General features: G+C 73.9%; 47 protein-coding genes and 1 pseudogene (1 of these 48 running past the window's edge). 22 read left to right on the top strand and 26 right to left on the bottom strand.

What is annotated here, in order from left to right; translation table 11 throughout:
• Positions 1 to 542 carry the 3' portion of an FHA domain-containing protein gene (locus E0504_RS35710; protein WP_207974640.1) on the top strand. Its footprint begins 436 nt before the window's first position, so only the last 542 of its 978 coding nucleotides appear in the window; its start codon lies beyond the left edge, outside the window; its stop codon occupies positions 540 to 542.
• Here the strand turns inward: E0504_RS35710 and E0504_RS35705 are convergent.
• From E0504_RS35705 to E0504_RS35695, 3 genes are all read right to left on the bottom strand, one after another.
• A complete protein-coding gene (locus E0504_RS35705) occupies positions 523 to 1,680 on the bottom strand; it encodes a transporter substrate-binding domain-containing protein (RefSeq protein WP_131626704.1) in 1,158 nt (385 codons plus the stop codon). The genes E0504_RS35710 and E0504_RS35705 overlap by 20 nt on opposite strands.
• The gene (locus E0504_RS35700; RefSeq protein ID WP_235013983.1) at positions 1,677 to 3,167 is read right to left on the bottom strand and encodes a hypothetical protein; all 1,491 of its coding nucleotides are present in this window, start codon (positions 3,165 to 3,167) and stop codon (positions 1,677 to 1,679) included. Before E0504_RS35700 ends, E0504_RS35705 begins: the two co-directional genes overlap by 4 nt.
• Positions 3,168 to 3,240: 73 nt before the next feature.
• Positions 3,241 to 4,266, bottom strand: coding sequence for an MBL fold metallo-hydrolase (locus tag E0504_RS35695; RefSeq protein ID WP_165938713.1), 1,026 nt, complete (start codon positions 4,264 to 4,266; stop codon positions 3,241 to 3,243).
• A 339-nt stretch (positions 4,267 to 4,605) separates the two neighbouring features.
• On the opposite strand from E0504_RS35695, the gene E0504_RS35690 reads away from it, so the two are divergent.
• Together E0504_RS35690 and E0504_RS35685 are read left to right on the top strand one after the other, a co-directional pair.
• A complete protein-coding gene (locus E0504_RS35690) occupies positions 4,606 to 5,286 on the top strand; it encodes a hypothetical protein (RefSeq protein WP_131626703.1) in 681 nt (226 codons plus the stop codon).
• A gap of 297 nt (positions 5,287 to 5,583) precedes the next feature.
• Positions 5,584 to 6,237 carry a class I SAM-dependent methyltransferase gene (locus E0504_RS35685; protein WP_131626702.1) on the top strand — a complete coding sequence of 218 codons (654 nt, stop codon included), beginning with the start codon at positions 5,584 to 5,586 and terminating at the stop codon, positions 6,235 to 6,237.
• 279 nt (positions 6,238 to 6,516) lie between these two features.
• Here the strand turns inward: E0504_RS35685 and fxsT are convergent, their stop codons facing one another.
• The 4 genes from fxsT to E0504_RS35665 all read right to left on the bottom strand — a co-directional run bounded on the left by fxsT (position 6,517) and on the right by E0504_RS35665 (position 14,628).
• A complete protein-coding gene (gene fxsT / locus E0504_RS35680) occupies positions 6,517 to 8,979 on the bottom strand; it encodes an FxSxx-COOH system tetratricopeptide repeat protein (protein WP_131626701.1) in 2,463 nt (820 codons plus the stop codon).
• 224 nt (positions 8,980 to 9,203) lie between these two features.
• Complete coding sequence (locus E0504_RS35675; RefSeq protein ID WP_235013978.1) at positions 9,204 to 11,273, bottom strand: tetratricopeptide repeat protein; 2,070 nt, start codon at positions 11,271 to 11,273, stop codon at positions 9,204 to 9,206.
• A 219-nt stretch (positions 11,274 to 11,492) separates the two neighbouring features.
• Entirely contained in the window at positions 11,493 to 13,865 is a 2,373-nt protein-coding gene (locus tag E0504_RS35670) for an FdhF/YdeP family oxidoreductase (protein ID WP_131626700.1), read from the bottom strand.
• A gap of 91 nt (positions 13,866 to 13,956) precedes the next feature.
• Positions 13,957 to 14,628 (bottom strand): enoyl-CoA hydratase-related protein, encoded by a 672-nt coding sequence (locus E0504_RS35665; RefSeq protein ID WP_112106325.1) that lies wholly within the window; start codon positions 14,626 to 14,628, stop codon positions 13,957 to 13,959.
• A 248-nt stretch (positions 14,629 to 14,876) separates the two neighbouring features.
• On the opposite strand from E0504_RS35665, the gene E0504_RS35660 reads away from it, so the two are divergent.
• The 5 genes from E0504_RS35660 (at position 14,877) to E0504_RS35640 (ending at position 20,571) form a co-directional block, all read left to right on the top strand.
• A complete protein-coding gene (locus E0504_RS35660; protein WP_243657770.1) occupies positions 14,877 to 15,629 on the top strand; it encodes a hypothetical protein in 753 nt (250 codons plus the stop codon).
• A gap of 481 nt (positions 15,630 to 16,110) precedes the next feature.
• Positions 16,111 to 17,460, top strand: coding sequence for a DUF2889 domain-containing protein (locus tag E0504_RS35655; protein ID WP_112106326.1), 1,350 nt, complete (start codon positions 16,111 to 16,113; stop codon positions 17,458 to 17,460).
• 136 nt (positions 17,461 to 17,596) lie between these two features.
• Positions 17,597 to 18,232, top strand: coding sequence for a response regulator transcription factor (locus E0504_RS35650; RefSeq protein WP_020460044.1), 636 nt, complete (start codon positions 17,597 to 17,599; stop codon positions 18,230 to 18,232).
• 396 nt (positions 18,233 to 18,628) lie between these two features.
• Positions 18,629 to 19,786, top strand: a complete 1,158-nt coding sequence (locus tag E0504_RS35645; RefSeq protein ID WP_131626699.1) for a serine/threonine-protein kinase — start codon at positions 18,629 to 18,631, stop codon at positions 19,784 to 19,786.
• Positions 19,681 to 20,571 (top strand): PASTA domain-containing protein, encoded by an 891-nt coding sequence (locus tag E0504_RS35640; protein WP_131626698.1) that lies wholly within the window; start codon positions 19,681 to 19,683, stop codon positions 20,569 to 20,571. Before E0504_RS35645 ends, E0504_RS35640 begins: the two co-directional genes overlap by 106 nt.
• On the opposite strand, the gene E0504_RS35635 is transcribed toward E0504_RS35640, so the two are convergent.
• Together E0504_RS35635 and E0504_RS35630 are read right to left on the bottom strand one after the other, a co-directional pair.
• Positions 20,537 to 22,933 carry an AAA family ATPase gene (locus tag E0504_RS35635; protein ID WP_131626697.1) on the bottom strand — a complete coding sequence of 799 codons (2,397 nt, stop codon included), beginning with the start codon at positions 22,931 to 22,933 and terminating at the stop codon, positions 20,537 to 20,539. The genes E0504_RS35640 and E0504_RS35635 overlap by 35 nt on opposite strands.
• 59 nt (positions 22,934 to 22,992) lie before the next feature.
• Entirely contained in the window at positions 22,993 to 23,742 is a 750-nt protein-coding gene (locus E0504_RS35630; RefSeq protein ID WP_131626696.1) for a TetR/AcrR family transcriptional regulator, read from the bottom strand.
• Between the two features lie 557 nt (positions 23,743 to 24,299).
• Here E0504_RS35630 and E0504_RS50705 point away from each other — a divergent pair.
• Positions 24,300 to 24,464, top strand: coding sequence for a hypothetical protein (locus tag E0504_RS50705; RefSeq protein WP_020460040.1), 165 nt, complete (start codon positions 24,300 to 24,302; stop codon positions 24,462 to 24,464).
• A gap of 107 nt (positions 24,465 to 24,571) precedes the next feature.
• On the opposite strand, the gene E0504_RS35625 is transcribed toward E0504_RS50705, so the two are convergent.
• Positions 24,572 to 24,883, bottom strand: a complete 312-nt coding sequence (locus E0504_RS35625) for a hypothetical protein (RefSeq protein ID WP_071066897.1) — start codon at positions 24,881 to 24,883, stop codon at positions 24,572 to 24,574.
• 417 nt (positions 24,884 to 25,300) lie between these two features.
• Between E0504_RS35625 and E0504_RS35620 the strand changes: the two are divergent.
• Positions 25,301 to 25,552: pseudogene (locus E0504_RS35620) on the top strand (Prokaryotic metallothionein); the annotation flags it as partial.
• Between the two features lie 226 nt (positions 25,553 to 25,778).
• Entirely contained in the window at positions 25,779 to 26,336 is a 558-nt protein-coding gene (locus E0504_RS52540) for a GNAT family N-acetyltransferase (protein WP_235013982.1), read from the top strand.
• Positions 26,337 to 26,358: 22 nt separating this feature from the next.
• Here the strand turns inward: E0504_RS52540 and E0504_RS35610 are convergent, their stop codons facing one another.
• From E0504_RS35610 to E0504_RS35585, 6 genes are all read right to left on the bottom strand, one after another.
• Positions 26,359 to 26,793 (bottom strand): CBS domain-containing protein, encoded by a 435-nt coding sequence (locus E0504_RS35610; RefSeq protein WP_020460036.1) that lies wholly within the window; start codon positions 26,791 to 26,793, stop codon positions 26,359 to 26,361.
• Positions 26,794 to 26,947: 154 nt separating this feature from the next.
• Positions 26,948 to 28,045, bottom strand: a complete 1,098-nt coding sequence (locus tag E0504_RS35605) for a cation diffusion facilitator family transporter (protein ID WP_112106329.1) — start codon at positions 28,043 to 28,045, stop codon at positions 26,948 to 26,950.
• Entirely contained in the window at positions 28,042 to 28,458 is a 417-nt protein-coding gene (locus tag E0504_RS35600) for a helix-turn-helix transcriptional regulator (RefSeq protein WP_071066894.1), read from the bottom strand. The genes E0504_RS35605 and E0504_RS35600 overlap by 4 nt, the downstream gene beginning before the upstream one ends.
• Positions 28,459 to 28,572: 114 nt before the next feature.
• Positions 28,573 to 29,166: an alpha/beta hydrolase gene (locus E0504_RS35595; RefSeq protein WP_131626695.1), complete on the bottom strand. Its 594-nt coding sequence runs from the start codon at positions 29,164 to 29,166 to the stop codon at positions 28,573 to 28,575.
• Between the two features lie 308 nt (positions 29,167 to 29,474).
• Positions 29,475 to 29,948, bottom strand: a complete 474-nt coding sequence (gene bfr, locus E0504_RS35590; RefSeq protein ID WP_112106331.1) for a bacterioferritin — start codon at positions 29,946 to 29,948, stop codon at positions 29,475 to 29,477.
• A 349-nt stretch (positions 29,949 to 30,297) separates the two neighbouring features.
• Positions 30,298 to 30,732 (bottom strand): response regulator, encoded by a 435-nt coding sequence (locus E0504_RS35585; RefSeq protein ID WP_112106332.1) that lies wholly within the window; start codon positions 30,730 to 30,732, stop codon positions 30,298 to 30,300.
• A gap of 318 nt (positions 30,733 to 31,050) precedes the next feature.
• Here E0504_RS35585 and E0504_RS35580 point away from each other — a divergent pair, with 318 nt between their 5' ends.
• Positions 31,051 to 32,364, top strand: a complete 1,314-nt coding sequence (locus tag E0504_RS35580; protein ID WP_131626694.1) for a hypothetical protein — start codon at positions 31,051 to 31,053, stop codon at positions 32,362 to 32,364.
• 10 nt (positions 32,365 to 32,374) lie between these two features.
• On the opposite strand, the gene E0504_RS35575 is transcribed toward E0504_RS35580, so the two are convergent.
• From E0504_RS35575 to E0504_RS35555, 5 genes are all read right to left on the bottom strand, one after another.
• Complete coding sequence (locus tag E0504_RS35575; protein WP_243657768.1) at positions 32,375 to 33,955, bottom strand: CoA transferase; 1,581 nt, start codon at positions 33,953 to 33,955, stop codon at positions 32,375 to 32,377.
• Positions 33,933 to 34,622, bottom strand: a complete 690-nt coding sequence (locus tag E0504_RS35570) for an AIM24 family protein (protein ID WP_071066924.1) — start codon at positions 34,620 to 34,622, stop codon at positions 33,933 to 33,935. Before E0504_RS35570 ends, E0504_RS35575 begins: the two co-directional genes overlap by 23 nt.
• 73 nt (positions 34,623 to 34,695) lie before the next feature.
• A complete protein-coding gene (locus E0504_RS35565; RefSeq protein WP_083391393.1) occupies positions 34,696 to 35,301 on the bottom strand; it encodes a bifunctional 2-polyprenyl-6-hydroxyphenol methylase/3-demethylubiquinol 3-O-methyltransferase UbiG in 606 nt (201 codons plus the stop codon).
• A gap of 213 nt (positions 35,302 to 35,514) precedes the next feature.
• Positions 35,515 to 35,961, bottom strand: coding sequence for an NUDIX domain-containing protein (locus E0504_RS35560; RefSeq protein ID WP_131626693.1), 447 nt, complete (start codon positions 35,959 to 35,961; stop codon positions 35,515 to 35,517).
• Positions 35,962 to 36,003: 42 nt separating this feature from the next.
• Positions 36,004 to 37,011, bottom strand: coding sequence for a TerB family tellurite resistance protein (locus tag E0504_RS35555; protein ID WP_131626692.1), 1,008 nt, complete (start codon positions 37,009 to 37,011; stop codon positions 36,004 to 36,006).
• 342 nt (positions 37,012 to 37,353) lie between these two features.
• Between E0504_RS35555 and E0504_RS35550 the strand changes: the two genes are divergently transcribed.
• Positions 37,354 to 37,710 carry a hypothetical protein gene (locus E0504_RS35550; protein WP_112106603.1) on the top strand — a complete coding sequence of 119 codons (357 nt, stop codon included), beginning with the start codon at positions 37,354 to 37,356 and terminating at the stop codon, positions 37,708 to 37,710.
• Between the two features lie 119 nt (positions 37,711 to 37,829).
• Here E0504_RS35550 and E0504_RS35545 read toward each other — a convergent pair whose 3' ends face one another.
• Complete coding sequence (locus tag E0504_RS35545; RefSeq protein WP_243657767.1) at positions 37,830 to 38,732, bottom strand: proline dehydrogenase; 903 nt, start codon at positions 38,730 to 38,732, stop codon at positions 37,830 to 37,832.
• A 237-nt stretch (positions 38,733 to 38,969) separates the two neighbouring features.
• Between E0504_RS35545 and E0504_RS35540 the strand changes: the two genes are divergently transcribed.
• On the top strand, positions 38,970 to 40,880 hold the full coding sequence (locus E0504_RS35540) for an alkaline phosphatase D family protein (protein WP_131626690.1): 1,911 nt from the start codon (positions 38,970 to 38,972) through the stop codon (positions 40,878 to 40,880).
• A gap of 33 nt (positions 40,881 to 40,913) precedes the next feature.
• On the opposite strand, the gene E0504_RS35535 is transcribed toward E0504_RS35540, so the two are convergent.
• Positions 40,914 to 42,251: an ATP-dependent 6-phosphofructokinase gene (locus E0504_RS35535; RefSeq protein WP_112106600.1), complete on the bottom strand. Its 1,338-nt coding sequence runs from the start codon at positions 42,249 to 42,251 to the stop codon at positions 40,914 to 40,916.
• Positions 42,252 to 42,757: 506 nt separating this feature from the next.
• Positions 42,758 to 43,897 (bottom strand): phosphotransferase enzyme family protein, encoded by a 1,140-nt coding sequence (locus tag E0504_RS35530; protein ID WP_112106599.1) that lies wholly within the window; start codon positions 43,895 to 43,897, stop codon positions 42,758 to 42,760.
• A gap of 452 nt (positions 43,898 to 44,349) precedes the next feature.
• Here E0504_RS35530 and E0504_RS35525 point away from each other — a divergent pair, with 452 nt between their 5' ends.
• Entirely contained in the window at positions 44,350 to 44,703 is a 354-nt protein-coding gene (locus E0504_RS35525) for a DUF6011 domain-containing protein (protein ID WP_112106598.1), read from the top strand.
• Positions 44,704 to 44,800: 97 nt separating this feature from the next.
• Here E0504_RS35525 and E0504_RS35520 read toward each other — a convergent pair whose 3' ends face one another.
• A complete protein-coding gene (locus E0504_RS35520; RefSeq protein WP_112106597.1) occupies positions 44,801 to 46,069 on the bottom strand; it encodes a cobalt-precorrin-5B (C(1))-methyltransferase in 1,269 nt (422 codons plus the stop codon).
• 8 nt (positions 46,070 to 46,077) lie between these two features.
• Positions 46,078 to 46,704 (bottom strand): precorrin-8X methylmutase, encoded by a 627-nt coding sequence (locus tag E0504_RS35515; RefSeq protein ID WP_112106596.1) that lies wholly within the window; start codon positions 46,702 to 46,704, stop codon positions 46,078 to 46,080.
• Positions 46,705 to 46,904: 200 nt separating this feature from the next.
• Here E0504_RS35515 and E0504_RS35510 point away from each other — a divergent pair, with 200 nt between their 5' ends.
• From E0504_RS35510 to E0504_RS35480, 7 genes are all read left to right on the top strand, one after another.
• The gene (locus E0504_RS35510; RefSeq protein WP_131626689.1) at positions 46,905 to 52,097 is read left to right on the top strand and encodes an AAA domain-containing protein; all 5,193 of its coding nucleotides are present in this window, start codon (positions 46,905 to 46,907) and stop codon (positions 52,095 to 52,097) included.
• A complete protein-coding gene (locus E0504_RS35505; protein WP_235014040.1) occupies positions 52,094 to 52,576 on the top strand; it encodes a hypothetical protein in 483 nt (160 codons plus the stop codon). The genes E0504_RS35510 and E0504_RS35505 overlap by 4 nt, the downstream gene beginning before the upstream one ends.
• A 172-nt stretch (positions 52,577 to 52,748) precedes the next feature.
• Positions 52,749 to 52,967: a hypothetical protein gene (locus E0504_RS35500; RefSeq protein ID WP_112106594.1), complete on the top strand. Its 219-nt coding sequence runs from the start codon at positions 52,749 to 52,751 to the stop codon at positions 52,965 to 52,967.
• A gap of 213 nt (positions 52,968 to 53,180) precedes the next feature.
• Complete coding sequence (locus E0504_RS35495; protein WP_112106593.1) at positions 53,181 to 53,984, top strand: DUF3050 domain-containing protein; 804 nt, start codon at positions 53,181 to 53,183, stop codon at positions 53,982 to 53,984.
• A gap of 132 nt (positions 53,985 to 54,116) precedes the next feature.
• On the top strand, positions 54,117 to 55,979 hold the full coding sequence (locus E0504_RS35490; protein WP_112106592.1) for a class I adenylate-forming enzyme family protein: 1,863 nt from the start codon (positions 54,117 to 54,119) through the stop codon (positions 55,977 to 55,979).
• A gap of 101 nt (positions 55,980 to 56,080) precedes the next feature.
• Positions 56,081 to 56,740, top strand: coding sequence for a carboxymuconolactone decarboxylase family protein (locus E0504_RS35485; RefSeq protein ID WP_112106591.1), 660 nt, complete (start codon positions 56,081 to 56,083; stop codon positions 56,738 to 56,740).
• A gap of 58 nt (positions 56,741 to 56,798) precedes the next feature.
• Positions 56,799 to 57,671 (top strand): NAD(P)-dependent oxidoreductase (locus tag E0504_RS35480; RefSeq protein WP_131626688.1); only part of this gene is annotated, 873 nt, incomplete at its 3' end.

Here is a 57,671-nt window from a genome sequence, read left to right as displayed (position 1 = left end):
TCGCCCCTCGATTCCCGCGGGCCGAGGCGACGCCGGCGCACTGCCCGCACTGCCGGGCCCGCCCCGCGCCGACCGACCGGTTCTGCCTGCGCTGCCGGTACGAGTTCGCCACCGGCCGGCGTCCGGTGGTGCCGCGGGTATACCCGGCACCCGCCGCGTCGCCGCGTTGGGATGCGGTCGTCGAGGTCGACGAGGCCCACTTCGCCCGGGTGATCGGGGACGGCGTGCGCCTCCCCGAAGGCCGTCTCCCCTGGGTGGTCCACCTGGACGGGCCGGAGATCCTGATCGGCGCCGGGCCGGATGGCCCGCCGGCGGGCGTCGACCTGTCCGGGCCGGCGGACGACCCGGCGGTGTCCGGGCGGCACGCGAGCCTCGTCCGGCAGCCGGACGGCGGCTACGCCGTCGTCGACCACGGCTCCCTCAACGGGACCAGGGTGAACGACAGCAGTCAGCCGATCCCGGCCGGGCACCCCGTCTCGCTGCGTGACGGGGACCGGGTGTTCGTCGGCGCCTGGACCCGGATCACGATCCGCCGCCCGTGACGAGCACGCCGTCCGGCCAGTTCGGCTGGATGGCGTTCGGGGGCACGCCCGAGACCCGCAGGACGTCGCGCAGGTAGCGGGTGTGGAGCCTGTTCCAGGTCGGGCCGGTCATCATGTCGAGCAGCACCCGGTTGACGAAGGCGACGAAGGCGTCGTCGGCGGCCCGGTTCGCCGCGGCCTCGGCCGGGGAGAGGCCCGGCGCGAGATCCGTCCGGCCGATCGCCACGCCGTAGGGCTCGTCGAGGCCGGCGCGGCCCGCCGGGCCCAGAACGCCGTCGAACGCCTCGGGACCGAGGACGGTGACGGTGGCGTCCTCGGCACGCATCCCGGCGAGGATCGTGTCGTCGGTGGCCACCGCGTCCACCTCACCGCGCTGGAGCGCGGCCAGGCAGTCCACGATCCCCACCCGGTTCACCGCGATCGGCCGGCCGGGGCCGCGCACCAGGTTCGCGATCTTCTCGAACGAGGTGCTTCCCTGCGACGAGCAGACCGGCCGTCCAGCGAGGTCACCGACGGTGCGCAGGCCCGCGCCGGCCGGCACCAGGATGCGCATCGCGGCCTCGTAGTACACCCCGGAGAAGCGGACCCGCTCCTTGCGGGCGCAGGTCATCGTCATCGTGCCGGTGACGATGTCGACGGTGCCGTCGGCGACCAGCGCCTCCCTGTCCCGGGTGTCGACCGCGCGGAACTGCACCAGTTCGGGGTCGCCGAGAATGGCCCCGGCGATCTCGCCGGCGATGGCCGGGTCGAAGCCCTCCACCTCCATGGTGCGCCAGTTCATCGACCCGAACGGCGGGGCCACCGTGGTCACCCCGACGCGAAGGTAGCCGTACCGCCGGATCGCCTCGATCCGCGATCCGCGCGCTCCCGGCGGCGGCAGGGCGGCGAGCGGGGGCACACTCGCGCGGGCGATGCAGGGCTGCGCGGACGGACCCGGCTGGCCTGGTGTTGACGAGGGCCCCGCCGAGCCGGCGGCCGCCCCGGGACGGGCCGGGGCGGCGACGCCGTCGGCGGGCGGCAGCGGCCGAGCCTGGCGGGGCAGCGGACTGCCCGTCGTCGCGCACCCCGGCAGCGCGGCCAGCCCCAGCCCGATCCCGAGCGCGACGAGAACGGCGACGACACGGGCGCGTCTGTTCACAGGTACTCCCGGACGCGGGCACTGATCCCGATCACGCAGCAGGACGCCGCGGTGAGCAGGGCGATCGGGAGGACGGCGGCGAGGAGGCGCACGTCGGCGGCCCCGGCGTCCACCTCACCGTTGAAGCCCTCGAGATGGGCGCCCACCAGCCCGTCCACCCGGGTGATGAACCGGTCGAAGTGCTCCGACCGCAGGGTGACGCCGACGACGTCGTCGAAGACGTCCGGACTGCCGGCGCCGGCGGTCGGGCGCGGGGGCCGCCGCAGGGTCGCCACCACCTCACCGCGCTCCCGCAGCCAGGCGGTGAACTCCGCCGCCAGCTCGGCGCGCTCGGCGGGGAGCTCGGCCAGAGCGGCCGAGAGGGCACCCGCCGTCGGGGTGGGGCGGCCGTCCAGGCCGTAGCCGAGGCCGGCGACCGCGCGCTGGAAGCACGCGTCGGCGCCGTCGCCGTTTCCCAGCGACGCCAGGGACAGGTACTCGCAGGTCCGCGCCTCGAGGGCGAGAGTGCGCGAGGCGGCCAGCAGGGTCATGGGCACGAAGTCACCCCGCTGCGCGGCGGACAGCCGGCTCTGCTGCCCGCCGAGCAGGACCAGGCAGGCCACGGCGACCGCACCGAGCACGCCGGTCGCGGCCAGCAGGCCGGCGTTGAGGATCCGCCGCGTGCGGCGGTACACGTACACCTGTGCGCCGACGAGGGCGACCAGCGCACAGGCCAGCACGAGGAGCAGCAGATCCTCGCCGTGGCCGCCGGTCGCCCGGCGGTAGTCGGCGTCCACCCGGTCGCCGTAGGCGGTGACCAGCAGGTTCGTCTGGCCGAGGATGCTCGTCGCCATCAGGTCGGACGCCAGCCGCTGGTAGGAGCCGCCGACCGTGTTTCCCGCGCGGATGTTCGCCGACGCCTCGGCGACCAGCCCCACGTACTCCGGGATCAGGGTCGCGATCCGGTCCATCGCGCAGTGCGACGTCGAACCGGGTGCGCGGGCCGACTCGCACTCCCCCGGGTCGACCTCGCGCAGTTCGAGCAGCGCCGTCGTCGCCGAGCGCACCGCGGCGCTGTACTGGTTGGGGGCGGCCGGCCCGTCCCCGGCGGGAGCCGTGTCATCACCCGCGAGCCCGGAGACGGCGGCGTCCCCGCTGTGGTCACCGGTGTAGTAGCCGCCGGCCTTCACCTCGTCGTAGTTCTCCCGGCGCTCCGCGGGCGACGACGGGCGGGACGGCACGAGGTCGACCCAGGAGAAGACGTTCGCCGCGGCGGTCGCGTCCGCCCGGGCGAGGGCCGCCCGCAGCCGCTCGGCGATGATCAGCGCAGCCGCGGACCGCTCCCGGATGCTCTCCGTCGCGTCGAGACGCTGGGCGACCACCGCGCGGCTCACCGTTCCCGCGAGCAGGAGCGCCCCGATCAGCACCGCGAGGACCCCGACGAACCGCGAGCCCGCGCCGACAGCGAGAAACTGGCGAACGGACCGGACGGCAGCCGGAGCCTGCATCGTCACAGTCACGCATCGTACACAGTTCGCACAATCACCGCAGCCGCAGTATCCGCCGCCGGCGGACGTCCGATCACGACCCGGTGAACCGCCAGGTGGGGGGGTCGCCGGGCCGCTCGTGCACGAGCCCGCGCCGTTCGAGCGCCCGCAGGTGCGCGAGCGCCTCGGAGACGGCGCTGCGCTTCATGAAACCCCCGATCTCGTCCCACGGCCGCGACCACGTCATGAGCCGGGCGACCTCCCAGGCGGTGGTCGCGCCGGGACGCAGCGCGGCGATCACCTCGGCGAACCGGTGCTCGTGGTGCAGGCGCAGCTCGGCCAGCCGGGACGACAGGCCCTCGAAGCGGTACTCGTGCGCGGGCAGCGTGCCCTCCGCGGGCAGGGCGTCGACCTTGTCCAGCGAGCGCAGGTAGTCGCCCAGCGGGTCGTCCGCGACACGCGCCTCGAACGGGATGTTCGGCGTGATCCGCGGCAGCACGTGGTCGCCGGAGAGCAGCAGCCGGTTGGCCGGCTCCCAGAAGCACAGGTGGCCCGGGGAATGGCCAGGCGTCCAGACCGCGCGCAGATCCCAGCCGGGCACGTCCGGGCGGTCTCCGTCCTCGAGCAGGATGTCCGGCTGCGGCAGCGCGGGCAGCGGGCCGGGCGGCAGCATGTCGACGGTGAAGTCCCGCAGGGCGTCGGCGGGCGCGCCGGCCCGCACCATCCCCTCGTTGACGGCCTGGAACAGCTCCATGGGGTCGGTCGGATGGTCGCGCAGCAGCGCGGCGTCCGCCGGGTGCAGCGCGATCCACGCCCCGGACGCCTCGCGCAGCCGGCCGGCGAGACCGTAGTGGTCGGGATGCATGTGGGTCGGCATGATCCCGCGCAGGTCCGTGACGGCGTAGCCGGCCGTGGCCAGGCCCGCCTCGACCGCGGCGAAGGCGGCGTCGGTGTCCCAGCCGCTGTCGATCACGTAGGCGCCGTGATCGGTCTCGAACAGGTAGACGAAAACGTGGCTCAGGCCGGACGTCGGCAACGGCACCGGAATGCTCCACAGGCCGGGCCGGAGCTGTTCCACGGGCGGCAGGCCCACCCCGGGGCGCCGCGCCACGGCGGTCACGAGCCGATCACCGCCAGGCGGCCGGGCTGCGTCATCCGATCACTCTCCCGCTCCGGCCCGCACGACGTCACAGGTACCGCGAGTGGGACTGGTACCGCCGACGGCGGACGGGCAGCGGTCGCCCGCTCCCAGCCGGCCGAAGCCGCACCGGACACAGAGAGCGAACAGCCGGGACGATACTAGATACCTGTTTAACACTACTAAACGACAGGCTCGAATACGCACCAAGCCCCCACGATCAAGATCGTAAATAGGAGGACGGAGGCGGAGTCTCGTCCTTTTTGTCACACTTGGCGCATGTGGTGTGGATGGCGTTCGCGTCGCTGGGGATCAGCTGCAGTGCTTGTCGTTACGGGTGTTCTGCTGGTCGGGTGCGGTGCGGATGACGGCGAGTCGTCGGGTGATGGTTCGACCGGCCCGGCGCCGACCGGCCCCGCGGCGGCTGCGGCGGACGCGGCAGCGGCGTGTGTCGCTCTGGCCCGCAGCACGGACGACCTGCGGCTGCCGGCGGATGCGTCCCAGCCTTGGGTGGCTGGTGACCGGCTGAAAGGTGCGCAGCGTCTCACCGGCGCGGCGGCGGAGCAGGACGGCCGTTTCACCGTGCTGAAGGAGGCCGTCAACCGGATCGGAGACGACACCGACCGCCTGGATATCGCCGGTCTGACCGACACCATCCCGGCCGCGCTCGCCGTCTGTCGCACCGCGGGTCTGCCCGCCGACCCGGTTGAAGCGACCGACGCCCAGGCGGACGCGGCGGCGGGATGCGCCGCGGCGGCACGAACCCGGGACCAGTTCGCCATCACCGACTACCGGTCGCTCGTATTCGCGACCACACTGCGTATCGAGGGCGCCGTGGGTTTGTTGACCGCGGCGAGCGAAGCGGACAGCCGCTACCAGCCCCTCGTCGAGGGGATCGAACCGGTCCAGCAGGACCTGCAGACCCTCGCGTTCGATCAGCTGCGCACCGACGGCCCCAATCTGCTCACCGCCTGCGACCGCCAGGGATTGCCGCACGAGTAGAGACGAGACCGTCCAGAGACCTGCCGGGGTGCAGGTCGAGGACGTCGACCGCGCGGCGGACGGTCAACCCGTTCATCGGCAGCATCGAACGCCGGTGATCGGCACTGTCGCCGTCCGTACCATCCTGATGCCGCCAGCTGCAGACTTCGATCAAGATCACCGCGGCAACCTACGCCGTCAACATCGTTGACTATCTTGATGCGGGTCCTTCTGTCCGGCCCCGATAGATGGCAGGGTTCCGGTCGCGTTGTTTGGCAGGGCCGATGATCGTGTGGCCCGCGCCTATGATGATCGGCCATGGCCGAGTCTGCCCCGAGCTATCTGGCGACCGTCGCGGCGGCGTACGACGGTGTGGCCGAGGTGTATGCCGAGCTTTTCGCTGACGTGCTCGATCGCCAGCCGCTGGAGCGTGCGCTGCTGTCCGCGTTCGCCGACGTCGTGCGCGATCTCGCGGGCCCGGTCGCGGACCTTGGCTGCGGGCCCGGCTATGCGACGGCCTACCTGCACAGGTTGGGGCTGGACGTGTTCGGTGTGGACCTGTCGCCGGAGATGGTCGCCTTGGCTCGAAGCTCTCATCCAGGGTTGCGGTTCGAGGTGGGCACGATGACCGCGCTGGACCTGCCGGACCGCGCGCTCAGCGGTGCCCTCTGCCGCTACTCGCTCATCCACACCCCGCCCGCCGACATCCCCGCCGTCCTCGCCGAGGTCCACCGCGTCCTGGCGCCCGGCGGCCACCTGCTGCTCGGCTTCCTGGCCACAGACGAGTCCGCGGCCGGGGTGCACGCCTACGACCATCGGGTGACAGGCGCCTACCGCTGGCCGCCCGACCACCTCGCCGGGTTGGCGCGGCAGGCAGGGCTTGTCGAGGTCGCCCAGTTGGTGCGAGCACCGACGGACGAAGAACGAGGCCGACAGGCACAGCTGCTGGCCCGCCGCCGGCAGGAGGCGTAAGCCTCCGCCCCCTCGCGAACGTGCGACGCCGCCCGGTACACGATCGATCAGGTCCTCGCCGACCACGACCACACCGCCCGCGCCCCCAGAACGGCCCCACGACACCCAGGGAACTGACCGCTCCTCCTGCACAGCTCGTCCAAGCGCCGCAAGCATGCCCGATACGGCGAACCAGAACGCCGAAGAACCACCGCCACTTGTCGATGAAGATCACACCCACGCCCGGACGGATTTCCGACAAGATCAGTCGGGTGGGTTAGGTCGATGATCAGGCGGGCGTCAGAGGGCCGGGCCGAGCTGTTCGAGGAGGAGCTCGAGCTGGCCGGCACTGTCGCGGGTGTGGGGGTGGTCGTCGCCGAGGAGGCGCCGGCGGCGGGTGAGGGTGTCTTCGGCCAGTTCCCGGGCTGCCTGGTGCTCTCCCAAGACACTGAGATCGATGGCGAGGTTTTGCGCTGAGGCCAGGGTGTCGGGATGGTCCTCACCGAGGATCCGGCGGCAGCGGGTCAGGGTGTCCTCGGCCAGCTCCCGCGCCACCTGGTGCTCCCCCACCGCGGCCCGGTGGAAAGCGAGGTTGTTCGCCGAGCGCAGGGTGTGGGGGTGGTCGTCGCCGAGGATCCGGCGGCGGCGGGTCAGGGTGTCCTCGGCCAGCTCCCGCGCCGCCCGGTGCTCACCGAGGTCGGCCAGCAGAAGGGTGAGGTTGTTCGCTGAGGCCAGGGTGTCGGGGTGGTCGTGACCGAGGAGACGCCGCATTCGGTTCAGGGTGTCTTCGGCCAGCTTGCGGGCGGCCTGGTGCTCGCCGAGGGCGGCCATCTGGTTGGCGAGGTTGTTCGCCGATTGCAGGGTGAGGGAGTGGTCGTCGCAGAGGATCCGGCGACGGCGGGTCAGGGTGTCCTCGGCCAGCTCCCGCGCCGCCCGGTGCTCACCGAGGTCGGCCAGCGCGGTGGCGAGGGCGGTGGTGATGATCTGACTGTCGGGATGGTCAGGGCCAAGCGTGGTGATCCAGCGGGTGCGGGTGGTGTGGCTGAGGGTGCGGACACTGTGGTTCTGGCCGCTGCAGTGCAGGTACCAGCAGGTCCGGTGCAGCAGCAGCCGGAACCCGTCGGGTTCGGCCAGGCCGGGAAAGTCAGCGAGATGGCCTGCGACCGCGGTGACGTGGGGGGTGAGCGTGGCGTAGGTCGGCCAGGCCGAGGGGTCCTCCGCCTCGCCGGGGTAGACGGTGGCGAGCAGGTCAAGGGCACCGGCGAGGGCGATGCGCCGCTGGTCCGCGGTGAGGCGGGCCCGCAGGAGGGCGTGGACGAGGCGGTGCAGCTGGAGGGTGGTGTCGGTGCGGCGGGCGAGCGCGAGTCTGCTGATCGCGGCAAGCGCGGTGTGCGTGGTGTAGGGATCCCCGAGGGCCAGCCATTCGCTGCCGGCGGGGCGGAGTGGGATGGGTTCGGGGGCGAGGAACGCCAGCCGATCCAGCAGGCCAGCAGCACCCGGATGGTCGCTGCCGAGCCGTTCACGGGCAGCGGTGACGGTCGCGGCCAGCCCTGGATGATGCAGCGTCTCCTCAGCGAGCAGCAGAGCGGGGCGGGTGGCCAGCAGGGCCAGATAGTCGTGCACGGGGAGACCACTGGTGGCCAGGAAAGCCCCGGCCTGGTCGACGGCCAGCGGTAGATCACCGAGCGCGTCAGCGAGCTGGTCGGCGGCGGTGTCGGACAGGGTGGGCAGATAGCGGCGCAGAAGCGCGAACGATTCGGCACGGGTGAACTCGCCGACTTCGACCAACTCCACCCCGACCCGGCCCACCCCCGGATCGCGGCAGGTCACCACCAGCCGTCCCGTGGCCGGCGGAAGCATCCGCGCCAACGTCGCCGGGTCGCCGACGTTGTCATAGACCAGCAGCCAGCTCTGTCGACGTCCCAGCTCCGCCAGTGCCTCCCCCGCCCGGACCGGCAGATCCCCCGAGCCGATCCCGAGAGTGTTCGCGAGAGCGGCAAGACCGGCGAGCAGACCCGCGGGGGTTTCCGCGTCCACCCACCAGACCAGTTGGTAGTCCGCGGCATACCGCCAGGCGAACTCCACCGCCAGCTGCGACTTACCCACCCCACCGGCGCCCCGCAACGCCGCGATCGCGACACGGCCGGTACCGGCGGCGAGCTGGGTGCGCAGGCCGTCCAGGAGGGTGTCACGGCCGGTGAAGAGCAGGTTCCGCGCGGGCACGTTCCACACCGCGGGCAGCCGCCCCGGGAACACCGCCCCCACCGAGGGCGGGGCGGCCGGCCGGCCGGGGAAGCCACCGGACACCCGCACGGGGTGGACCAGGCCGACCGCCTCCAGCAGACGCCGTCGCGCTACGGGCTCGTCGACATCGAACAGGTCCCGGTAGGAGATGGTCGACAGCACCGGCGGGACTGGACAGTCGGCGACACGCAACGGGGTCAGTCTCCGCCCGGCCAGGGCGCCGGTCCACTCCTGGGTGCACCAGTGCGAAGCGAAATACGCCTGCGAACAGACCGCAACCGTCCGGGCCGCAGCGCCCATCTGCACGCTGATCCAGGTCACGAAGTTCTCCCCCGCCGGGGAATCCCACGCCTGCACCGCCACCGTGCGGCCCGCGGCTTCGAGCACCTCGGCGACCCAGGTCGCCCACGCCTCATCCGCCCCGGTGTAGGAGACGAAGAAGTCCACCCCACCGCCCGAACCCGCCGAGGACGTTGATTCCCCGCCGACCGGTCCCCGGGCCCCCGTGCCCACATCCATGCCCGCAGCTTGCCAGAACGACCACAAGCCGTCACCAACCAGACGCGTCCCGCCTCCCCGCCGCGCCAACAACCGAGCCGCAGGCAGAGGGCCGGCAAGCCGACCATCCTCAGGCACAGGTGACGGCGATCCAGCCGTCCGACACCCATCCCGGCCCTGGCCGGAAACCTATGGTTTCCCGACAAGATCGAATCAGGGGTGGCGGCCACGGCCCGCGACCGAGCTCAGCTACCCGACCACAGTCGGCGGATGTCCTCCTGGTGGCCCCGGGCCCACCGGACGACCCAGGTTCGTGGGCCCGCCGGAGAGTTGTCGCGCCATCCGACGACGTCCCAGCCGATGACTTCGGTGAACAGGTCCCGGCCGGCGTCGGCCGCGCCGAGGGCGGCCAGGTCGAGTGCGAGGTGCAGCGCCGCGTACAGGGTCAGCGGATGCTCGTCGCCGAGCCGTGCCCGCGCGCCGGCCAGCGCGCGGGTGTGCAGGTCGCGGGCGTGCGCGCCACGGCCGAGGCCACGCAGCGCGACACCGAGCACCGCCGCGGTCCACACGGTGTCCGGGTGGGCGGCGCCGGACGTCCGGCCACGGCGGGCGAGCGTCTCCGCGAGCAGGTCGTGGGCCGTCCCGTACTCCCCCAGTCGGGTCAGGGCGTGGCCGAGGCTGTGCGCCGAACGCAGGGTGTCGCGGTCGTCCGGGCCGAGCTCCGCCCGCTGCCGGGCGACGGTGTCTCGCAGCAAGCGGGCGGACTCGTCGTGGTCGCCGCTCTCCCCGGCCGCGCGCGCCAGGTTCCACGCCGAGTGCAGTGTGTCGCGGTGCTGCTCGCCGAGCACCCGCACCCGGCGGGCGTGGACGTCGCCCAGCAGTGCCCGCGCGGTGTCGTGATCGGCGAACCCGTCGGCGCGGATCGAGGCCTCGAGGTCGGCGGCGGCAAGCGTGTCCGGGTGGTCCGGGCCCAGCCGTTCACCCCAGAGGGCCCGTGCCTGGTGCGTGAGCCGTTCGCCGGCTTCGTAGCGGGCGGAGGCGGCCAGGTACCGGGCCGTGCGCAGCACCAGCCGGCGGAAGTCCGCGCACTCGTCGTCGAGCCACGTGGTGAGTGTGCGGATGTGCGGGTCGAGCGTGGCGAGTGACGGCCATGAGGCCGGGTCCGCGGGGTCGCGACCGGGCAGGTACGCACAGACCAGCAGCCGCTGCGCGCCGAGCAGGGCGGCTGGCCGCCGGCCCCCGGCCAGCCGCCGGCGCACCAGAGCCTGGACGTGCCCGTGCACGCGGATCGTGGCCCCGTCCCAGTCGGCCAGGCCGAGGCGGTCGAGCCGGGCGGCCGCGGCGGCGGTGCCGGCTGGCGCCCGGGTGAGTGTCAGGGGGTCCGCTGCGAGGAACGCCACCTGGTCGAGGAGGCCGGCCGCGGCCGGATCGACCACGTCCAGTCGCGCGCGGCTCGCTGCGACAGCCGCGGCGACCGGATCGGAAGCGGCCTCCCGCCCGAGCAGGGCCAGGTAGTCGGCGGCCGGCTGGTCGGTCGCCGCCAGGTGGCGGCCGGCCAGCGCGACCGCGAACGGGACGTCCGCCAGCGCCCCGGCGAGTGTCTCGGCGGCCGGCGGGGTGATTCCGCGGTGGTGCTGGCGTAGTAGCAGGACCGACTCGTCCCGGCGCAGCTCGCCGACCTCGAGCAGCACGGGAGTGAGCCTGGCCACCGCTGGTCCGCGGCTCGTCACGAGCAGCCGGCCGCTGTCCGGCGGTGCCACGGCGGTCAGGTCGCGGGGATCACCGACACCGTCGTAGATCAGCAGCCAGTCCGTGCGCTGGCCGAGCTCGGCCCACAGGCGGCGCAGCACGGCGGCCCGGTGGCCAGCCCCCGGCGGGGCGATGGCGGCGGCTAGCTCGGCCAGGCACGACTCGGCGCGCTCGGGAGTGTCCGCGTCCACCCACCACACCAGGCCGTAGTCGCCGGCGTGCCGATGCGCGTACTCGACGGCGAGCCGCGACGCGCCCATCCCACCCGCGCCGCGCGCGGACACCAGCCCGAGATTGCGCCCCCGGCCGACGTCACGTCCCTGACCTGCGTTGCGCCCCCGGCCGGCGCCGCGCCCCCGGCCGAAGTCGTGTCCCCGGCCAGCTCCCGGCGGACGCAGTTCGCGGTGGATGCGCTGGAGCAGCGCGTCGCGGCCCACGAAGAACGGGTCGCGGCGCGGGACGTTCCATTCGGCCGGCTGCCACTCGCCCGTGGCCCGGGTCGCGGGGAGCCTGGGACGGACACCCTCACGTGGGTCCGGTCGGCCGCCGGTCAGCACCCGCGTCACCTCGGATCTGCTCAGCGGTCAGGTCGGTGTAACCCGCGTCGATCCCCCGCGGGACGAACCCGTCGACCGGATCCCCATCTTCACCGACGGTCCGTGCTGTCGGCCGCGTCCGCGCCCGGCCGGGTAGGGGTGGCGGCATCGCCGCAGGCCAGGGGCGTGCCGCCGACTCCCGCCGCCACCACCTCGGTGGGGATCCGCGCCGGGCGCCCGCGGGCCGTGTCACTGTTCCAGGTGGACGTCCAGCCTGATCAGGATGGACTTCGACGTCGGGGTGTTGCTGCGCTTGGCGGTGCTGTCGAGGGGCACCAGGACGTTGGTCTCCGGGAAGTAGGCGGCGGCGCAGCCGCGGGCGGTGGGATACGAGACCACCCGGAAGTCGGGGGCGCGGCGCTGCACGCCGTCGGTCCAGACCCCGACCAGGTCGACCCGGGCGCCGTCGGCGATGCCGAGCTCGGCCAGGTCGTCCGGGCTTACCAGCACGACCCGGCGGCCGTGGCGGACCCCGCGGTAGCGGTCGTCCAGCCCGTAGATCGTGGTGTTGTACTGATCATGGGAGCGGATCGTCTGTAGGAGCAGGTGGCCGGGGGGCGTCGGCCGGATCTCGCAGGTGTTCACGGTGAAGGCGGCCCGCCCGCTCGGTGTCGGGAAGGTCCGGCTGTCGCGTGGCGGGTGCGGGAGCAGGAAGCCGCCGGGCTCGTCGAGGCGGGCCTCGTAGTCGGCGAACCCAGGGACCACGTTCGCGATGTGCGCGCGTACCCGCCGGTAGTCCTCGGCCAGCGCCGCCCAGTCCACCGCAGGCGCGGCGTTGGCGGCGGAGGCAGCGGTGTCCGCGGGCGCGGTGGCTGTGACGGAGTGGCCGAGGGTCGCCGCGGCCAGGCCGCAGATGATCGCGATCTCGGAGCGCAGCTCGGGCCCGGCCGGGGCCAGCCGGCCGCGGGAGGCGTGGACGGAGCCCATCGAGTCCTCGACGCTGACCCGCTGCGGGCCGCCGGCCTGGACGTCCAGCTCGGTGCGGCCGAGTGTGGGCAGGATGAGGGCGCGCTCGCCGGTGATGGCGTGCGAGCGGTTGAGCGCGGTGGAGACCTGTACGGTGAGCCGGCACCGGCGGATCGCGTTCTCGGTGACGGCCGAGTCCGGCGTCGCGGCGACGAAGTTGCCGCCCATCGCGACGAACACCTTCACCCGGCCGTCGCGCATGGCCCGGATGGTGTCGACGACGTCCAGGCCGTGGTGGCGGGGCGGCGCGAAGCCGAACTCGGTGCCGAGGGCGTCCAGGAACGCGTCGGGCATCCGCTCCCAGATGCCCATCGTCCGGTCGCCCTGGACGTTGGAGTGGCCGCGCACCGGGCAGACCCCCGCGCCGGGACGGCCGATGTTGCCCCGCAGCAGCAGGAAGTTCACCACCTCCCGGATCGTCGCTACGGCGTCCGGGTGCTGGGTCAGTCCCATCGCCCAGCAGACGATCACCTTGTCGGCGGCGAGGACCCGCCCGGCGAGCTCGTCGATCTCATCTGGGCGTAGACCGGTGGCGGTGGCGACGTCGCCGGGGGTCAGGTGGGCGCGTACGTGCGCCGCGAACTCCTCGAACCCGGTCGTGTGCCCGGCGATGAAGGCCTGGTCGAGGACGGTGCCGGGGCTGGCCTCCTCGGCGGCGAGCAGCCGGGCGGACAGCGCCTGGAACAGGGCCATGTCCCCACCGAGGCGGATCTGCAGGAACTGGTCGGCGAGCGCGGTGCCCCGGCCGAGCACCCCGGAGACCCGCTGCGGGTTACGGAACCGCATCAGCGCCGCCTCGGGCAGCGGGTTGACCGCGACGACACTGCCACCGGCCCGCTTCAGCCGCTCCAGCGACGTCAGCATCCGCGGATGGTTCGTGCCCGGATTCTGCCCGACGACGAGCACCAGGTCCGCCGTCTCCAGGTCCTCCAGGGTGACGGAGCCCTTGCCGACCCCGATCGTCTCGGTCAGCGCGGCACCCGACGACTCGTGGCACATGTTCGAGCAGTCCGGAAGATTGTTCGTGCCGAACGCCCGGGCGAAGAGCTGGTAAAGGAAAGCGGCCTCGTTGCTCGTCCGCCCCGAGGTGTAGAAGGCGGCCTCGTCCGGGTTTTCCAGGCCGGTCAGCTCGTCCGCGACGATCCGGAACGCCTCGTCCCAGCCGACGGGGGCGTAATGGTCGCTGCCCGCGGCCTTGTACACGGGGTTGATGAGCCGGCCCTGCTCACCGAGCCAGTGCCCGGAGCGGGTGGCGAGGTCGGTCAGGCTGTGCGCGGCGAAGAACTCCGGTGTCACCCGGGCCCGGGTGGCCTCCTGCGCGACGGCCTTCGCGCCGTTCTCGCAGAACTCGGCGCGTGAACGGTCGTCCGGCCGCGGGTCGGGCCAGGCGCAGCCGGGGCAGTCGTAACCGTCGTCCTGGTTGAGCAGCCGCAGGGTCTGCACGGAACGGCGCACGCCCATCAGCTCCCGGCAGCGCGCCAGCGCGTGTGCCACGCCGGAAACACCGGCGGCGGACGTCGCCGGTTCACCGATCCTCAGTTCGCCGGTGCACGGTTCGCCGGTGCGCGGTTCGCCGGTCCTCAGCTCGGGGTCCATAGCGGTCCGTCCGTCGTCGGGGAGCTCGCTGGTCGGGCGGCCGTCCGTCCGACGCTACGCGCGGCGCGTGCGAACGGGGAGGTCCGCCGCGTCAGTCGAGGGGACGCCCCCGGTCGCGCAGGGCGTCCAGGACGGGTGCGTACATCCGTTCCTTGATGGTGCCCAGGGTGGTCCCCGCCCGGCCGGCCTGGGCTCGCGCGATCTCCACGCCGGTGCCGCGTACCTCCTCCTCCGCCACCGCGCGATCGACGATGGCGGCGGCGCAGGCGTCGCGGCCGCCGTAGCGGCGGGCCGTGGTCATCGCCTCGTGCGCGGTCTGCGGGCTCAGCCGGGCCTGGATCAGCGCGGACATCGCCGGGGTGAAGGGGATGTCGATGTCGGCTTCGGGCAGGCACCAGTAGCCGCGGTCGGCCCGCATCACCCGGAAGTCGTGCGCCAGGGAGAACATCGCGCCCGCGGCGAACGTGTGCCCCTGCAGCGCGGCCACGGTGACCACCGGCAGGGCCAGCATCCGGGCCAGCAGTTCGTGGACGCTGACCGCGTACTCCTGCTGCCGGTCGGCGTTCGCGAGCAGCCAGTCCAGGTCCAACCCATTGGAGAAGTACTTTCCGGTCGCGGCGGTCACCAGGGCCCGAGGCCCCGATGCCTTCTCCACCTCGTCCAGTGCCGCCTCGACGGAGGCGATCCAGTCCGGGTGGAAACGGTTCTCCCCGTCGCCGATGTCGAGGACGAACACGTCGTCATGGCGGTCGAGCGTGGGCACGGCGGCTCCTTCTGGACGGACGGCGGATCGGGCTGGTGGGACTGACTCTGCGGGACCGGGCTGGCGGGGGTTCGGCCGGTGGCGTCGACCAGGCCGAAGACCACCTGCCCCGCAACGGTTCCCGTACCCGCACCACTTCGACCCACAGCTGGATCACTCTGTCGCGCACGCGACCCCGATGCACTGCTCCTGATGCAGCGCGTCAGAAGAAATGTCCGTATCGTCCCGAAAGTCAACAAGGGACGACAATGAGACACGCCCGGACCCGATGGACCCAACTACCCCGCCTGGCGGCGGTCGTGACGGCGATGGGACTCGCTCTGACCCTGGGCGCCTGCGGGGGTGGCTCGGACGACGCCGGCGAGGCCGCGGCCACCGGTTCCCAGGCGGGCTCAGGGGCGAGCGGTCCACTCAACGGCATCGAGACCAAGCCCGCCGCGGAGATCATCTCGGCGGCCGCCAACGCGCTGCGCGGCGCCGACAGCGTGCACTTCGCCGGCGACGGGGTCGACGAGGGCAAGCCGGCGTCGGTCGACCTGCGACTGGACTCCCACGGCGCCGTCACCGGGTCCATGGACACCAACGGCATGCACCTCGAGGTGCTGCGGGTCGGCGGCGTGGCCTACGTGCGCGGCGAGGGGCTGGTGGCGGCGTACCCGGGCGCCCGTCCCGAGCAGTGGGTCAAGACCGGGCCGCTTCCCAACGACGACAACCTGAGCCTCGACGGCGCGGCGGACGACATCGAGGACATGGCCGACGATCTCAAGGCCGGCGAGACCCCGACCATCGAGCAGGTGACCGAACAGGGCCAGCCCGCGGTGAAGGTGACGACGAAGTCCCACACCCTGTACGTCGCGAACGTCGGCGAGCCCCTGCCCCTGCGCCAGACCGGCACCGGCGTGGACAGCGGCACGCTCGACGCCACGTTCACCGAGTACGGGCAGCCGGTCACGGCCACCGCCCCCACCGACGTCTTCGAGATCCCGCAAGCCGCCTCCTGATCCGGGTTCCGCCGGGTCATCCGGCAGCGCCCGCCGGGTGCGCGCTTCCGCGCGCCCGGCGGGCTTCACGCGTCCGCGGTCGACCGTGACCGCCGCCACGGCGGCCCTCCGCCCGGTTTTCCGAATACAACCGGGATCAATAAGAAACAGAAAACGGCAACGACGAACACTGGTTCGCTGTTATCTCGAACACAGCCCATCCGGGAATCCCCGGGCGACAGTCCGGCCACGGCACGACCGGCCGGCATCCAAGCGGCGCAGGTCACACATTCGGACGAGCTATGTGAAAAGGCCATCACCCACGAGGGAGGTGATTTGCCGGCGGCCCGCCATATCGTGGGAAGCCAAGTAACCCGCGGGAACCCCGGCTACCGTGCTGCGGCCATTGGCCACGGCCAGCGGGAGCCACGGCGAGTGGGAGCCGCGGGCGCGCGCACCGAGGAGCGGGTGCGCGCACGACAGCAGTGATCGGAGTACGCGCATGGCGCACGGTCAGACGGCCCCCGTCGCCGTCCAGGCATCCCCGACCCAGGTGCCCCGCCAGGCCCCCGGCCGGACCGGTCCCCGCAGTCCGCACACCGGCCGGCCCCGGTCCGGCGAGGATGCCCGCCGCTCCGGCACCGGCGGCCCCCGCACCGGCCAGCCGCTCCCCGGCGCCGACACGGCCGTCGGCCAGTGGCCGGGGACCACCGGCTCGGCGCAGGGCACACCGCCGCGCCGCCCCGGCTCCGTCCGGCGGACGACCTCGATCATGATGGAGCGCCCGGACGGCCTCACCGGCCCGCTGCACCTCACCGGTGTCGGCCGTGACCTGCTGACCACCGCCACGGGCGAGGTGGAGGTCCTCGGCGAGGCCCGGCTGCGTGTCGTCCTCGACTACATGGCCGCGCCCGGCCCCGTCCTCGAGATCGAGTCCGAGCCCGCCGTTCCCGGCCTCGCGAGCCTGGTCGGCGCCTCGGCGCGGGCCGGCTTCCGCGGCGCCGCCCGGCAGATCCTCGCGGCCGCCGACGCCGCCGGCGCAGAAGGCGACGCGGCCGACACCGACAGCGGCGTGGCCGACAGCAACGGCGACGGAGCTGGTGGGGCGTCCACCACCCGGCGCTCGCTGCTCGAGCAGCTCCTCGACGACGTGCCCGTGGCGACCCTGGTGTCGGGCTCCGCGCTCGGGCGCAACGGCATCTTCCGCGACGACCCCTCGCGGCACGCCGGCGCGGAGGCCGGCGGCAACCCGATGCTCGACGTCTGCGCCGGCTGGCAGCGGGAGGGGCTGCTCGCCCGCGTCTCCGCCGAGCGCAGCGCCGACCCCGAGGCCCCGGTGCGGACGACCATGGTCGTGGCCGGCGACCTCGCGGTCGACGAGGACCCGCTCGGGTGGCATCCGCTGCCGCCGATGGGCACCCATGCCATGCGCCGCCTGCGCCGCATCGACCTCGTCCCGATCGGCGGCGAGCCCGCCGGCGCCGGACCCGCCCGTACCGGGGCCGCGGACGGGGCCGCCGCCTTCCGGGCCGACGCCTTCTTCCGCGACACCTACCGGGAGGCGTCCGGCGCCGAGGTCGTCGTGCACGAGTACGGGATCGACGCCACGGTCGACCAGTCGGCCCGCGTCGTGCGCTCGATGGGGCGGGCCGGGGTCCTGCCGGGCCCCGAGTGCCCCCAGGCACTGGCCAGCGCCGAGCGCATCGTGGGGCTCGGCGCCGCGGACCTGCGCCGCACCGTCTCGCGCGCCTTCACCGGGACGACCACGTGCACGCACCTCAACGACACCCTGCGCTCCCTGGGCGATCTCCCCGACCTGATCGAGCGGCTCCGCTCGGCCACCGCCCGCTGAGGATGGCCGACCGGTCGCCGTCATCGGGCCTTCCGCGCCGGGCATCAGGGACAAAAGTCCTGCACCCGGAGTCCGTACCGGCCGACCTCCCGTCCGGGAGGCCGCGGCGCGTCTCCCCGCGGGTACCTTGACGATCATGACTGGTGTTCGCGTCTTCCTGCTGGACGATCATGAGATCGTCCGCCGGGGCATCCGGGAGATGCTGGAGGACTCCGGGGACATCGAGGTCGTCGGCGAGGCGTCGACCGCGGCGTCCGCGCTGCGGCGCATCCCGGCCGCCCGTCCGGACGTCGCGGTGCTCGACGCCCGGCTGCCGGACGGAAGCGGGATCGAGGTGTGCCGGGAGATCCGCTCGGCGCAGCCCGCCGTGGGCTGCCTCATCCTGACCTCCTACGACGACGACGACGCGCTCTTCGCCGCGATCATGGCGGGGGCCTCGGGGTATCTGCTGAAGCAGATCCGGGGCAACGACCTGGTCGGGGCGATCCGCACGATCGCCGCCGGGCGCTCGCTGCTCGATCCCGCCGTCACCCAGAAGGTGCTGGCCCGGCTGCGCGACGAGCCCGCCGAGGACGAGCAGCTCGCCGCGCTCGGCAGCCGCGAGCGCCAGATCCTCCGGCTGATCGCCGAGGGCATGACGAACCGCCAGATCGCGGGCTGCGTCCACCTGTCGGAGAAGACGGTGAAGAACTACGTGTCGGCGATCCTCGGCAAGCTCGGTCTGACCAGCCGCACGCAGGCCGCCGTGTTCGCGGCCCGGCTCAAGAGCTGACGGCGGCCCGGCCGCTGACACACGGGGCCGGTGGGCGGCACTCCGTCAGCTGCGCGTAAGTGCCTCCCGCCAGTGCCAGGCGGGCGAGGTGCCATCGCCGCGCGGCCGCCCCAGGTAGAGGGCGGAGGCACCGGCCACGGGGGCGGGCGGGAAGTGCCGGACCGGCCCTGGAGCGGTTTTCGAAACATTCCCGAGCAGGTGCCCGCGGACGTCCGCACCTCGCTTCGGACGTCCCGCCCGATCGGTCCATCGCCACCACCATCGGACCGCCACCGCGCCCGGACTGTCCGGTTGCCGACAGTGCGGGCCCTGACACGCAACCAGGCGTGATTACTCCGCATCATGACTGACGGAACGGCGCGCGGCCCGGCGTGCCGGCCAACCGCCGGAGGGCCCATGGACGCGTGCCGCAGCGCCGAGGAGCCAGTCACCGCGCCCGGCGGCCAGCCCGCCGCCGACCCGCTGCGGCCTGACGATCCCTCCGAGCTGGGGCACTACCGCGTTCTCGGGCGGCTCGGCGAAGGCGGGATGGGCACCGTCTTCCTCGGCGCCGCCCCCGACGGGCGGCCGGTCGCGATCAAGATGATCCGGGCGGAGGTGGCCGGCATGCCCACCTTCCGCGCCCGCTTCCGCCGGGAGGCCGAGCTCGCCCGCCGGGTGGCCCGGTTCTGCACCGCCGAGCTGCTGGACGCGGTCGACCCGCCCGACGGGCCGCCCTTCATCGTCACCGAGTTCGTGGACGGGCCCACGCTCGCCGCCGCGGTCGCGGCCGGTGGCCCGCTCGGCGCCGCCGACCTTGAGCGGGTGGCCGTCAGCGTGGCCGCGGCGCTGACCGCCATCCACGGCGCCGGCCTGGTCCACCGTGATCTCAAGCCGGCGAACGTCCTGCTGTCGTCCCTGGGGCCGCGCGTCATCGACTTCGGGATAGCCCACGCGGCGGACATCACGCACGTCACCCGGGACTCGATCGTCGGAACGCCGGCGTTCATGGCTCCCGAGCAGGCCCTGGCCCAGCCGGTGTCCGGCGCGGCCGACGTGTGGGCCTGGGCCGGCCTGGTCGCCTTCGCCGGAACCGGCCGGTTGCCGTTCGGGGACGGCCCGCCCGAGGCGCAGATCTTCCGGATCGTCCACGGCGACCCGAACCTCGACGGGCTCGACCCGGCGCTGGGCACCGTCGTCCGGCGGGCGATGAGCCGCCAGCCCACGGACCGCCCCACCGCGCAGGACCTACTGCAGCAGCTGGTCACCCTCGGCGGCGAGGTCCCGGCTTCGGCGACATCCGCACTCGCGCTCCCCGCGGCGGCCGGCGGTACGCCGCCCAGGGTCGGGCGCCCGCGAGCGACCCGATCCCGCCCACCAGCCCAGCCGGCCCGTCCAGCTCACCCAGCCCACCCAGCTCACCCAGCGCGGCCCGGCGGACGCGACCGGAGCACCGGCCGTCCGGACGCATGCTCGTCGCAGCGCTGGCCGGGGTCGTCGTCGTCCTGGTCGGCGCCTGGCTACTGCTTCAGGCACAGCCGCCGGACGGCCGTGACAACACCGATGCCCGGGTAAGCGCCACCCCCGCTCCAGGCGACCCCACCGGTCCGTCGGACGGCCAGTCGCCAGGAGGCGGGGAGGCAAGCCCGGGCACCGCGACGGCCACCGGGCCCGGGCCGGGCGGGACCGCCGGGGAGGTCATGCCGCCCGGCGAGCCCGTCGAGATCCCGGACGTCGTCGGTCGGCCGGTCGCCGAGGCGGAGGAGGCGCTCCGCACCGCCGGGCTGACGAACATCATCCGCACCACGCGGCTCGACGACCGGCCCGCGGGCTCCGTCATCGGGATGCACCCCGCCGCGGGCAGCGAGGTGAGCCGGGACGCGGCGATCGAGCTCGACGTGTCCGACGGGCCGGGGCACACCACCGTCCCCGACCTCGTCGGGCGGTCGGAGGTGGACGCCCGCTCCGGGCTGTACAGCGCCGGCCTGGTGATGGTCATCCAGGAGAACAGCGGGCCGTCCACGGTCGGGCCGGGGCTGGTGGAGCGGACCGTCCCGGCGGGCGGGACCCAGGTCGCCCACGACACGACGGTGACGATCACCATCGTGAGCCGGCAGGTCGCGGTTCCCGACGTGGTCGACCAGAGCGCCGCCACGGCCACCGCGACGCTGCGGGACTATGGCTTCGACGTCGTCGAGGAGCGCGGCGCAGGCTCCCAGCCGGCCGGGGTCGTCATCGCCCAGCTGCCGCGGGCGGGCCTCGTCACCCGGGGGGCGACCGTCACGATCACCGTGAGCCAGCCCCGGTCGAACGGCGACTCGCAGGTCACGCAGACCCCGGAGCCACCTCCAGTCCCCTGACCAGCGCGGGATCAGGGCGGCCCGCTCCCCCGGGCCGGGGTACCCGCGGGAACGGGCCGCCCTGATCCGCGAGAGCGCTCGGGAGCTCACCCGTGTGGATCACTGCCAGGGAGGTCACCGCCCGGGTCAGCACCACGTAGAGCCGGCGCAGCCCCTGGACGGAGCCCGGCCCGGAGCCGGCGACGGACGCCGGGTCGACGAGGACCACATGGTCGAACTCGAGTCCCTTCGCGAGCGACGCGGGCACGACAGTCACCGGCCGGGACGCCCGCCCTTCCGGCACGGGCTTGTCGGTGAGCGAAGCGCCCTCGGTGGGCTCGGCGTCGCCGGTGAGCACAGCCTCGCCCGCGGGCTCGGCGTCCACGGTGAGGGCGGCGTCCTCCGTAAGAGCGGCGTCCTCCGTAAGGGCGGCGTCGTCGGTGAGGGCGGTGGCGGGCAGGCCCGCCGCGCGCAGCGACGCCGTCAGGCCGCCGACGGCCTCGTCAGGGGCGATCACCGCCACCGAACCGCCGCGGCCCAGCCCGGCACCGACCTGGCGCGCAGCCTCGCCGGCCAGGTCGTCCAGCGGGGCGGCGATCACCCGCAGCGCACCCGGGACGGCGCGGGTCGACGACACGGGAGGCAGATCCGGCGCGATGCTCGGGAGCAGACGGTCGGCGAACGAGAGGATCTCGGCCGGTACCCGGTGGCCCCGGGTCAGCACCTCCAGCCGCGCGGCGGGCTTACCGAAGTGGGCAAGCGCCTGCTCCCAGGAGCGCGCGGCCCAGGCGGTGGTGCCCTGGGCCAGATCCCCGAGGACGGTGAGCGAGCCGGTGGCGCAGCGGCGTCCGACGGCCCGGCACTGCATGGCCGAGAGGTCCTGGGCCTCGTCGACGATGACGTGCCCGAACGCCGGCACGCCGTCGATCAGGTCCAGTGCCTCGTCCAGGCAGAACAGGTCGGCGGGCGACCAGCGGACGGCCCGCCGCGACGTCGGCCGGTCGGCCAGCAGCAGGCGCTGCTCGGGCGCGGAGAGCACGCCGTCGGCGGCGTGGGCGAGCAGGGCGGGGTCGGTGAACAGCCGGTGGATCAGCCCGGCCGCGTCGGTGCGCGGCCAGACGGCGTCGACCGCCGCCCGGACGGACCGGGTGCGGGCGAGGCGCTCCACCGCGGAGTCGGCCGGCAGGTGCCCCCGCTCCTCGGCGCGGCGGACCACCGCGGCGGCGATCCGCCGGGCGAGCAGGTCCCGGGCCACGCGATGGCGGTGGCCGCCAGCCTGGATGCCGGCGGCCAGGCCGGCGATCTCGTCGCCGCTCACCGTCCACCGACCGAGCGAGCTCGTGATCAGGGCAGCCGGCGGGGAGGCGCCGGGCCGGGTGGCGCCGAGCGCCCGGCGGATCACCACGGCCATCCGGGCATCGCCCTTGATCTCGGCCACCGGCTCCGGGTCGGTTCCGCGCGCCGTCGCGACGTCCACGAGGGCAGCGAGACTACGGTGGGTGACGGTGAACTCGCCGAGCGCGGGCAGGACCGCGCCGATGTAACGCAGGAAGGCCCGGTTCGGCCCGACGACGAGCACCCCGGCGCGGCTGAGCCGCTCCCGGTAGGCGAACAGCAGGTAGGCGGCCCGGTGCAGGCCGACCGCCGTCTTGCCGGTGCCCGGCGCGCCCTGGACACAGACGCTCACCTCGAGATCGGCCCGGACGATCTCGTCCTGCTCCGGCTGGATCGTCGCGACGATGTCACGCATGGGCCCCGAGCGGGGCCGCGCGATCTCGCGGGCGAGCAGGTCGCCTCCGGCCGGCCCGCCGACCCGTGGCGCGCCCGCCGGGCCGGGCGACGGTTCGACGAGTGGCTCCTCCTCGAACGCGGTGAGCTCGGGGCCGTCGAACCCGAACCGGCGCCGCGCCACGAGCCCCATCACGTCGCCCCGATGGGCGCGGTAGTACGGACGGGCGATGTCGGTGCGCCAGTCGACGACCAGCGGATCATCGCCGGCGGCCTCCCGCACATGGCGCCGTCCCAGGTGGACGCGCCGACCCGGCGCGGCGGCGGCGCCCGCGGCGTAGTCGATCCGTCCGAAGAACAACGGCGCCCCGCTCGCGGGGTCGCTCAGCGCCTCGAGGCGCCGCCGCCGCGCCGCTTTCAGGGACGCGTTCGTCACCTTGTCAGCGACGGGGTCGCCTTCGGCGATCTCCGTCGCCTCGGCCTCGTGCCGCATCCGGACCAGCGCCGCGCGGGCGCGGTCCAGGTGACGGCGCTCGGCGGCGAGCTCCGCCGACCACGGATCCACCGACCGGGCGTCCGCCGGCCGGAGATCCGCCGGCCGGACATCCACGGACCGGGGATCCTCATCGCGCCCCTCGGCCGCGCCGTCGCCCATACCGACCCCTCCACTTTACGAAGTCAATAACTTGACCGAGTAAAGCAGATCGAAACCGCTCACCCGGCCCCGGGCACCGTCCGACCCTGAAGATCCGTCCGATCGGGGAAGTCCGCCCGGTCCGCACGATCCGCCCGGTCCGGGAGATCCACGAGTCCCGGGAGGTTCGCGAGTCCTGGAAGGTTCGCGAGTCCGGCGAGCGCGCCGAACGCCCGGCGGGCCGCCGCCTCGGCGTCGGGCAGGACGTCCACCGCGGCCGCGCCGGCGTCGAGGCGGCGCCAGTTCTCCCGGGCCAGCACCCGTTGGACGGTGAGGACCGCCGCCGCGGCGAGCCGCGCGTCCACCTGGGCGGCGGGCGAGCCGGCCGCCTCGGCGAACGCGTCCGCCAGGGCGTCCTCGTCGGCGGCGGTGTACTGGGCCATCCGGCCCAGCAGGCTCGGGGTCGAGAAGACCAGGCGATGGTAAGCGAGCACCTCGGGCGCGTCGCACAGCCCGGTGACCGGTTCGTGCTGTCGCAGGCCCGCGAGGAAATGAGCCTCGAGAGCGGCGAGCGGCGACTGGTCGGCCGACCGCGCCCGCACCACCCGGGCCGCTTCACCACGGTGGTCGAGCACGCGGTGGAGGACGAGGTCCTCCTTGGCCGGGAAGTAGCTGAACAGCGTCGGTTTCGACACCTCGGCGGCCGCGGCCACCTCGGCGACGGAGACGCGCTCGAAGCCCCGTTCCAGGAACAGCGAGACGGCGGCGGCGGACAGCGCGTCGCGGGTGCGCTGCTTCTTGCGGTCCCGCAGGCCGAGTGGCTCGGTCATCGTCGCCGCCTACCCGCTCCGCTCCCCCACGAGCCGTCGAAGGGCCTCCGGGGCGCGGCTGTGCCGCCGGGCCGCCGGGCGTCCGGCGGTTCGCTCGGGTGCGATCTCGTACTTCACGACATGCACAGTAAGGCGCGCCGGCGCCGGACCGTCACGACCCCGACGGGCCCGGGTGCGACCAGGACCCGCCGGCCGGCGCGCCAGCCGCGCCGGTGTCCGCTACCAGGCGTCAAGAGCGGCCCGGAAGGGAAAGAAGATGGGACAGGCACGCGGACCACCAGGCGTCACAGCCAGTTCCCCGGCGGCCCGCTGCACCGCTCCGGCGGCTCCGGCGGCAGGCGTCCCGCACTGCCGGCGGGCCGACGACGCAATAAAGGGGGACGGGATGACGCGACAGCGCCGATCACGCCCACCTGGGGCGGAGATCGCCGCACCGGGGACAGATCGTCACTTATCGCATCCGGGCCAGGCCCGAAGTTAACACGAAGGAAGCCTGGATTTAATTTCTGTTGAATCGCCGTGTGCAATTCTGCAGTATGCAGACAGGTGGTGCTCCCGTGGTCGATATCGTTAAGATAGCAGCGTCGATCGACGATATCCCCACCGTTGAGGAAACAGACGCGATGCTGGAGGAGCTGCGCAGGCTCCCACGCACCATGGAGACGATCAGGTTGATGGATGACCTGCTGGAGCTCCGATCGCTACTCGGCGCGACGTGCTGAGAACGCGCGCCGAGTAGCGTCGGAGGGCTTGGCGGCGCACCGCTGGACGCACTGTTCAACTGTGGTGCGCCGACATTCCGGCCTGGCCGGTCAGCAGGAGGGTGTTACTAGGCGCCGAAACCCTGCTGGCCCTGCTGGCCCTGGTTGCCCTGCTGGCCGCCACCGAAGCGCTCGCCGGCCTGACCCTGGCCGCCGCCGACACCGGCCAGCTCACGCAGGCGGTTCTCGACGTAACGCTCGCTGTGGTGCGTCTTGTCCGCGATCCGGGCGACGAGGTCATTGATGTCGGTCGCGGAGTCGAGGTCCGCCGCGCTGACCTGACCGAACTGGTCAAGGAGGCGGTAGCGGAGCTGCCGCCAGTTCTGACGGAGCTGCTGCTCCACCTGCTGGCGCTGCTGCTGCTGCTCCTGCTGGCTCATTTTCTGATCCCTTTCTCAGTGGTCATTTACTGGCGCGCACCGAGGTGCGGGGCGAACGCTACCGCAGCGACTTCGGGCAGCGTCAAACCCACGCCGGAATCCGAATGTATGCGGCCAGTCCGGGGCCACCACGGCGGAAACAGCCCGCCGGGCGCATAAACGGTGCCCAGGGTTCAGTACGAGGCCGACCGATGAATACCGGCTCGCCGGCCATCATTTCGCCGTTTCCCGCCGAAGCGGATGGCGTCGCGGCCCGACGCCACGCGCTCGCCGCTCGCATCACCGGCGAACCGCCGACCCGGCCGCGGCGGAGTGCCGCGATCGCGCCGGTTCGCCCAGGGACCGCCGGGGGCGAGAACGTGCGATCAGGAGCGCACCGAAAGTAGCGTCGGGACGTCCTGACGCAAGGAGGCTGTCATGCGTGCGTGCGACACCTGCGGAAACGATTACTGGATGTCCTTCGAGATCCGGGTCGTCAGCGGTGAGACGTACACCTTCGACTCGTTCGAGTGCGCGGTGCAGAAGCTCGCCCCGCGCTGTGAGCACTGCGACTGCCGGGTGATCGGGCACGGCGTGGAGGTCTCCGGGCGTTTCTTCTGCTGTGCGCACTGCGCACGCCAGGCGGGCGGAATGGGCCGTGAGATCCGCGACGCCGTCGGAGCGCACCCCGACGGATCGGCGGCCGGGGCGGGAGACGGTGCGCACCGGCGACGGGTCGGCCAGGCGACGGCGGGCGAGCGGTCGGATGGGTGACAAACACCCTGGAGCGCCCGTTTTCCGCAGGTGAACTGGATGGGTGACCGGACCCACCACGCAATCAGAACGCTGGCATCCGGAACGGCGGAAACGAGAACGGCGGAAACCGGAACGGCGCCGGCTCGTACGCCGGAGCCGCGTGCGAGCCTGCCCGCCGCCGGGGCCGCGAATCCGCCTGCTGCGCCCCGGCGAGCAGGCCATCGTCGACGAGGTGTTCGCCGGGCTCTCACCGAGAAGCCGTTACCTGCGTTTCCACGCGCCGCTGGGCGCCCTTCCGGCAGCGCACCGCCGCGCCCTCGTGGACGTCGACGGCCGTGACCGCATCGCGCTCGTCGCGGTGGAACGCCGTCCGCTGGGAATCGCGCGGCTGATCCGCACCGGACCGGCCGAGGCCGAGGTGTCGGTCGCGGTCGTCGACGACGCCCACCGCAACGGGGTGGCCCGTCGGCTGCTCGCCGAGCTCGAACGTCGCGCGTGTGCGGCCGGTGTCCGCGAGCTGCACGCCAACGTGCTCGCCGAGAACACCGCCGCGCTGGCGCTGTTCCGGGCGAGCTTCGCGCAGGGCCCGTGCGTGGTGGAGGGCGATGTGCTGCGCCTGACGTGCCTGCCGGGCCGCCGTGCGCGGTGGACGGCCCGGCCGGCCGGGCCGGCCCGGCGCCGCCGTGGCAGGCGCCGGGCGACGCCTGCCACGGGCTGACGCCGGACGGGACCGGTCGGGATCAGGTGACCCGGTCCGCCGGGCCGCTCTTGATCGCCTCGACGAGAGCACCGAGCTTCTCACCGGAGAGGTTCCTGGCCAGGTCCGCCTCGCTGATCATCCCGACGAGCCGCTTGTTGTCGATGACCGGCATCCGCATCACCCGGTGCTCCATCATCTCGTTCAGGACGGTGTCGAGGTCGGCGTCCGCCCGGACGAACAGCGGCTTGCCCTTCCCGAGGTCACCGGCCCGGGTCGACGCCGGGTCCCGGCCCTCCGCCACACAGTTGATCACGATGTCGCGGTCGGTGATGATGCCACCGAGGCGGTCGTCGGCGCCGCAGATCGGCAGCGCGCCGACGCCGAGGTCGCGCATCATGCGGGCCGCGCTGGCCAGTGACTCGTCCGCGCCGACGCACTTCGCGTCGCCGTGCATGATGTCCCGAGCGGTCGTCATGGCTGTTTCCCCTTCGTCGTCATGCCTGCTGGGAGCCGTCCCGCGGCTTCCGGGGAAGCCGCGATCCGACTCGACATGACATACCCACCGCGACTGGGTGCACACGATCAGTCCACAATGGCGACGGTGCGCCAGGGAGGCGGGGCGCCGGGAATCAGTGGCGGTGCGCCGGGGCCAGCTGGTGCACGGTCACCCTGCGCACGTCGCACGGGTCGCCGCCGGCGGGCGAGCACGGCTCGCACTCCGTCTCGACGGTGGCGTGCACGACGCCGTGCTTCTCCGCCAGCACCGCCTTGACCCGGTCGGAGACCGCCCGCGCCTCCTCGAGTGTCGGATGGCCGGCCACCTCGACATGGGCGCTCGCCGCGGCGACCCGGTCGGACAGGCCCCACACGTGCACGTCGTGCACCCCGGTCACGCCCTCCACGGCAAGGACGTCCGCCTGCACTGCCGCCAGGTCCAGCCCGGCGGGGGTCGCCTCGAGCAGCACCCGGGACGACTCGGCCAGCAGGCGCACGCCCTGGATCCCGATCAGTGCCGCCACGACCAGGGAGAGCGCCGGGTCGAGCCAGTACCAGCCGCCGGTGAGCCAGATGACGAGCCCGGCGCCGGCCACCGCGACCGACACCAGCGCGTCGCCGGCCAGGTGGGTGACCGCCGCCCTGGTGTTGAGATCACCGTGCCGTTCGTGGACGAAGAGCGCGCTGACCCCGTTGCCGACGGCCGCGGCGATCGCCACGATCAGGACGACCAGGCCGTCGACCGGCTCGGGGTGGGCGAGCCGCCCGGCGGCCTCGACGCAGACCAGGGTGGTCACGACCAGCACGCTCGCCGCGTTCGCCTGGGCGGCGAGCACCGGCCAGCGCAGCCCGCCGAAGGTCCGGGTGGCGGACGGCGCCTGCCTCGCGAGCCGGATCGCCATCAGCGCGAACGCGACGCCCGCCGCGTCCACGAGGTTGTGCGCGGCGTCGGCGAGCAGGGCGACCGACCCGACGAGCAGCCCGGCCGCGGCCTGGCCGACGACGATCGCGACGTTCAGGCCCGTCGCGAACGCCAGCCTGCGGCGCTGGGAGTCGAAGCCGCGCGGAGCGGACCGACCCGCCGCGTGCTCGTGCCCGCCCGGCGCGCCGGGCCCGCCGTGGGCGTGGGTGTGGCCGGAGTCGTGGCCGTGGGCGGGCCGGGTCTGCGGCGGGACGAGACCCTGACCGTTGTCGTGCCCGTGGTCGCCGTGGCGGCCTTCGGGGGTGTTCACCGGTCCACCAGGTCGGTGAGGTCGCGCGCGGCGACGCTCCCACCAGTGGGCACGAACCGGGCCGGCTGCTCCCCCGCGGGCGCGACGAGATCGCCGCCGGGCTCCCCGTGGGCGTGGTCGGGGTCGACCGCGAGCACCACGCTGAGCAGGTCGTCCAACGCGTGCGCGAGGGCGTCGTCGGCGAGCTCGTAGCGCAGGCGCCGGCCCTCGGAGACGGCCACCACCAGCCCACAGCCCCGCAGACAGGCGAGGTGGTTGGAGAGATTCGTCCGGCTCACCGAGAGGACCTCGGCGAGCTCCGTCGGGTAGGACGGGCCCCTGCGCAGCACGAGTAGCAGGCGTGCCCTGGTGGGATCGGACAGAGCGTGCCCGAACCTGGCCAGGACCTCACCGTGCACCACAAGCTTCACCATAGACTGAACAGTACAGCGACCGCTGACGTCAGTCGAGCCTGAACAATCGACACAGCCCGAACGGTCGACACAGCCACCTGGCGCCCGCCGGGCAGCGGGCAGCGGGCGCGAGCCTCAGCCGGCGATCAGGTCCTCGAGGAAGAGCAGCACCCGGGCCGGGACACTGCGCCGGCCCGGCCCCGCCAGCACGGCGTGCCCACCGGGGACCACGGTCAGCTCGGTCCGGGCGGCCGTCCGGGTGGTCATCCGCACCAGCTGCAACGGGCTGATCGGGTCGTCCCGGCCGTGGATGAGCAGGATGGGGAGATCGGGCAGCACCCGCGGTGGCGGGTCGCCGACAGGTATGCCGGCGACCGGCACGTGCAGCAGCGGCAGCCCGAGCAGGACGAGCCCGTCGGGGCGCACGGCGGGTGAGCCGGCCATCGCCAGTGCGGCCAGCGCGCCCGAGTCCGAGCCGAGGAGGACGAAGGGGAGTCCGGGGCGGCGCACCTCGCCGACGGCGTGCGCCACGTTCCCGCTGGCGGGAACGACCGCGGCGGCGTAACCGTCGAGCGCCAGCCGCCGGGCGAGCCACTCGTAGGGCTCGCGGCTCTCGCCCCGCCCCATGAGTATCGCGACGGCCACCCGGACCGGCTCGGCGAGGAGGTCGTCACCCGGGACGGCGTCGTAGTCCGCGAGCGGGGGGCTGATCGTTGTCGAGGGCGTCATGGCGCCGTGGTCTCCTTCTCTGGCGCTCCGTTGCGCCGTCACGGCCCGCGGCGGGGGATACGCGAGGCTCGTGCCGCCGGCGTCACCGGCGCCGCGGCCCCGGGCCCACATGAGTCACGGCGGGGCCAGGAACCCCGGCAGACTATCTCCCGCGCCGGGGTAGCGGCGGAGGCCGGGGTGTCCGCCGAGCGACACCGCCAGGCGACACCACCGAACCGCACCGCCCACGGCGGGCCCTCCGCCGATCCCGGGGCGCGGCGCCCCGGGATCGGCGCGACCGGCGCCAGCAAGCCGTCGCCGATCCCCGACTAGCTCTCGTGGATCTGCTGCGTGAGGTAGTTCGTCGCGCCGAGCTGGGCGATCAGCGTGAGCTGGGCGTCCAGCCAGTCGATGTGCTCCTCCTCGGAGACGAGGATCTTCTCCAGCAGCACCGCCGAGCCCACGTCCTTCTTCGACCGGCACAGCGCGATTCCGTCGCGCAGAAGGCTGACCGCCTCGTCCTCCTGCGCCACATCGGTCTCCAGCTGCTCCTGCACGGTCTCGCCGATCCGCAGGGTGTGCAGCCGCTGCAGGTTGGGTAGGCCGTCCAGATAGAGAATGCGCTCAATCAGCGCATCGGCGTGTCGCATCTCGTCAATGGACTCGTGGTAGAAGTAGTCCGACAGTCGGCGATATCCCCAGTTACGCTGCATCCGCGAATGCAGGAAGTACTGGTTGATGGCCGTCAGCTCGTTCGTCAGCACCTTGTTCAACAGGTCGATGATGTCCTTGTCGCCACGCACCGTCTACATCTCTCCTCAGTCGTCTTCGACGCGCCCACAGGCCGCGGGGGTGCAGCCCTTCCGGACGAACGGCCACGGTCACCGGGACCTCCGGCACCGTTCCGGCACGTCCGCGCCGGTCCGTCCTGGGCGGCGTCGCGACGCAAGGTACCCGGACCGTCGCCGGACACCCTGGCCACCGCCACCGGAGGCCGCCGCCACCGGATTGGGCCGGCGCGCCGCAAATTCGCCCAGGAAACAGGAAATCACAGTGGAGCCCGGCGCGCATACCGGTAAGAGCGCCGCGAACCTCACATCGACGCCTATTTAGGCTAGCCTGTCCTCAGTTAGGGAAGGCTTCGCTGACGCGTCACCGGCGAGGCAGCCGCACCAGACCGAGATAGAAGTCGTCGATCCGATGAATCACCTCGGTGAAGGCCTCGAAGTCCACGGGTTTCGAGACGTAGGCGTTCGCGTGCAGCGTGTAGCTGTACAGCACGTCGTCCGGCGCCTCCGAGGTTGTCAGCACAACCACCGGGATGGACAGCAGCCGCGGGTCCGCCTTCAAAGCGCTGAGAACCTCCCGGCCGTCCATCCGCGGCATGTTGAGGTCCAGCAGGATGAGGTCGGGCCGAGGGTTCGCGGGGTCCCGCAGGTAGGCCATCGCCTCCACGCCGTCGACGGCCACGTGGAGCTCGTGGTTGACACCGCGGTCGGTCAGCGCCTCCTCAACCATCAGCGTGTCGCCGGGGTCGTCCTCCACCAGCAGGATGTTGAACGCGCGAACAGCGGCGGCAGCGGTCACGAACGGCCTCTCTTGTCACGGAGTCTGGATCAGGTCACGGAGTCTGGATCAGCTCGGAGCACCGGCCGGACGCCGTGGCGTCACGCCCGTGTCCGGCCATCGTGCGACCGCCGGGCACGACCGTCGGCGCGGCCAACGATAGGCCGATCGACAGCGGGGCGGGGCGCGGGGCGTCCACCCGCGTGCTCCCGTCCGCGGGTGCGCCACGAACCACCAGCCACCCGGACCAGCCCCGACGACGAGGCGTAGCCGTCGTGCGACGCTGAGGCTGGATCGGTCCCCACCGGGACATCGTCAAGACAGCATGGAGTGCCATCAATGCGACGTGCCGTGGACGCGGACGCGGCGCTGTTCGTGGGCTGCGCGCTGACCAACGCCCTCGGCATGACCGGGCTGGTCCGCACCTTCGGCTATCCCGGCATGCTGAACGACCCGGCCGCGGCGACGCTGGCCGCGCTGGGCTCGCGGACCTGGACCCTCACACTGTTCACCCTGCTCACGGCGGCATCCGCGGTGCTGCTCGTGCCGCTGACGACGCGAATCGTCCGCCTCGGGGCCGGCCCGGGCCGGCCGGCCGCGAACCCGAACCGGGCCGCCTGGGTGCTGCTCCTCACGGGGCTCGCCGCCGCGACCGCCATGATCTTCGAGTGGTCCTTCTGGCTCATCGGGGTGCCGCTACTCACCCGCAATCCGCCAGGACCCGGGCCGATCTCCCCCGGTGTGACCGCCTTCGACGCGTTGCGCGTCACTCTTGGTGTCCTGTGCGGCGAGACGATCGGCCCGCTGCTGCTGGCCGCCTGGACCGTCCTGGTCGCGTCCCGTTTCGTCGCGTCCGTCTTCGATGACTGGTGGCCGCTCGCGCCCGCCCGTCCTGACCGTCCTGACCGCCCCGGACGCAGCCCGCTCGGAGGCCGGCTCGTCGGGCGCGGGCTGGTCGAACGCGGTCGCCGCGTTGTCGCCGCGGCGGCGGACTGGCTGCGGTTGGAGGTCCTGCGCTGGGCGCGGCCCGTCCTCATCGGGAGCGGCCTCGCCTGCGCCGCGCTGCTGTTCGCGGCCGCCGTCTCGGCGGCGGGCCTGCTCCCCACGCCCCACCTGCCCGTTCTCGCCCGCCTGCTGTGGAGCCTGTGGCTGGCCGGGATCGGGGCCCTGGTCTGGATCTCGCGGGCCCGGGGAGCGGGCCCCCGGCACGGGGCGGGGGGCCACGGCGTCGTCCTCGGGCTCCCGTGGCGGGCGGGCGGGCCCCGGGCGGCCGCCCGGCCGCGCCCGTTCCAGCGCACGCCCTTCCGGTATACGGCCTACCGCGCCGCCGCGCGGAGCAGGGCGCTCCCCCGGCACCGGCCAGGTCAGCTCGACGCCGGTCCGGTGAAACTGCGGGCCGAAGTGGGCGGACTGGTCGGAACGGACGGGAACGACGCCGTCACCGAGGCCGGCGACGAGGCGGTCGTGGACGCGGGTCCCCACGCCCGCGTCGCTCATGCCACGGCCGATGCCCACGCCGACGCCAATGCCGGCCCCGGCCCCGGCCCCGACGACGACGGGACGGATCCGCCGACCGAGATCGTCTCCGGGCTCCGGGAGGTCCACGCGGCAGGCGACGACGAGCCCGCGGATTCCGGGTCCGCTGAGGGCTGACCTCGTCCGCTCAGCCGGGCAGGCGGGGGCGGCGCGGCGCGAGCACCCGGCCCTGGGCGCCGGACTGGCGCACCGTCCAGCCGAGCTCGTCGGAGCCGGTGACCGACCAGGGCCCTTCCCCCCACCGACGCCCCGGATCGCTCAGCCCTCGGCCGCGGACCCGCGGGGCGGCGACGAAGGCCGCGACGTCGCGCATGGCGACGTCCAGCAGGGCCCCCCGCCCGGCCGCCCGGCACAGCGCGACCGCCAACGCGCCGAAGAGGCCGGTCAGCGGGTCGGCGATCGCGTCACCGCAGAACACCGGGACGGAGCCGCCGGGAGCCGTCCGGTCCCAGCCGACGAGTCCGCCGGCGACCGCGGCGTCGTCACCGAAGGCGACCGGGCCGGGCCCGTGCCCGCCGGCGCCGGCCGCCCGCCCGTACCCGGTGATGCTCAGCCAGACCCGACCGGAACGGGCCCGCACCCACCGGTCGGCGTCCAGACCGAGCTGCGCGAGCGCGCGTGGCCGGGAGCCCTCGATCACGACGTCGGCCCGCTCGACGAGCTGGTGCAGCGCCGCCCGCCCTCGCGGGTCGGTGAAGTCGAACCGCTCCTCGTCCTGGCCCGCGTGCAGCCACCGGTAGAAGTCCGGGTCACCGAGCCGTGCCCCGTCCGGGCGGTGCACGCTCTCGACCTTCACAACCCGCAGGCCCATCCGCCCCAGCAGGCGGGCCGCCAGCGGACCAGCCCACAGCGACGAGAGGTCGACGACAAGGGGACAGCCGGCCCCGTTCCCAACCGCTGCCGGTCCGGCGGCCTCCCCCTGCCGGCCCGGCACCTCGCTCTGGACGGCGATGCCCTGGACGGCGATCCGGACCGGTGGCCGGGGCTCGGCCGGCTCGGCGGATGGGAGCGACGCCACGGGTAGCCCAAGCAGCCAGGCACGATCGACCAGGTCGGCGCGGTCATGGGCGGGCAGCAGGGCGGTCAGCGCCGCCCATGTCGTCTCAAGTGGGTCACGGTGGCCACCCGCGGGTGCGGTGACCTCCGCGGGATCCACGCCGAGCAGCGCCGGGAGCATCTCCACGTCGTCCCGCCGGGCGAGGTTCACCGCGACCCAGCCGTCGGCGGCCCGCAGCAGCCGGCAGCCGCCGTTGGCGGAGATCGTCCCGCCGCGGCGCAGGCCGAGCAGCGCGGCCCGGCCCGCGAGCAGCTCGGGGACGTCAACCTCGACCGCCGCGCCCAGCTGCGCGGACGCGGCGCGGAGCAGCGCAGCGGCCGCCCGGGCCCGCCCCAGCACCGGGGCGTCCGGCACGACCGGGACCGCCGCGGGCCGGCCGGTGAGCCACATGAGCCCGGACCCGGCCCAGTCGAGCGCGGGCCTGGCCGCGGGCGCCGCCGTCGGTCGGGCCTCGAACGGCGCGGCCTCGAAGGGCAGGGATTCGAGCGGGAGGGATTCAAGCGGCAGGCCCGCCGCGAGCAGCGCCTGTCGCAGTTCGACTTCCAGCTCGGCCTCGGCCTCGGCCTCGGCCTCGGCGTCGGCGTCGGCGTCGGCGTCGGCGTCGATCTCGGCGTCGGCGGGGCCGAGGTCAGCTGCTCGGTTCCGCGCCACGAGCCGGGATCTCACCACACTGGACCACCACGAAGCCACCGCGCCCGCTGTACTCGATCTGGGCGAGCTCGCCGGAGGTGCGCCCGATCAGATTGCCCACCTTGAAGCTGGAGATCACCCGGGTGCGGACGCCGGCCGTCCAGGCGACTGCCGCGTCGCGATCGACGCACACCGGCTCGTCCGTCGGGAGGACGAGCGGGCTGCCCAGGCACAGCACGCCGACACCGCCCGTTCCGGAGACCTCGGTGTTGAACACGCCGCCCGCGATCATCGCACCGATCCCGCCGGACGTCGTAGTGATCTTGTAACGGACGCCGGACTCCAGGGCGAGCAGGCTGCGGCCGTTGACCGTGATCCGGTCGTTGTCCAGGTGGAAGATCGAGATGTGGCTGCCGGACTCCGCGAACCAGACGGTGCCGCGGCCCTTGACCCGCATCAGGTCCTGGCCCTCGCCGGTGACCGCGCGCCGGAGATAGCCGCCGACGCCCTGCCCCTTGTAGGCGAAGTCGACCTTGCCGCGGTAGGCCACCATGGACCCCTGCTTCGCGTACATCTCGCCGCCGTCGAGGCGGACCCGGAGCATCCGGTCGCCCTCCTCGAGCGCGAACGGCGGACCGCCGGAACTTCCCGCCGCATGCTGCCCAAGTGGTTGATTCACAGGCACCATTGAACGCCGGACGGCGATCCCCGTCACCACCGATCGACAAGGCCGGGCCGGCCGATCCGCCTCCGGGGCCGGGTCAGTCCCGGCGGTGCACGCTCACGGCGTAGCCGTCCTCGGGACGGTCGGGCGCGCCGTCCCAGGTCGCGAAGCGGCGCTCGAGGGTGAGGCCCGCGCCCGCGCACCAGCGGTCGTACTCGGCGAGGCCGAAGGGCGCCTCGGGCAGCGGCAGGTGCGCGCCGTCAAGGCCGAACCCGGCGACAAGAAGGCCACCCGGGCGCAGGACACCCGCGAGGACCCGCAGCACGTGCGCCTCCGTGCCCTCCGCGAGCAGCGGGATCACGTTGCCCGCCGCCACGACCAGGTCGAACGGGCCAGCCCGGCCCGCCGGCGCCGTGGCGCCCTGGTCGGCGAGCGCGGCGGGCAGGTTCGCGAGATCGCCGAGAATCCAGGTCACCTCGCCGGACACCGCCTTCGCCCGCGCGAGCATCGACGGGTCGACATCGACACCGGTGCACGAACAGCCCAGCTCGGCGAGCCGGATGGCGACCCGCCCGGTGCCGCAGCCGGCGTCGAGGATCCGCGCACCGGCGGGGACGAGCGCGGCGCAGAAGCTCGCCTCGCCGTGAATGTCCAGGCCGCTGGCCGCGAGGCTCGCGAACCGCTCGTCGTAGCGGTCCCCCACGGCGACGCTCGGCGCACCTCCGCCGCGTGTACCGGTCAGGGACGCCCAACGGCTCGGCGGCGCCTCCCCCGCCGGGCCGCCCGGACCAGCCCGGCCGGCTGCGGGGTTACCCTGCCTGGGAAGATCACCGGGGAGATCACCGGGCTGATCCGGGAAACCGCCGCGTTCGCCGGTGCCATTAACCACCAGGCGAGATTATCGGACGGCGGAGTGTCACCTCGCGGCCGGCGCCGCTCCGTGCCAGCCCGGCTCCCGGTCGGCCAGCCAGCCGTGGATGACGTCCCGCAGGCTCGCCGGGCGCAGGTCGAGGCCGGACAGGTTGCCGATCGACACCGAGGTGATGTCGACGTCGAACTCATGGCTGCCGATCTGCGACCCCCAGGGCAGATCGGCGGCGAACAGGACGTTGATCTCCTGGTGGCGGACGCCGCCCTCGACGTAGACGTTCTCGGCGCAGCCGATGAACTCCAGGTCGGCCACGTCGAGGCCGGCCTGCTCCTGGGTCTCCCGGCGCAGGGCCGCCTCGACCGTCTCTCCCGGGTTCACGTTGCCGCCCGGCAGGTAGAACCACGGCTGCCCGCGGCGGTTCGCCAGCAGCACGCGGTCCTGGGCGACGAAGAGCACCCGGGCGCTGATCTCGACGGGGGCGGGCGGGGCCATGAGTGCTCCAAACGGGGGGTCGATGCGGGGGGTGCGGGCGGGCTAGGCGATGCGACGGGCGGAGTGCATCCCGAACTCGGCGGGGTCCAGCCTGAGCACCTGCACGGCATCGAGGACGACCGCCTGTTCGCTGGCGACGAACTCACCGTCCACCCGCCCGATGACCTCGCCCAGATGGATCACCGCCGCCGCCTCCGTGGGCCGGTTGCGGACCTTCGCGATCTCGGCGAACGCGGCGGCCCGGCCGGCCTGCGGATCGGTGACGAGGCGCCGCAGGTGCGCGTCGAAGAGGGCCTCGAGCTCGTCCGGCGGGAAGTGCGACATGACCGGGTCGCTGGCCACGAACGCGCGCAGCCCTTCGCGTTCCGCCGGGTCGACCCGGCCGTCCGCGGCCGTCACCAGCGCGCACATCGCGACCGCGGCGTCGCGGAAGGCATTGCCGCGAAGCTCCTCCCGCCGGGCCGCGAGCTGCGCCCGCAGGGACGCGACGGAAAGGCGGCGCCCGAGGCGCCCGACCTCGCCGGCGCCCGGCGCGATGCCCCGCCATACGGGCCATTCGTCCATGGCCCACCTACGTACCGCCGCGCCCACCGGCAGCGGGCGGATCCGCGTGGTGAGGAGCAGACCGGCCTCGACGGGGGCCAGGTCGTACCCCTGCCAACCGGGCGGGACCGGTACTCCGGCCGGCCACTCGGCGGCGAACAGGATCGTCAGGGTGTGGGCCTGCCCGAGGCCGGCGGCGCTACCCAGGTCTCCCCCGGCGTGCTCGGCGTGCTCGGCCGCGCCGACGAAGCGCCAGCCGGGCGGCCGCGTCGCGGACGGGCCGCCAAGGCGCCCGGCCGGCCGGCGGGCGGGGGCGGCGCCGAGGGACCCCAGGTCACCGAGGCCGGCGACGTGGCGGGCCAGCGCCTGCTCGGTGTGCTCCTCGGGCTCCACCGGACCGCCCGGCAGCACATGCCAGGTGTCGTCCGGCGGGCGGGCGAGCAGGACGCTGCCGCCCACCCGGACGAGCAGGCGGGTCTCGAGCCGTATCGAGGCGGGCGAGGACATCGCGGTGAACCTCCCGGGGCCAGGATGAGGAGCGCGGGTGCCCGCGTGGACAGGCCGCGGGAGACATCATCCCCCAGACGGGTGGTCCGCCGGCACGGGCCGCCGCAGCCACTCGGTCACGGATGTGGTCCGACCGTCACCGAAACGGACCGAAGACGGGTCCGGGCCGGGTCGCGCCTCGGCGCATCAATTCGCCGCCGTTGGTGTAGCCCGGCGCATGTCGGGCATGCAGGGAGCACGGACGAAATCTGCCTCCCGGCCCCGCTTTCGACCCGAGAGCGGCAGTAGCCGAGCCGCCGTCCGCTCATCTCACCCTGTGCGGCCTTGGAAGGGCGGTGCGACATGCGCACGGTTATCGCTGCGGCGGTCCTCGTCGTCACGGCGGGGGTGGGTTTCGCCCTCGTCGGTGGCGCGGGCGGCGCCGCGTGGAGCTATGCCCTGGTGGTTCTGATCGCCGTCGGCGCCGCGTGGTTCGCCGTCCGCCTCGCGCCCGGCCGCCGGCTGGGAATGGGCGACGGCACCTGCCCGGAGTGCCGTGGTGAGGGGCGGGCCTTCTACGGCAGCGGCCGGACGACCTACCGCCGCCGCTGCCGGGCGTGTCGCGGCTCCGGCTCGGCCCCCGCCGACCTGCGGATCCCTGAGGCCCTGCTCCACCCGGGCACCCGGACCGACGGGGAGACCGTCCCGGTCCGGCAGTGACTCCCCGTCCGGCAGTGACTCCCCGTCCGGCGGTGACGGCACGAGCCGAACGACTCCGCTCTGTCCCGTGCCCGCCGGCTCCGTGTCCGTCGCCCGCTCCGGCCGGCCCGCCCGCGGACCTACCGCGCGCGGGCCGGCCGGAGCGGGCCGTACCCGACGTACACCCTGGTCCGGTAGCCCTCGGCGGCCAGCCGCCGGTGCTCGCGGCCGAGCGTGCCCGTCAGGGCCTGGAACTCGAAGCTGTCGCGGCGGCGACCGACATGCATGGCCAGCCGGGCGGTGAGCGCGATCAGCCCCGGATCGTCTGTGGCGACCATGGGATAGCCCGGTCCGGCCATGAGGACACCCAGGGAACTGGCGAACGCACCGCGCCGGTCGAGCCGCGCCCGGCGCGCGCCGGGCGCCGACTGCCTGGCCCGCGCGGGCCCCGGACACAGCCGGACCCGGCAGCCCGGACGGGCGAGGTCCCGGCAGTCCGCCACGGTGCGGGCCAGGCCTGTCCGCAGCACGGCACCGGTCGCCGGGACGTCCCGGCGCAGCTCCGACAGGGTCACCAGCATCGCGTCGACGGCGGCCGGTTCGGCGGCGTCCAGGGGGAAGATGTCCAGAGTGACGGTGGCGCCGACCTCGCGGGCGCGGGCGCAGATCTCGGCGGCGTTCCCGTGGGCGATCTTGGCACCGTCGCGGGGGACGGCCTGGCCGACCGCGGCGAGCCGCAGACTGATGTCGAGATCGTCGGCGATCCCGGCGCGGTCGGCGAGGTCGAGCAGGGTCAGGTAGGAGGCGGTCGTGGCGCCCGCCGCCTCGGCGTCTGTCGCGATGGGCCCGACCCGGTCGATGCTCGCCAGCACCCGGGCGTCCGCGACCTGCGCGGCCCGCGCGAGCGCGTCCACCGGACCGGCTCCCGCACGGTCGAGGCGGTCGACGAGCGCCCTGGCCGCAGGAACCCGTCCGGCCAGCTCACGGGCCCGCCCAGCGGCCGGCGGCCGCTCCGCCCGGCGCTGCGTCCCGGGGCGGATCACGGCCGGCTCCGATGCGGACGAGCGCCGGCAACCACCCACGATCGTGACTGTATGGACACAGATAGAAGCCTCACGTAACCGCCGGCCGCTGTCCAACCGAACGGCCATCCGGATTACCGCGGCCGGCGACCAGGATTCCGCCAGCGGTGATCCAGTTCGCCGCGGCCGGTCACCCACCACCGCGGCGGGCCACCCCCCGTTGGGCGCCTCCCACGGGGCACGGAGAGAGTAGGACTCATGACCAGCCTCCTCCTCGGACCCATGCACCGGTATGCCGGCGACCGCCACGTGTCCGTGTGGGTGGAGACCGACGAGCCCTGCACCGTCGAGATCCGGTCCGGGCTCGGGCCACGCGCGGCGGCGCCGACCTTCGCCGTCGCCGGGCACCACTACGCGCTGGTCGTGGTCGACGGCCTCGAGCCGGGCACGGCCTACCCGTACGAGGTCTGGCTCACTGCGGCGGGCGTGCCATCGCCCGACCAGGCGGTGTGCGTCTGGCCCGAGGAGGGCAGCCCGCCCAGCCTGCTGCGGCAGGTGGGTGGCGACCGTCCCGTCCGGCTGGTGTTCGGCTCGTGCCGGGTGACCGCGCCGCAGGAGAAGCCGTACACGCTGTCCCCCGGCGAGGACCCGCGTGGCCTGGGCACCGACGCGCTGCACGCCCTCGCCCTGCGCATGGCCGAGACCCCGCCGGACACCTGGCCCGACGCGCTGCTGCTCCTCGGCGACCAGGTCTACGCGGACCACGTGTCGCCGGCGACCGCGGCCCGCGTCCGGGCCCACCGTGACGTCACGGTGCCGCCCGGCGAGGAGATCGCGGATTTCACGGAGTACGCCTGGCTGTACCAGGAGGCCTGGTCACAGCGGGAGATCCGTTGGCTGCTCTCGACCGTCCCGACCGCGATGATCGCCGACGACCACGACGTCCGCGACGACTGGAACATCTCTGCCGCCTGGCGCGCCGAGATCCGGTCGCAATCCTGGTGGGACACCCGGATCACCAGCGGGATCATGGCGTACTGGCTGTACCAGCACCTGGGCAACCTGGATCCGCGGACGCTCGCCGACGACCCGGTGTTCACCGCGGTCACGGCGCTTGCCTCCGGCGGCGAGGACGGCGAGAACCTGCTGCGCACCTTCGCCCGGCGGGTCGACCGGATGCCGGACCTCGGAGCACTCGCGTCCGACCAGGACCACGACACCAGCACCGCGGTCGGTGACCACGCCGGCGCCGGCCACGACACCGGTGACCTGGCCGGCGAGCGCCCCCCGACGCCGCCGCGCTGGAGCTACCGGTGGGACCTCGGCCGCACCCGGTTGATCGTCATCGACTCCCGCTTCGCCCGCGTCGTCGCCCCCGACGGGACCCGCGCCATGGTGCACGACGCCGACTGGTCCTGGATCCGGGACCAGACCCGGCACACCGGCGAAGTCGATCACCTCCTGCTCGGGACGTCCGTGCCGTACCTGCTCACCCCGACGATCCACAACGTCGAGGCGGTGAGCGAGCGGCTGGCCTCCGGCCGCTTCGGACGGGTCGCGGCCGCCGGGGCGGAACGCCTGCGGCAGGCGCTCGACCTCGAGCACTGGGCCGCGTTCAGCCACTCCTTCATCCGGATGACCCAGCTGCTCGGCCAGGTCTCGACCGGTGAGCACGGCCCGGCTCCCGCGAGCGTCGTCGTGCTGTCCGGGGACGTCCACCACGCCTATCTGGCCAGGGCGGAACCCGCCCGCGATCCGGTCGCGGCGAGTCGGGCACCGGCCGACCCGGCCGCCGGTACGCACCTCACCGCAAGCCGTGCCGGCACGACCGCCACCGCCACCGGCAGCGCCATCAGCGCCGCCGGTGGCGAGTCGGCGGTGTGGCAGGCGGTGTGCTCGCCGTTCCGCAACCCACTCGGCCCCGGTATCCGTCGGATCGACGCGCTCTCCCGGCGCCGCCCGCTCGCCGCCGTCTCCAGCCGGGTCGCCCGCCTGCTCGGCATGCGGGGGCAGCCCGTGCGGTGGAAGGTCACCCACGGGCCGTGGTTCGACAGCCAGCTGGCCACCCTCGTGCTCGACGGCCGGCACGCGACCATGCTCCTGGAGAAGACCGAGCCGGACGGCGAACCGGGCGGCCTGGACGAGGTCATGCGCGCGACGCTCAGCTGACCGTCGGCCGCCGCGGGACGCGGCCGACGCCGGTCAGCCGAAGCGGTAGGGCTGGCCGGTGGCCTCCAGGACCGACATCCACAGGTCACCGGCCGGGTCGACCTGGTTGCGCTGGCTGACGGCGAGCGCGATCGGGATGTGGATGAACCGGCGGCGCCAGCGCCCGACGACCATCTCCGTGCGCCCGGACATCGCGGCGTGGACCGCCGCGTGCGCCAGCCGGATCGTGTAGACGTTGTCGTACGGGTTCGCCGCCACGCTGCGGATGTGGTAGCTCGGGTCGATGTACTTCAGGTTGAGCTCGGCACCGCGGGCGGCGAAATCCTCGGTGATCCGCCGGGAGAGCTCCGGGCCGATGTCGTAGAGCTTGCGGTTCCCCGAGGCGTCGGACGACTCGGGCAGGCCGGCGACCAGGTCCTGCCCGGCGCCCTCCGCCACGACGACGACGGCATGACCCCGCTTCTCGACCCGCTGACGGATGTAGGCGAGCAGGCCCCGCTCCCCCTCCAGGGTGAAGGGCAGCTCCGGGATGAGCACGATGTCCGCGTCGCTCTTGGCCAGCACCGCGTAACAGGCGATGAAGCCGGAGTGGCGGCCCATCAGCCGGACAATGCCCACCCCGCCGGGAGCCGAGGTCGCCTCGGCGTACGCGGCGCGGATCGACTCGGCGGCCTTCGCGAACGCGGTCTGGAACCCGAAGCTCTGGTCGATGTAGGGGATGTCGTTGTCGATCGTCTTCGGGATGCCGACGACCGCGATCTTCTCCCCGCGCTCGGCGACGATGCCGGCGATCGCCCGCGCACCGCGCAGCGTGCCGTCACCGCCGATCACGAACAGGATGTTGATGTTCATCCGGGAAAGGCAGTCGACGATCTCTGCCGGGTCCTGTTGGCCGCGGGAGGTGCCGAGGATCGTGCCGCCGTCCTCGTCGATGTTCGCCACCCACTCCGGGGTGAGGTCGACGACGCTGTGCCCGTACTTGGCGATGAAACCCTGGTAGCCGTGCCGGAATCCGAAGATCCGGTTCACGCCGTAGTGGTTGGTCAGCTCGAGCACCAGCCCGCGGATGACGTTGTTCAGACCGGGGCAGAGCCCCCCGCAGGTCACGATCCCCACCCGGGTCTTGGACGGGTCGAAGTAGATCTTGCGGCGCGGCCCGGCGGGCTCGAAGCCCGGCAGCTCGTCCAGCGGCACCTTCCGCGCGGAGATCATCGAAACGGTGTCGTCGAAGAGGACCTTGTCGCCCTCGTCGATGTAGTGCTGGGTCGTCGGCCGCGCACCTAGCAACGGGAGCAGCGGCGAGTCGATCCGGCACGGGCCGAGCTTGCGGACATCCAACTCGGCGCCGTCAACGGTCAGCGGCTCGTTCACGGCCCCCCGATCCCGACACCGCTACGGTCCCCCGACGCCCGACTGGATCGGACCACGATCGCCCCAGCTCCCTTCCGGTTTCTCGGACCGAGCGTACCGGTCCGGACGACTCGCCCACCGGCGACGTCGGCTGGGCAACCCGGTCATCGCGCGGCGGACACCAACCGATCACCACCGCGCAAGGTGGATGATGCGCAACCGACACCTCGCGGACATACCCGGGACGACCTCCGGACAGGCCCCCGCCCCCCACGGGACGAGGACCGAAATCCCACCGACGTCCCGCCGACGCCCCGCGGTGTTCCCCGCCAGAGCCCGGCCGACGGCGCTCCCGGCCGGCCCCGGCCGCACCAGCCCACTGCCTTCCCACCACCATCCATTCCTTCCCACCACCATCCATTCCCGTCGCCCCGGGACGCGACGCCCCCCGACAGCCCCCGCTGGACAACCGCGGCGGCCCGGTGACACCCAGGACTCACCCACCCGCCGCGCTGCAACGAACGGAGCTACGGACGGGAGTGGTGCGCGAGGTCCGGCAGCAGGGTGCGGGCGAGGTAGCGGTCGGCGAGCGCGGCGGTGTCCCGGGCGTACGCGGCGGCATCGGGGACGGCGTCGGAGTGCGGGTGGGTACCCAGCCAGGCGACGAGCAGCAGCCGGCGCAGCAGAACGAGCGTCGGCACGACCGCGAGGTCCGCTGGCCCGAGCGGGCGGTGGGCTCGGTAGGCCTCCAGCCAGGCCGCGACCAGCGCCGGCAGGGCAGGGCTGTGCTCGATGAACGACAGCGCCGCGGCGAGGTCGTAGAGGTACCAGCCGAAGCCGCAGTCGTCGAAGTCGATCACGTGGATCACCGCACCGGACCGCCCGGCGGCCGCACGGTCGGCGGCCGGGATCTCGCCAACCAGGCCAGGGGCTCGGGGCATGGCCGGCCGGGCCACGAGCAGGTTGGCCAGGCGCATGTCCGCGTGGATCAGCCCGAAGCGGTCCGACCCACGGCCATAGGCGGCGAGCCCACGCTCCACCTCCGCCGCGGCCGGTTCGAGCATCGTGACCACGCGCTCCGCCTCGCCGGGCAGCACCGCCGCCACCCCGGCGCGCCAGCTCCCCCAGCGCGCCCCCGGCCCGAGCGTCGCGTGCCAGGACCAGGCGAAACGGCTGAACCCGGCGGGCCGCGACCAGCGGGCGGCGTGGTCGTGCATCCGGCCGGCGATGTCCCCGAGGAGACCGAACGAGGAGATCAGCCCGGCGGTGTCACCGAGCTCGGGCGAGACCCCGTCGACCCACTCGAACAGCACCGCGTGCCGGATCGCATCCCCCGACCGGACCGTGGTCACCACAGATCCGAACCGGTTCGCCACCACGGGTGGCGTGGCGACCACTCCCTCGGCCCGAAGCGCCGCCACCCAGGCCAGCTCGGCGACGATCTCCGCGGCATCGTGGTAGCCCGGCCTGTGCAGCCGCAGCGCCCAGCGACGGTTCCCGGCGACGTCGTCGATCCGGTACGTCATGTTCTCGGAGATGTTGACCAGGACCGGCACCGGGGCCGGCCCCAGGTCGTACGCGGCCAGGACGTCGGTAAGCACCCCGGCGAGCTCAAGCAGCTCTCCAGTGACCACGCCGGCCCCGCCGCCGGGTTCGCCGGTACCCACCGTGTCCGTCCCCCTCACCACCCAGGTCCGTCAGTGGCCCGCTGTCCGACCGTGGTCCGCTCGAGATACCCGCCCCGCCCGGCGCGCGTCACAGCAGGGCCGGCCTTCGCGGATGCGGCACCACTCGGGGGATTCTGCCCGCGCGGGGCAGAGCTCCGGACGCCCGGCCCAGGCCCATCCGCTCCCGGCGCCGCCGGCGATTGTCGGGGGCGACCTCGCGCCCCGGGATTCACGCGGCGGGCTCGACGCGGCCCGACAATCACTCATACGACACAGAAATAACTCCACCCGACCGCATTCTCGGTTCCCCCGTTCCCCCGGCCGACCTTCTTCCAACGAGCGGGACGCACGGCCGGCGCGGGCCAGGAAATCATGGTGGACGATTCCGGGAATTCCCACCGAGCGCGGCGCCGGAAGATATCATTGGGATACGCACTTCGAGGGGAGCCGACATGACCGTTCCCATCACCCCCACCCCCGTGGCCACGCCCACCCCGTGCCTGCGTTGCGGCCGCGCGCTCACCAGCCCGCTCAGCGTCGCCGTGGGGCTCGGGCCCGGGTGCACGCGCCACATCCGCCACACCGCGCCGACCCTCACCGGCTACTCCGACCGGCAGCTCGAGGATGCTCTCGAGCTGCTCGAACTCGGCGGCCTCACCCCACTGCGCGGTCGCCGGGTCTGGCTCACCGTCGGCCATCGCGGCGCCACCTATCGAACCGCCGTCACCGGGCACTGCACCTGCGTCGCGGGGCTGCACGGAAAGCCGTGCCATCACGCGGCCGCCGTTCACCTCGTCGCCGCATAGCCGACGGTCCAGCCATCCGCCCGCGGCGAATTCCGGCGGAATCCGCCGCGGGCAGCAATCTGGTTTCGGTGCCGGTCAATCTGGTTTCGGCCCCCGGTCAGCAGGTCCCGTCCGAATACCCCACCACCACTCCGACCCGGTCGATGACGAGGGCGTCGACCGTCACCGGCGCCTCGCGCAGGACCTCGCAGGCGGTCCTACGCGCGCCGGCGGCGATGAGATCACCGAGAGCTATCCCCGCGTCGGCACAGATCCGCAGCGCACCGAGAGCGGTGTTGGCTCCGAGGATCGCGGCCTGAAGATCCGCGCCCGCTCCGGCGGAGCGGGCGAGCGCGGCGAGGCCGGCGAGGTCGACCTGCGAGCGGCCGGAGTGCAGGTCGAGGTGTCCGGCGGCGAGTTTCGCCAGCTTGCCGACCCCGCCGACGACCGTCAGTCGCGGGATCGGATGACGCCGCAGGTACTTGAGCACGGCGCCGGCGAAGTCACCCATGTCGAGCAGGGCTTCGTCGGGAAGCCCGTACCGGTCGCGGGCGACCTGCTCCGAGGTGCTGCCGGTGCACGCGGCCACATGCCGGTGCCCGGCCGCACGGGCAACGTCGATGCCACGGCGAATGCTGTCTATCCACGCGGAGCAGGAATAGGGGACGACTATTCCGGTGGTGCCGAGAATCGACAGCCCCCCGAGGATTCCCAGCCGCGGGTTCCAGGTTCGGGTCGCCAGCTCCGCTCCGCCGTCCACACCGATCTCGATCTCGACGTCGACGACGGCGGCGGTACTGGCCCTGGCCGTGGTTCCGGCGGTGTGCGCGGGGCCGTCGCCGTGTGCCGCGGCGACTTCGGCGACGGCGGCGCGCATCATCCGGCGCGGAACCGGGTTGATCGCCGGCTCCCCCACCGCCAGCGGTAGGCCCGGCCTGGTCACCGTGCCCACTCCCACACCGGCGCGGAACACCACGCCGGTTCCCGGCGATCCGCGGCGGATGGACGCCGTCACGACGGCGCCGTGCGTGACGTCGGGGTCGTCCCCAGCGTCCTTGATCACGGCCGCGGTGGCCGAGTCGGGCCCGAGCCACTCACGGGCCAGCGCGAACGCGGGCCGGGCCCCGCCAGGCAGGGTGATGGTCACCGGATCGGGGAACTCGCCGGTCAGCAGGGCGGTATAGGCGGCCGTCGCCGCCGCCGTCGCGCAGGCGCCGGTGGTCCAGCCGTACCTCAGCGTGCCGCGGTCGGCGCCGGACCGCCGGCCCGACCGCTCGCCGGCGGTCCCCGGCGCGGACGCACCTCGCGATTCCAGTCCCGGCGCGGATGCGGGCGTGGGCGCGCCTTCCGCCCCCGGTACCGGATCAGGGGCCGGTTCCGTCTCCACCGGTCCGGTCAGTCCGCGTCGCGGGCGAGGGCGTTCACGGCCGCCGCGGCCATCGCGCTGCCGCCGCGCCGGCCGCGCACCACGAGGTGCTCGAGCCCGCTCGGGTGGGCGGCCAGGGCCTGCTTGGACTCCGCCGCCCCGACGAAACCGACCGGCACCCCGACGACGGCGGCCGGCCGGCCGGCTCCGTCCTCGACCAGTTCGAGCAGGCGGAACAGCGCGGTCGGGGCGTTGCCGACGACGACCACCGCGCCGTCGAGGCGGCCGCGCCACAGCTCCACCGCGGCGGCGGTGCGGGTGGTTCCCGAGTGCCGGGCGAGCTCCGGGACCCGCGGGTCCGAGAGCGTGCAGATGACGGGGTTGTCCGCGGGCAGCCGGCGGCGGATCACCCCGGCGGCGACCATCGCCGTGTCGCAGAGCACCGGCGCACCGCCGACGAGTGCGGCCCGCGCCGCGGCGGCCACCCCGGGAGAGAACGCGATGTCACGGACGAGATCGACCATCCCGCAGGAGTGGATCATGCGTACGACGACGTGGGCGAGGCCGGCGGGCAGGCCGGTCAGGTCCGCCTCGGCCCGGATCGTCGCGAACGACAGGCGGTAGATCTCGTCGGCGTCGCGCAGGTAGCCGGTCATCGGGCGGCGATCAGGCCGATCAGGCGGGCGAGCACCCGCGGAGCATATGTGGGCAGGTCGCCGTGCGCATCCGACCCGGCGGCGGCCTGCGCGACGGTTCTGTCGGTGCGGCGCCGTATCGTCGCGGTGTCCCGCCAGCCCGGCCCGTGCGGGCGGACGGGGCGCTCCGCGCCACCTGACCCACCCGCCGGAGGAGTCCGATGTCCGCCCTCGACCTGGTCAAGAGCCGTTCGCTCCGCCTGCTCGACTACCTGGCCGCGCTCGCCACAGACCTGCGCGGTGCGCCGCGCCGCCGCCTGGCCGAGTACACGCCGGTGCCGGTGCTGCCGCGTGACGTGCCGGTGCACGCGGCCGTGCGGCTCGGCCCCGGCGAGACGCGGGCGAGCTGGCTGGAGGTCGGCAAGGTCGCCGCCCCGGAGCCGCCACGGGTCCCCCGGGAGCTGTATCCCTACATCGGCGGGGTGGAGGTGCTGCCGGACGCGCCACCGGCGCTGCCGGTCGATCTGCCCGAGCGGGCGGCCGGGCGCGGTGAGGATCCCGCCGCCGTCACCCGCGCCCATGCCCGGTGGGTTCACGACTCCTGGCAGCCCTGGGCGGCGCCGGCCCGGGCGGCCCACGCCGCCCGGCAGCTCTACGAGAGGCTGTTCGACCTGCGGTTGCGGCATGCCGCCGACACCGCCGGGCTGCAGCTCGTCTGGGGCCACTCGGTGCTGAGCTGGCAGCCGGCCGCGGCCGGTGGCGAGCAGGTAATCGTCGAACACCCCCTGCTGGTGACCCCCGTGCAGGTGGAGGTCGACCAGGACACCGGCCTCATCCGGGTGTCGCCGGACGGTTCGACCGTGCTGGAGACCGATCCGGTGCGGGGGCTGGAGGCACCGGAACTCCGGTCGCTGCCCGGCCTGCGCGACCGGCTGCGCGCGGACCCGCCGGACGTGTGGGATCCGGCCGAGCTCGCCGAGATCCACGATCAGCTGGTCGCGCCGCTCGGTCTGGACGCCGCCGTCCTGCCCGGGCCGGACCTGCCGCCCCCCGGGCCGGACGCCCGTGTCGTCGACACGTGGGCGCTGTTCCTGCGGCCGCGGCCCGCCACCGGCGCGCGTTTCTACAGCGAGCTACGCGAGGCGATGGCCGAGCTCGACTTCCTGCCCGAGGCGGTCGCCGCCGTCGTCGCGCCGGACGCGCTGGTCACCGAGGCACTCGAGGAGGCCCGCGGCGAGTTCGCCGGTGGCGGGAACCCGGATCCGATCGGCGGCGGAGCCGACGACGGCTGGGCGGCGACAGGGGCGCGGCTGCTCATGCCGCTGCCGACCAACGATGACCAGGAGCGGGTGGCGACCCAGCTGGCGACGTCCCGTGGCGTCACCGTGCAGGGCCCGCCGGGCACGGGCAAGAGCCACACGATCGCCAACCTGGTGTGTCACCTGGTGGCGCACGGGCGCCGCGTGCTCGTGACCGCGCAGGACGAACAGGCGCTGGTGGTCCTGCGGGAGAAGATCCCCGCCGAGCTGCGGCACCTCTCGGTCGCCGTTCTCGGTTCCAGCCAGGCCGACATCGAGGAGCTGCGCGCCTCGGTGGTGGAGATCCAGGCCGCCGTCGCCGATGTCGACCTGCGCGCCGAGACCCGTCAGGTCGCCGGGCTCGCCGCCGAGCTGGACGCGGTGCGTTCCCGCACCCGCGCGCTGGAGCTCGAGCTGGTGGAGCTGCTGCGCGGCGAGGAGCACGAGTTCGAGCTGCCACACGGCCGGGCCCGGGCGGCGGACGTCTCCGAGTGGCTCGCGCGCAACGAGCACGAACTCGGGCTCGTCCCCGACCGGCTCGACCCGGTGGCGCCACCGCCCCTGCGGCCGGGCGAGCTGGTCGACCTGGTCGCGCTGGCCCGGCAGATCTCCCCCGAGGAGGCAGCGGCCGCGGGCCGGCCGCTGCCGGACCCGACGGCGCTGCCGGGCGCCACGCCGCTGTCCGCGCTGTTCCAGCGGTTGGACGAGCTGGGCTCCGGCGTGGCCGAGGCGGAGCGCGCCGGGCTCACCGCCATCGCGGTCGATCAGCTGGGCGAGGCTGGGCTCGCCCAGCTGCGCGCCGAGACCCTGGCCGGCGTCGCGGCGCTGCGCGCGGTCGAGGAGCCGTGGCTGGTGGCCCTGCGCGACCAGTGCGCCTCCTCGCCCCGCCTGGCCGACTTCTGGCGCGGCCAGGCGGCCGAGCTCGCGGCGGCCGTCACCGCGCTGCACGCCCTGCGCGTCCGGGTGTTCGGGCACACCGCGCAGGTGCCGGGCGGTGACCCCCGTGACCAGCTCCGGCTGCTCGGCGAGCTGCGCGAGCGCCTCGCCGGCGGGCGCGGCCTGCCCCGGTTCGGTGGGCGGGAGCTGCGGGAGTTCGCCGAGCGGCTGATCGTCGACGGCTATCCGGCGAAGACGGTCGCCGACCTCGACATCGCGGCCGCGGTGATCGAGGGGCGGGTGCGGTCCGCCGCGGCGCTCACCCGTCATGCGGACATGGCCGTCCAGCTCGGCGCGCCTCCCCTGGCCGAGGGGCCCGGGGGCGGCGGCGAGGCCGGGGTGTTCGCCGCGCTGCCCGCGCTCGACGCGGTGAGCTCCGCGATGGCGGCCGCGCTCACCTGGGACTCCGGCCCCGGCCCGGCGCTGGCCGGCCGGCTGCGAGCGCTCTTCCCGGCACTGCCCGTCCGCCCGACGTCCTCGGACCTGCTCCGTCACGCCGAACTGCTCGAGCTCGCCGGGGCACGGATAGCCCAGCGCGCGGCCGAGACCGAGCTCGCCGACCTGGCCGAGCTGCTGCGGATCGGCCGGCACACGCCCGAGGCGAGTGTGCTGTGGTCGGAGCTGACCGACGCGCTGCGGAGTCGGGATCTCGACGCCTGGGCGCGGGCGCTGGAGGAGTCGGCGCGGCTGCGTGCGCTGCGCCCGGCGGCCCACCGGCGCGCCGAGCTGGCGGAGCGGCTCGCCACCGTGGCCCCCCGCTGGGCCGGGCTCATCCTCGCCGACCTAGGCGATCCCACCACCTGCGGTGATCCGGAACAGCTCGCCGGGCTGTGGCGGTGGCGGCAGGCCGAGACCTGGCTCGACGACCTCCATTCCGGCGCCGACGTCCCGGCATTGCAGCGGCGTCTCGACGATGCCACCGAGAGCGTCCGCCGACTCGTCCTCGAGGTTGCCCGCCGCTCCGCCCGTCTCGCGCTGGCGAACAATCTCGGGCCGGAGCAGCGGCAGGCCCTCACCGGGTGGGTGCAGGCGCTGAGCCGCATCGGCAAGGGGACGGGCCGGTTCGCGGGGCGTTGGCGGGCCGAGGCGCGCGGCCACATGACCGAGGCGATGGGCGCCGTCCCAATCTGGATCATGCCGATCCACCGGGTGATGGAGAGCTTCGACCCCCGGGTGAACGACCCGTTCGACGTCGTGATCGTCGACGAGTCCAGCCAGTGCGACGTGCTCTCGCTCGGCGTGCTCAGCCTGGGCCGCAAGGCGGTCGTCGTCGGCGACGACCAGCAGACCAGCCCGTCGGCCGTCGGCATCTCCCGCGACCGGGTCTTCGCCCTGATCGAGGACCACCTGCCCGACGTCGCGCACCGCTCGCTGCTCGACGTCGAGGCGAGCCTCTACGACACCGCGACGCGGGTGTTCCCGCGCACCGTGGTGCTCAAGGAGCACTTCCGCTGCCTGCCGGAGATCATCGGCTTCTCCAACCGGTTCTACGACCACCAGATCCTGCCGCTGCGGGAGACGCCCGAGGTCACGGTCGGCCCGGCACTGCGGCCGGTCCGGGTGGCCGGCGGCGGGCGGGCACCGGGCAGGTTCGGCGACGCCAACGCGGTGGAGGCGGCCGCCGTCGTCGACCAGATCGTCGACTGCTGTGCCGACCCGGCCTACGACGGGATGACGTTCGGCGTCGTCACCCTGCTCGGCGCGGGCCAGCCCCGGCTGATCGAGCACAGCCTGGTCGAGAAGCTCGGGGAGGAGGAGTACGTCCGCCGCCGGATCCGGGTGGGCGACCCGTACCAGTTCCAGGGGGACGAGCGGGACGTCATCTTCGTGTCCGTGGTCGCCGACGACAACCGCTCGGCGGCCACCCGGCGGCGCGACATGCAGCGGGTCAACGTGGCCGCGAGCCGGGCCCGTGACCAGCTCTGGGTCTTCCACACCGTGGCCGCGGAGACGCTGCGCGACGACGACGTGCGCCGCCAGCTCATCGAGTACATGTACGCCGCCCGGGCCCCCGACGAGGTGGCGCGGCTGCAGGACCTGTGCGAGAGCGAGTTCGAGCGGGCGGTGCTGCGCGAGATCCTCGCCCGGGGGTTCCGGGTGCGCCCGCAGCATCCGGTGGGGCGCTTCCGCATCGACCTGGTGATCGAGGGCGAAAGCGCCCGGATCGCCGTCGAGTGCGACGGGGACCGCTACCACGGCCCGGAGCAGTGGGAGGCCGACCTGCGCCGCCAGCGCATTCTCGAGCGGCTCGGCTGGACCTTCTGGCGGATCAGGGGCTCGGAGTTCTACCGGCACCCCGCCCGCACCCTCGACGGGCTGTGGCAGCGTCTCGACCAGATGGGCATCCGCCCGGCACCGGCGAGCCCCACGCCGCCAGACCCAGCCGAGGAGATGCGCTGGACGCCGCTCGCCCCGACGGTCCCGACGGCGCGGATCGCGCCGGACACCCAGCCGAACGCCGGATCCCCGGACGCGCCCACCGCCCCGCTCCGGCCGGCCGGCCCCGGTACCCCGCCTGATTCAACGGGCCCGGGGGGCTCGGGCATCGCGGATCTCGGCACCCCGGGCGTCCCGCCCGGGGTGCCGTACCAGCGGCCCGAGCCGCCCGGGGAGAGCACCGCCACCGGACCAGCGCACCCGGGACCGAGCAGAACGGGGCCGCCTGTCGGAGCGGGGGACGCCGTCCCGGACGGATACCGCCATGCCGGGTGGGTCCGGCCGGAGGAGGCTGAGGCCGTGCTCACCGCCCTGGCCCTCGCCCGGGACGTACCGGTCGGGGCGACCGGGGGCCGGGCCCGCATCGTCGCGATCGACCCGTGTGATCTCCTGCTCGCCCATCCGGAGCTCGCGGCGTCGGGGTCCGGCGGTGGCGAGGTCGAGCCCCAGCCCGGAGCCGCCGTGCTGCTGCGGCCGCGGGCGGGTCCGAACGCGGGCGGGCGCCGGATCACCTGGCTCACCGAACGCGAGGCACGTGCGGTGCTGCGGGCCGCGGACCGGCGCCGCGACCAGCCGGTCGACCTGTCCGACCGTGCTCCCACCGGGCCCGGTGGGAGCACCCGGGCCGGGCTCGTGCAGTACTTCCCCGAGGAGTCGGACGTCGCCCGGCGGTACGGCTCGGTGACCAGGCTGCTGCGCGCCGAGCCCGCGGGCGGACGACCACCGCGCCCGGGCCGGCCGTGAGCGCCGGCGGCTACCCTCGGCTGATGCCGGCCCGCCGTTCCGTCCGCGCCTCGCTGCTCTGGGCGGCGTTGCTGGCGGTGCTCGGGCTGGTCGGCGCCACGCCGAACGCTCTGAGCCAGGCCGCGGCAGGGGCGGGCTGGTCGGCGGACATCGCCGCGATCGCCCCGGCGGCCGTGACAGCCGAGGGGCCGGCGTCCCCGAGCACGTCAGCGTCCCCGGGCACCCTGTCGAGCGCCTCGACCGCGGCCGCGCCGATCCCCACGGATCTCGGACGTGCCTGGTTCGACGGCCGGCCGCCGATGGTCGGCCAGCAGCAGCGCTCGGACCACCAGCTCCTCGCGCTGGGCGCCGCGCTGGGTGTTCTCGCGGTGGGTGCCGCCTGGCTGGTGCCGGGCCGGGGTTCCGCCGGGCGCACCCCGTTCGAGCATCGCGGCGGCCCCGGCCCGCGCGCGCCGCCGAGGGCGCCCGCCTACGCGTGACGCGACCGACTGCCCCGAGGGGAGCGGACTCCACGCCCGCTGACACCCGCGTCGCAGCATGCTGAACAGCCACGTAACCCGCTGAACAGCCACGTAGCCCACTGAACGCGTCCTGCTACGCGTCCGTGTCACCGGACCGTGGAGCGGCTCCTCTGGACGTTCCAGGAGCCGTATGAATCCCGAGTTCGAATGGGGCCGCCTGCTGATCGCGGTCGCCCTGCTCGCCGTCATGTTCGCCGTGCCGCTGGTCTTCGTCGTCCGGGATCACCTGGCCGACCGGCGGCGTCACGGCGAGGCGGCGCTGGCCGCGCCCGTCCGCTACGCACCGGACGGGCGCCGCTACCGCGAGGGCTACCCGCCTTCCGGGGAGGACCCGAAGCAGCGGCCCTGACGGTGCCGTCCGAACCGGGGCGGTCGGCGCGGCGCCCATGCGCCCGCGCCGGCCGCCCCGGCCCCATGCCAAGTAGCGGCAGGAAGCTGCCGGCACGCTACCGGTGCGCTACCGGAGACGGGAAACCTGCTCCCACCGGTCCCCCACGGGCCGTCCGGTCGACGGACGTCCGCGGACGGCCGGTTCCTCAGGCCGTCGAAAGGTGGATGACCCGTGCCGAGTCGCTATTCCTGGGGTGGCGCCCATCCGTCGGTCCGGTGGCTCAAGGAGGAGATAACCCCGGCTCGGGACGACGTTCTCACGCATGCCGTGTACGGCCGCCTGGTGACGCCGGACGACGTCACGACCTTCATGACCAGCCACGTGTTCGCGGTCTGGGATTTCATGTCCCTGCTGAAGACCCTGCAACGCAGGCTCACGTGTGTCGACGTGCCGTGGGTGCCGACCCCGCACCGGAACTGCCGCCGCCTGATCAACGAGATCGTCCTCGTCGAGGAGAGCGACGAGTACGGCGACTCCTACATCAGCCATTTCGAGCTGTATCTCCAGGCGATGGCGGAGGCCGGGGCGGACACCGGGCCCATCGAGCGATTCCTCGCCGAACTGGCCGCCGGTACCCCCGTGCCGGAGGCGGTCTCCCGCGCGCGGGTGCCGGCGCCGGCCGCGCGGTTCGTACGCCTCACCTGGGACCTGCTGGGCTCCGCGCCGCTGCACTCTCTGGCCGCCGCGTTCGCCTTCGGGCGCGAGGACCTGATACCGGAGATGTTCACCCAGGTCCTCGACGGCGACGTCGACTTCTCGGCCTTCCGGGACTACCTGTCCCGGCATGTGGCCGTCGACGGGGAGCAGCACACCCCCATGGCGATGGAGATGCTCGTGGCCCTCGCCGGCGACGACCGGGAGCGGTGGCGGGAGTGCGCGGCCGTGGTGCGGGACTGCCTGCGGGCCCGCGCGGCGCTGTGGGACGGCATCGCCGCGTCGCTCCCGAACCGGCGTCCCGTCCAGCAGGTCTCCTGACCACCGCACCAACGCCGCCGCGCCACCACCCGCCACATGGCCACATGGCACCCATTTGGCCACCTTGCGCCACCAAACCACCTCACACAAACACCGCTTCGTCGTCTCACCCTCCGGCCGTCAGGAGCGCCGATGATCGTCGCCTTAGTCGTGGTCCTGGGAGTCCTCGCCGCCTACACGGCGTTCGTCTGCACGTCGGTCGCGCTACCCCGACGGCTGCGACTCGCGCTGGGACCGATATCGCTGGAGCGGATCCCCGACCGGGCGGCCCGCCGCCATCGCGGCCGGGTTCTCTTCACCAGCGACGAGCCGTGCTCGTGGTCCGTGCCCCAGCCCGGTGGCACGGACGGGCCCGGCCCGGACAGCTGGACGGCACGGGACGTCCAGACCACGGCCGGCCGCGTCGCCGCGGCCCTGTCCGCCCTCGGTCTGCGCCACGGCCAACGGGTTGTCATCCTCAAGCGGAACCACTTCGACATCCACCTCCTTCATCTCGGGGTGGTGCGCGCAGGCGGGGTCGCCTGCCCCATGAACGGCGCCTTCGCCGCCGACAAGGTCGCGCCCTACCTGCTCAACGTCAACGCCCGGATCCTGCTGGCCGACGTCCCGACGCTGCTGCGCGTCCTGCGCGAGGGCGGCGCTCCGGACGGGGTCGACACGGTCGTCCTGGTCGGGCGGGTCGGCGACACCCCGGAGACAGACGTCCGGGAGCTGTCCGCCGCGCTGGAACGCGCCGGGGTGCCGGCCGTCCACTGGATCGAGGAGCTGCTCGCGGCGGTCGAGCGGCCCGCCCCCGCCGTCCGCCGCGGCCGGCGGGAACCGCTCTACCTGGTCCACACCTCCGGCACCACCGGGTTCCCCAAGGCGGTGATCCTGCGCAACGGGCCGCAGGCCCGCGCCATCCGCGGGTGGCTGTGCTACGTCCACGTCTCGCCACGGCGGGACAAGGGCTACTTCGCGGTGCCCAACAACCACCAAGCGGTCATCATGACCTTCCACAGTCTGCTCCTGCTGGGTGTGCGGACCCACTGGACGCGGGCGACCGGCCTCGACTTCGACGCGCCGCGGGCCGTCCAGGAGCTGGCCAGCGGCCGCTACACCGGTTTCTTCGGCTTTCCGATCACCTACACCCAGCTCAAGGAGGTCCCGCTCGCGGCGCACGACCTGCGCGCCATGCGGTTCTGGGCGAGTACGGCCGACGCCGCGCACGAGGAGATGATCAGGCCCTGCGTCCGGGTCGGCGGCACGTTCCGCCGGCTGGGCCTGCCGATGGGGGGCTCGGTCTACCTGGACGCGCAGGGCTCGAGCGAGGTCGGCACCCCGTCGGTGCTGCGCTACTACAGCCGGTTCACCCGTCGCTACGAGCGCCGGATCGGCCGGCGGCACTCCACCCCCTTCGGGCCCCGGGTCCGCATCGCCCGGGACGGCAGGGTGGTCCCGCGCGGAGAGGTGGGCCGGCTCGAGGTCCGCGGGAGGACGCTGTTCGAGGCCTACTGGAACAACCACTCGCTCACCTACGAGGCCGTCCGCGACGGCTGGTTCTTCACCGGCGACGTGGCCCGCTGGTCGGGCGGCCACGTGGTCCAGCTCGACCGGGAGGTCGACGTCATCCGCACGCGGGTGGGAGAGGTCTACAGCCTTCCCATCGAGGAACGCGTCCACCGGCACCCGGCGGTCTTCGACGCCTGCGTCTACGCCGCCCGTCAGCCCGACGGGAGCCAGCTGCCCGCCGCGGCGGTGGCGGTGCGGTCCGGCGCCTCGACCACCGCACGGGAGCTGCGCGACGAGCTGAACGCGCTGTTGACCCCGGCCGAACACCTGGTGGCCGTGGAGATCGTGCCGTGGGACGAGTTCCCGATCGGGGTAACCGGCAAGACGCTCAAGCGGGCGTTCCGTGAGCGGACCGAACCGATGCCGGTGCCGGAGGCGAACCGCCCCGTCGCCCTGGAGATCGCCGACCGCCCGGCGCCACTGGTCGCGGCCTCGTCCGGCTAGCCCCCGTGCGCTGTCCCCGCCGGCCGGCCGGACGCGGGCCGGCCGGCGGGAGCCGGGACGGGGCGGCGCACGCCCCGCAGTCGTCGACAGAGGGGACGGACATGACCATCACAGGAACGGATCGCCAGGGCCTCGACACGAAGGGCCGCCGCTGGGTCGAGCTGGTGTGCCTCGCCTCGGCCGGCTCCGCCGACACGCTCGCCGAGCGGGTGCTCGAGGTACTCGACCGGGACGAGATCACCCTGGCGGAACTGCAGGAGTTCGTACTGCAGTACGCCGTGTACGCCGGCTGGCCGCGGGGCTCGGAGGCCGAGGCCGTCATCCGGCGCCAGTGGGCCCGGCTGCGGTCCGAGCGAGGCGAGGAGATCACGCCCTGGCCGCTGCTCGACACCGCGTCGCTGGGCCCGGAGAGCTGGGAGACACGGCTGCGGGCGGGCGAGGACGCCTTCCGCACGGTGAACCTGCTCGAGGCCCCGCGCCGGGACACGCCGTTCGTCCAGGCCGGGATGCTCGGGTTCGTGTTCGGGCAGGTGTGGCGACGGCCGCACCTGACGGTACGGGAGCGACGACTGATCTCGATCGGCGTCTGCGCGACCACGCAGACGTTCCACGCACTGCGCCACCACGTCCGCTCGGCCCTCGAATCGACGGACCTGTCGGTGGCGGACCTGCGGGACGTTCTCGACGAGGTGAGCAGGCACATCCCCGCGCGGGCCGCCGAGACGCTGCGGGACGTCCTGTTCCAGGACGACTCGCGCTGACCGCCGCCGGCTGACCGCCGCCGACCGAACCCTTCCACCGCTGAGGAGAACGCACGCGATGCTGGCCGCCCCGCAGGGAGACCCGTCCCTGGCTGACGAGACCTACGGCTTCGTCGGCCTCGGGCATCAGGGTTCCCAGATAGTCAGGCGCTGTGCCTCCGCCGGCCGGCACCTCGTCGTGTACGACACGCAGACGGACCGCGTCGAGCAGTTCCGGCCCGCCGGGATGAGCGTCGCGGGGACGCTGGCGGAGCTGGGCCGCCGCGTCACCGTCGCGAGCGTGTGCGTCTACTCCGACGAGGACGTCCGGACGGTCGTGGCGGGGCCGGGAGGGCTGCTGGAGACGATGCGGTCGGGCGGCCTCGTCGTCATCCACAGCACCTGTTCGCCCCGGACCTGCGTCGATCTCGCCGCCCGGGCCCGCGGACGTGGCATTACAGTCCTCGACGCCCCGGTCAGCAACGGTGCGCCCGACGAGTCGGGCCGTCAGCTCGTGGTCCTGGCCGGCGGCGACCGGCGGGATGTGGACAGGTGCGCGCCTGTCTTCGAGCTGTTCGGGAGAACCGTGGTGTACACGGGTGACGTGGGCAGCGCCCAGCTCACGAAGCTGGTGAACAACGCGCTGTTCATCGTGCACCGCAGCGCCGCCGCCGAGGCGCTTCGGGCGGCGGGCACGCTGGGCCTCGACCCGGACGGGGTGCGGGTGGCACTGCAGGAGTGCAGCGCGAACGCACGATCGCTCCCCATCCCGGGCGGCCCGCCCATCGGTGGGCACGGCGGCCCTCCCCCCGACGCGTTCGTGGCGCTGTTGACGAAGGACCTGGATCTTCTGGAGGCGTCGCTGGCCGACTGCCTTCCAGGCACGGAGCACCTCGTCGCCACCGCGCGCCGCGCGCTCGCGACGATCCTGGCCCCGCCGGCCCCGCCGGCC

The sequence above is a fragment of the Parafrankia sp. BMG5.11 genome (genome assembly GCF_004337455.1).
This window is presented reverse-complemented; position numbering and strand designations above follow the sequence as displayed.

Coding starts and splice junctions, on each gene's coding strand:
- E0504_RS35555 (WP_131626692.1), bottom strand. CDS start 37,011: ATGTCCTCGCCCGCCTCGATACGGCTCGAGACCCGCCTGCTCGTCCGG.
- E0504_RS35550 (WP_112106603.1), top strand. CDS start 37,354: ATGCGCACGGTTATCGCTGCGGCGGTCCTCGTCGTCACGGCGGGGGTG.
- E0504_RS35490 (WP_112106592.1), top strand. CDS start 54,117: ATGATCGTCGCCTTAGTCGTGGTCCTGGGAGTCCTCGCCGCCTACACG.
- E0504_RS35645 (WP_131626699.1), top strand. CDS start 18,629: ATGGACGCGTGCCGCAGCGCCGAGGAGCCAGTCACCGCGCCCGGCGGC.
- E0504_RS35625 (WP_071066897.1), bottom strand. CDS start 24,883: ATGAGCCAGCAGGAGCAGCAGCAGCAGCGCCAGCAGGTGGAGCAGCAG.
- fxsT (WP_131626701.1), bottom strand. CDS start 8,979: ATGGATGTGGGCACGGGGGCCCGGGGACCGGTCGGCGGGGAATCAACG.
- E0504_RS35670 (WP_131626700.1), bottom strand. CDS start 13,865: ATGGACCCCGAGCTGAGGACCGGCGAACCGCGCACCGGCGAACCGTGC.
- E0504_RS35570 (WP_071066924.1), bottom strand. CDS start 34,622: ATGGTGCCTGTGAATCAACCACTTGGGCAGCATGCGGCGGGAAGTTCC.
- E0504_RS35485 (WP_112106591.1), top strand. CDS start 56,081: ATGACCATCACAGGAACGGATCGCCAGGGCCTCGACACGAAGGGCCGC.
- E0504_RS35650 (WP_020460044.1), top strand. CDS start 17,597: ATGACTGGTGTTCGCGTCTTCCTGCTGGACGATCATGAGATCGTCCGC.
- E0504_RS35500 (WP_112106594.1), top strand. CDS start 52,749: ATGAATCCCGAGTTCGAATGGGGCCGCCTGCTGATCGCGGTCGCCCTG.
- E0504_RS35595 (WP_131626695.1), bottom strand. CDS start 29,166: ATGACGCCCTCGACAACGATCAGCCCCCCGCTCGCGGACTACGACGCC.
- E0504_RS35525 (WP_112106598.1), top strand. CDS start 44,350: ATGACCGTTCCCATCACCCCCACCCCCGTGGCCACGCCCACCCCGTGC.
- E0504_RS35600 (WP_071066894.1), bottom strand. CDS start 28,458: ATGGTGAAGCTTGTGGTGCACGGTGAGGTCCTGGCCAGGTTCGGGCAC.
- E0504_RS35540 (WP_131626690.1), top strand. CDS start 38,970: ATGACCAGCCTCCTCCTCGGACCCATGCACCGGTATGCCGGCGACCGC.
- E0504_RS35610 (WP_020460036.1), bottom strand. CDS start 26,793: ATGACGACCGCTCGGGACATCATGCACGGCGACGCGAAGTGCGTCGGC.
- E0504_RS35660 (WP_243657770.1), top strand. CDS start 14,877: ATGAGACACGCCCGGACCCGATGGACCCAACTACCCCGCCTGGCGGCG.
- E0504_RS35635 (WP_131626697.1), bottom strand. CDS start 22,933: ATGGGCGACGGCGCGGCCGAGGGGCGCGATGAGGATCCCCGGTCCGTG.
- E0504_RS35700 (WP_235013983.1), bottom strand. CDS start 3,167: ATGCAGGCTCCGGCTGCCGTCCGGTCCGTTCGCCAGTTTCTCGCTGTC.
- E0504_RS35580 (WP_131626694.1), top strand. CDS start 31,051: ATGCGACGTGCCGTGGACGCGGACGCGGCGCTGTTCGTGGGCTGCGCG.
- E0504_RS35640 (WP_131626698.1), top strand. CDS start 19,681: ATGCTCGTCGCAGCGCTGGCCGGGGTCGTCGTCGTCCTGGTCGGCGCC.
- E0504_RS35655 (WP_112106326.1), top strand. CDS start 16,111: ATGGCGCACGGTCAGACGGCCCCCGTCGCCGTCCAGGCATCCCCGACC.
- E0504_RS35510 (WP_131626689.1), top strand. CDS start 46,905: ATGTCCGCCCTCGACCTGGTCAAGAGCCGTTCGCTCCGCCTGCTCGAC.
- E0504_RS35685 (WP_131626702.1), top strand. CDS start 5,584: ATGGCCGAGTCTGCCCCGAGCTATCTGGCGACCGTCGCGGCGGCGTAC.
- E0504_RS35515 (WP_112106596.1), bottom strand. CDS start 46,704: ATGACCGGCTACCTGCGCGACGCCGACGAGATCTACCGCCTGTCGTTC.
- E0504_RS35560 (WP_131626693.1), bottom strand. CDS start 35,961: ATGGCCCCGCCCGCCCCCGTCGAGATCAGCGCCCGGGTGCTCTTCGTC.
- E0504_RS35630 (WP_131626696.1), bottom strand. CDS start 23,742: ATGACCGAGCCACTCGGCCTGCGGGACCGCAAGAAGCAGCGCACCCGC.